Origin of the sequence: Sulfitobacter sp. 1A15258 (assembly GCF_043557045.1) — a bacterium.
In the GTDB taxonomy this organism is placed as follows: Bacteria; Pseudomonadota; Alphaproteobacteria; order Rhodobacterales; family Rhodobacteraceae; genus Sulfitobacter; species Sulfitobacter faviae.
The window spans coordinates 225,671-281,323 of the sequence record NZ_JBIFFK010000001.1 but is presented as its reverse complement, the minus strand read 5'-3'; the positions used below and the strand labels follow the sequence as shown (position 1 = coordinate 281,323).

Below are 55,653 nucleotides of genomic sequence, written 5' to 3'. Positions count from 1 at the left end.
GCGCGCCGACTTCGGCGGAGTAGTCCGCTTTACCGTCTTCATGCGAGGTGTTGATGGTCACGGTGCCGCCGGATTCCTTATAGGCGGTCTCAAAGCTGTCGGCCAAACCTTTACCATAGTCGTTGTTGGTATAGGTGACGGCGACTTCCTTGATGCCACGGTCGTTCAGGATGTCGGCCATGACCTGACCCTGACGTGCGTCCGACGGCGATGTGCGGAAGAACAGGCCGTTGTCTTCGACCGTCGACAGGGCCGGGGATGTCGCGGAGGGCGAGATCATCACGATGCCGTTCGGAATGGCGACGTTTTGCAGCGAGGCGGTGGTTTCACCCGAGCACATGCCGCCCACGATGCCGCTCACACGGTCGGAGGTGATCAGACGCTCAGCCGATGCCACAGCAAGACCCGCGTCGATACAGCCGGTGTCGCCACGCTCAGACGAAACGGTAGCCCCGTCGAGGAACATGCCGCTCTCGTTAACCTCGGAAATCGCCAGTTCGGCACCGGCGGCCATGTCATTGGCCAGCGATTCCAGCGGGCCGGTGAAGCCCAGCAGAATGCCGATTTTGGTGTCTTCCGCATGCGCGCCTGTGGCGAGCAGAGCAACGGCCGTTGTGGCCATCAGTATTTTTTTCATTTGGTACTCTCCCTTAGTTGAACTCTCGTTCTGATCGAACGTTAGGTCGTGGTTTCGAAAAAGAAAAGGCGATTTATAAAGTGTTTTTTGCGGGCGGGTTTTCGCGTGGACCGGGAACGATGGTGGAAATGGGCGGTGCGCTGGCTATGTCCTGATACAAGCCCCCATGCCCAAAGGAGCCTGCCCATGACCCGCGCAGAACACCTCGTCACCGCCGCCTTCATCAGCCTTGGCAGCCTCTGCGCCGCGGGCGCCGCCACAGCGCAGAGCGGTCTCACGATCACCCCCATGGCCGAGGATCTCGAGGCCCCTTGGGGCGTTGCCCCCTTGCCGGGTGGCGGTCTCTTGGTGACAGAGAAGGCCGGGCGTTTGATCTATCAAAAGGACGACATACGGCACGAAGTCTCGGGTCTGCCGGAAGTGGCCGTGGTCGGGCAGGGCGGTCTGTTGGACATCACCTTGTCCGGGGATTTCGCGCAAAGCCGCCTGCTGTTCCTGACCTATGCCAAACCCCAAGAGGGCGGCGGCGCGGGGACCGCTCTGGCCAGCGCGCGCTTGTCCGAGGATACCCGCAGTCTGGAAAACCTGACCGAGCTTTTCGCCATGAAGCCGGGCAGCAGCGGCGGCCAGCACTTCGGCTCGCGCGTGGTCGAAGCGCCGGATGGTACGCTGCTGGTGACCATCGGCGAACGCGGTGATCGTCCGGCGGCGCAGGACCGCAGCACCCATAACGGCAGCATCATCCGTGTGAACCGCGACGGCTCTGTCCCCGATGACAACCCCTTTGTCGACACGTCCGACGTGCTGCCCGAAATCTGGTCCTACGGCCATCGCAACCCGCAAGGGGCGGGGCTGGATCTGGATGGGCGGCTTTGGGTGTCGGAACACGGGGCCAAGGGCGGGGATGAGGTGAACCGCATCACCAAAGGCACGAATTACGGCTGGCCCGTGATTTCCTACGGTGAACATTATTCGGGCGCGAAGATCGGTGAGGGCACGGCGAAAGAGGGGATGGCGCAGCCCGACTTCTACTGGGATCCTTCTATCGCGCCTGCGGGGCTGATGGTCTACTCCGGCGCGCTTTTCCCTGAATGGGAATGTGACATCTTTGTCGGTTCGCTCAAGTTCGACTATATCGCCCGGCTAAGCGGCAAGCCGCTGGAAGAGGTGGCGCAAATCAAAACTGCCGAGACCGCCCGCGTGCGCGATGTCGTCGAAGGGCCCGAGGGCGGGATCTGGTTCATCTCGGAGGTCAACGGCACCGTCTACCGGATCACGCCCTAACCCTCAGGCGGGCTGCCGGGTGGATTGGCTTCCGCGCTCACGATAAGGCGTGGTCTGGTAATGCGCCCGGTAGCATTTCGAGAAATGTGAGGGCGAGGCAAAGCCGCAGGCCAGCGCCACGTTGATTACGCTCATATCCGTCTGCATCAGCAGGTTGCGCGCCTTTTGCAGCCGCAATTCCATATAATACCGTTTGGGGCTGCGGTTCAGGTAGCGGCGAAACAGACGCTCTAGCTGGCGGGTCGACATGCCCACGTCACGGGCGAGGATGGAGGGGCTGATCGGCTCTTCGATGTTGCGCTCCATCTGCTGAATCACTTGGGAAAGCTTGGGATGCCGCACGCCGATTCGCGTGGGCACCGACAGGCGCTGCGTGTCTTGGTCGGTGCGGATCGAGGAATAAATGAGCTGATCCGCCACGGCGTTGGCTGTCTCCTCACCGTGATCATCGGCGATGAGTTTTAGCATCATGTCCAAAGAAGACGTGCCACCCGCCGTGGTCAGCCGGTTGCCGTCGACCACGAAGACAGATTTCGTCAGAATGACCTCTTCGAATTCCTCGCCGAAACTGTCCTGATTCTCCCAATGGATAGTGGCGCGTTTGCCGTCGAGCAGCCCCGCTTTGGCCAGCGTATGCGCCGCGGTACAAAGCCCGCCAACAACCAGCCCCTTGCGCGCCTCGCGGCGCAGCCATGCCAGCAGCTTCTTGGTGGTCGCGGCCTGCACGCCGATGCCGCCGCAGATCATGATGGTATCGTCGCGGCCCAACTCCTCAAGCCCGCCGTCCAGTGCGAACACCGCGCCGGATGAGCTTACACAGGTTTCACCGCTTTCGCCCACGACCTGCCATTCATAGGCCTCGCGATCGAGCATGCGGTTGGTGATCCGCAGACATTCCACCGTCGAGGCAAAACTCAGCAGGGTGAAATTCTCCAACAACACAAAGACGAAGCGCCGCGGCTTGTCGGTCTGGGGGGGCATGCGGGTGGCCGGGCGCGGTTGGGACATCACGGCGTCTTTCTATTCAGGTCGTCTCTGTCGACATGTGCCATGGCCGCCAGAACTTGCCGGAAACATTGCCCACGGGCCTCACGCCACGTCAATAGGGCGCATTTCGGTTCTGGTCACTTTCCCCGCGCCTTTGTATAGAGAAAGATCACGAAGTGCCGACACTCGGCGCTGTGGAGCGGAGTAGAAAGATGACAGACTGGAGCACCTCGAGCTGGCGCAGCAAACCGCGCGTCCAGATGCCCGATTACCCTGACCAAGCCGCATTGGAAGCGGTTGAGGCACAGCTGGCACGCTATCCGGTCCTCGTTTTTGCGGGCGAAGCACGCCGGTTGAAAAAACATCTGGCCGCCGCGGGCCGTGGCGAAGCCTTCCTTTTGCAGGGCGGCGACTGTGCGGAGAGCTTTGAGCAGTTCAGCTCGGACGCCATTCGCGACACCTTCAAGGTGATGTTGCAGATGGCCATCGTGCTGACCCATGGGGCCAAGGTGCCGGTGATCAAACTGGGCCGCATGGCCGGTCAATTCGCCAAGCCGCGCTCGGCCCCGACCGAAGTGGTGGATGGCGTGGAACTGCCCAGCTACCGCGGCGATATCATCAACGATCTGGCCTTCAACGAAGCGGCGCGTATCCCCGACCCGCAAAAGATGCTGCGCGCCTATACGCAGGCCGCCGCCACGTTGAACCTTCTGCGCGCCTTCTCGACCGGGGGCTATGCCGATGTGCATCAGGTCCACGGCTGGACGCTGGGCTTCACCGACGACGAAAAGGCCGAGAAATACCGTGAGATCGCCAACCGCATCTCTGACACACTTGATTTCATGGCCGCCGCAGGGGTGACCGCCGAAACCGCGCATACGCTGCAATCGGTGGAATTCTACACCAGCCACGAGGCGCTGCTGCTGGAGTATGAAGAGGCGCTTTGCCGCCGTGATAGCCAAACCGGCAAGTGGCTTGCGGGCTCCGGTCACATGATCTGGATCGGTGACCGCACGCGGCAGCCCGACGGGGCCCATGTGGAGTTTGCCAGCGGCGTGCAAAACCCGATTGGCCTGAAGTGTGGTCCCTCGATGACCAGCGATGACCTCAAACAGTTGATGGCTAAGCTGAACCCCGAGAATGAAGAGGGCCGTCTCACCTTGATCTCGCGCTTTGGGGCGGGGCAGGTGGGCGATCACCTGCCGCGTTTGATCAAGACCGTTCAGGAAGAGGGCGCCAATGTTGTCTGGACCTGTGACGCGATGCACGGCAACACGATCAAATCCTCCACGGGCTACAAGACCCGGCCCTTCGATTCCGTGCTGCGCGAAGTGCATGAATTCTTTGCCGTGCATAACGCCGAAGGTTCCGTCCCCGGCGGTGTGCATTTCGAGATGACCGGCCAAGACGTGACCGAATGCACCGGCGGTGTGCGGGCGGTCAGCGACGAAGACCTGTCCGATCGCTACCACACGGCCTGCGACCCGCGGCTCAACGCCAGCCAGTCGCTGGAACTGGCCTTCCTCGTGGCCGAAGAACTGTCGAACCGCCGCGTGGCACAGACGGCGCGGGCGGCAGGGTAACAGCCCCGGCCTGCACTTGTTTGTGACGAAAGAAACGCCGTCCCGTTTTCCGGGGCGGCGTTTTCGCGTTCCCAGGGCGGCGGACGGGCTATTCCTGCTCTGACTTCACCAGACGCAGATAGGGCGGGATGTCACCCGATGGGGCGGCCGTGAAGCTTGCTTTCCGCTCTGCGAATCCGGTTTCGCGTGGCAAAAGCGGCTGCTGCAGGGGATCGGCATGGCGCACAGGTTTGGCCACCCCGCCAAAGGCGCTATGCCGCGTGGCCTGCGCCAGATCGAAGCGCCGCGGGGTTTGTCCGATCTCCCCCAGCACGACGAGACAGCCCAGCACCCGACTGACATCGCCCAGATCGCTTTTCAGCGGCAAGAGCAGCATCCGCCCCGTCAAGGCAGGCCGCCCATAGCTCGCCGCCGCGCCCAAGTGCAGTGTGATTTGGCCGGGCATCTGAAACACTTCTTCCAGCGCTTCGCCGACGCGGGGGCGTGACTGCGTGCCGAAAAAGGCGGTGATCGGCATGCCGCGCACCTCCATCCCCATGAGATCGCGCAGATGGCCGCCCGCAATCCGCAACCGTCCGACACCCACGGCGACCCGTTCGAGGATAAAGGCATACTCCAATGCCTGCTCGATCCCGCGCGGGTCGATATCCGACCGCCGCGGCATCAACCTGTTGCCGCGCAGGGCCTCCCAATAGGCTTCGACCTGCGCCAGCGGGCCATAGCCAACATGCGTCCGATGATCTGACATGGCGACAACATTCTGCGCGGTGTGGCCTGTATTGCCCATTGAAACTCACCCATAAGGACTTGGCCAATACAGCAGCCGTTTTTGAAACGACAGCGGCACAATGCGGCCGAAATGATTACCAAATCATTAATACCGCAGGCGGTTAAGGAATTCGTCATGCTTTCGCTGAAGTGGTTAACGCGTGAGCCAAGGGATCCGTCGGGCCGAGGGGGCGGGGGCTTGCCCCTCGCGGGGGTTTCGCCGTAAGGCAGGACATGACCGCCCTTGCAAGGAACGCGCCGATGATCAGGTCCATGACAGGTTTCGCCTCTGCCTCCGGCGCTTTGGAGGGTTGGAGCTGGTCTTGGGAGCTGCGCGCGGTCAATGGCAAAGGGCTCGACCTGCGGCTGCGCGTGCCCGATTGGGTCGAGGGGCTTGAGGCCGCTCTACGCAAGCAGATTTCGGCGGAGGTGGCGCGGGGCAATATCACCTGCAACCTGCGCATCTCCTCGACTGAGAGTGACGGCAGCTTGCAGATTAACGAGGCGCATGTCGACACGCTGCTGACCGCCCTGCATGAGATCGAGGCCCGTGCGATGGATGCCGGCGTATCGCTGGCGCCCTCGCGGGCGAGCGACATTCTTTCCATGCGCGGCGTGCTGGAACAGGCCGATCAGGCACAGGACATCGACGCGCTGCGCGCCGCTTTGCTGGCGGAAGTGCCGACCCTGCTGCGTGATTTTAACGAGATGCGCGCGCAGGAAGGCGCGGCGCTGGCCGGTGTAATGCAAGAGCAGTTGACCGAGGTCGAAAACCGCGCCGCCGAAGCCGCCGCTTTGGCCGAGGCCCGTAAGGCAGAAACCGCTGCCCAGTTGCGCCGCAACCTTGCCCGCGTGCTCGACAACAGCGAGGGCGCGGATGCGGACCGGGTGGCGCAGGAGCTGGCCTTGATCGCGGTCAAGGCCGATGTCACCGAAGAGATCGACCGCCTTGCCGCCCATGTCGCCGCCGCGCGTGCGCTGATCGGGCAGGGCGGGCCGGTGGGGCGCAAGCTGGATTTCCTGATGCAGGAGTTCAACCGCGAAGCCAACACGCTCTGCTCCAAGGCGCAGAGCACCGAATTGACGACTGTCGGTCTGGCCCTGAAGGCGGTGATCGACCAAATGCGCGAACAAGTGCAAAATGTGGAGTAAGACGTGACAAACCCAAGCCGACGCGGCCTTCTGATCATCCTCAGTTCCCCCTCCGGGGCGGGCAAATCGACCATGGCCCGCGCCCTGCGCGCATGGGATCCGACGATCAACTTCTCGGTCTCTGCCACCACCCGCGCCCCCCGACCGGGCGAGGAAGACGGCAAGGATTACCGCTTTGTCGGCGAAGAGGAGTTCCGTCAGGCCGTGGCCGAGGGCGAGATGCTGGAACACGCCCATGTCTTTGGCAACTTCTACGGCTCCCCCAAGGCCCCCGTGCAGGCGGCGATTGATGAGGGGCAGGACATCCTTTTCGACATCGACTGGCAGGGCGCACAGCAGATCCGCAACTCCGACCTGAACACACACACGCTGTCGATCTTCCTGCTGCCGCCCTCGATCACCGAGTTGAAGCGCCGTTTGGAAAGCCGGGGGCAGGACGATGCCGAAACCATCGCCAAGCGCATGGGCAAAAGCTGGGATGAGATCAGCCATTGGGACGGCTACGACTTCGTGCTGGTGAACGACGATCTCGACCAGACCGAGGCGCGGCTGAAGTCCATCATCACCGCCGCACGGCTGCGGCTGAGCCAACAACCCGCCATCAAGGATCACGTTCGCCGTCTGCAATCCGAATTCGAGGAATTGAAATGACCCTCTACGCCCTCGCCGATGCCCGCCCCGAAGTCTCCCCCGATGCATGGGTCGCCCCTGACGCCAATGTCATCGGCAAGGTGACGCTCGGCCCCGAAGCCTCTGTTTGGTTCGGCAGCACCCTGCGCGGCGACAATGAGATGATCACCGTGGGCCGCGGCAGCAATGTGCAGGAGAACTGCGTCTTTCACACCGATATGGGCTATCCGCTGACCGTGGGCGAAGATTGCACCATCGGCCATAAGGTCATGCTGCATGGCTGCACCATCGGCGACAACTCTCTGATCGGCATGGGGGCCACGGTGCTGAATGGTGCCAAGATCGGCAAGAACTGCCTGATCGGGGCAGGGGCGCTGATCACCGAAAACAAGGTGATCCCCGATGGGTCGCTCGTCATGGGCGTGCCGGGCAAAGTTGTGCGTGAGCTTGACGCGCAAGCGATCCAACAGTTGACCGCGAGCGCCAAACACTATGCCGAGAACGCCGCGCGCTTCCGCCGCGATCTTGAACCGCTCTGACATGGGCAGCACCGCCGTTACATTGGCCGATGTGGTGGCGGCGCTGCCGCTGCCGAGCGTGGCCATCAACGCCGAGGAGCGGATTACCGTTCTAAACGCGCCCGCCGAGGATCTGCTGGGCAAGGGGCTGCTGGGCCGCCATTTCGTCACCGCGCTGCGCCAGCCGGGGCTGGTCGAAGCGGTCGAACGCTGTCTTGCGGGCGCGGGCCCCTGCCAAGCGCGCTTTACCAGCACCGGCGGCGAACATGGCACCACCTATGACGTAAGCCTGCGCCCGGTGGGCGACCACGGGATTGTCCTGCTCAGTTTTAACGACGTGACGGAAATGGCGCAGGCAGGCCAGATGCGCCGCGATTTCGTGGCCAACGTGAGCCATGAGCTGCGCACCCCGCTGACCGCGCTGATCGGCTTCATTGAGACGCTGCAAGGCCCCGCGCGCGATGATACGGCGGCGCGCGAGCGGTTTCTGGGAATCATGGCGCAAGAGGCAGAGCGGATGAACCGGCTGGTGGGAGAGCTTTTGTCCCTCAGCCGGGTCGAGGCCGAAGAGCGCGTGCGCCCCGAGGCGCCGATCGATGTGCGCGACGTGCTGCGCGGCACCCTGCGCAACCTCGGGCCGCTGGCGGTCGACAGCAATGTGACACTGGCACCGACCTTGGGGGATGCGCCCGCCCTCGTGCTGGGCGATGCGGATCAGTTGGTGCAGGTCTTCACGAACCTCATCGAGAACGCGATCAAATACGGCGGGCGCGACAACCGGGTCGAGATTTCTCTTAAACGCACGGGCCATGATCCCGCGATGCGCGGCCCGGCGGTCCATGTCAGCGTACGGGACCACGGCCCCGGCATCGACGCCATCCATCTGCCGCGGCTGACCGAACGGTTCTACCGGGTCGACAGCCACCGCAGCCGTGCGCTTGGCGGAACGGGACTGGGTTTGGCTATCGTCAAACACATCATGAACCGTCACCGCGGGCGGCTCAAGATCACCAGCACCCCCGGCGAAGGTGCTGAATTCCGCGTGATTCTGCCGATGAAACCGGGTTCTGACTGATTTTTGCAGAAATTTGGTGATTCAGGCCGACTGTCATGAAACTGTAACGTTGCTGTCACAAAAGCACAGCACCGCCTTCATAGACGGGGCGCAGATCACCATGGGGTGGTCACCAATTCGCATCTGACAGGAGATATCATGTCACTCGCAAAACTCACCACTTCCGCCCTGGCGATTGCCGCCGTATCCGCAACCGCTGCTGCCGCGCGTGACCAAGTACAGGTTGCCGGTTCCTCGACCGTGCTGCCCTATGCCTCCATCGTCGCCGAAGCCTTTGGCGAAAACTTTGACTTCCCGACACCGGTCGTGGAATCGGGCGGCTCCTCGGCTGGCCTCAAGCGCTTCTGCGAAGGCGTGGGCGAGAACACCATCGACGTGGCCAATGCCTCGCGCCAGATCAAAGACGCCGAAGTGGCGGCCTGTGCCGAGAACGGCGTGACCGACATCATCGAAGTGCGCATCGGCTATGACGGCATCGTCTTCGCCTCCGACATCAATGGCGAGACCTTCGAGTTCACGCCGGTCGATTGGTACAAAGCCCTCTCCGCCAAAGTTGTCGTCGACGGCGAAGTGACCGAGAACCCCTATACCACATGGGATCAGGTCAACCCCGACTTCCCCGCGCAGCCGATCCAAGCCTTCATCCCCGGCACCAAACACGGCACGCGCGAAGTGTTTGAAGACAAGGTGATCCTCGCAGGCTGCGAAGAGTCCGGTGATTACGAAGCCTTCCTCGAAGCCGCGGATGGCGACAAGAAAGCCGCCGAGAAAGAGTGCATCAGCCTGCGCACCGACGGCAAGTCCGTGGACATCGACGGCGACTACACCGAGACGCTGGCGCGCATCGAGAGCAACCAAGACGGCATCGGCGTCTTCGGTCTGGCCTTCTACGAGAACAACACCGACAAGCTGCAAGTTGCCACCATGGGCGGCGTCGAGCCGACCACCGAGAGCATCGCCTCGGGTGACTACCCTGTGTCGCGCCCGCTGTTCTTCTACGTCAAGAAAGCCCACATCGGCGTGATCCCCGGCCTGAAAGAATACGCTGAATTCTTCGTCGCCGACGAAGTTGCCGGCCCCGACGGCCCGCTGGCCGAATACGGTCTGGTCTCCGACCCTGAACTGGCCGACACCCAGTCCGTGGTTGCCGATGAGACCGTGATGGGCAGCGGCTCCTAAGCCTTTAACCTTATCGCCGGGGGCGGGTGACTGCCCCCGGTTTTTCGCTTTTTGATCCACCGGGGGACATGTGGGACAAATACTGACAACAGGCGCGGTGCTGCCGCTGGTCATCCTGATCGCGGCCCTGGCACTGGGCGGGTATTTCCTTGCGCGGCGTCGGGCTTTGGCCTCTGCCCAAGGCGACAGCCGCAAGCTGCATTCGCTGCCAAGCTACTACGGCTACAATGCGGTGATGAGCGTGGCGGTGCCCGCGCTTTTGGTTTTGGGCATCTGGCTGCTGGTCCAGCCGATGCTGGTGCAATCTTCGGTGGTCGATATGATCCCCGCCGAGGCTGTGCCCGAAGGTTCCTCCGTCAATCTGATCATGAGCGATGTGCGTCGTCTGGCCGATGGGCTGGACGCGGCCGTCTCTTCCGGCGCGCTCAGCGCGGCAGATGCGACCGATCTTTCCGCCGCCGATGACCTGCGCGCATGGCTGGGCGAACAGGGCGTTGCCTTGGGCGCCGAGATCAGCCCCGAGGTGCTGCAAGCTGCGCAGGCTTACCGCGAGATGACGGCGACGGGCAATTTCTGGCGCAACATTGTTGTCGCGCTGATCGCCTTGGCCGGGCTGGCCATGGTCTATCGCGAAACCGATGCCACCTTCCGCGCCCGCAACCGGGTCGAGGGGGGCGTGAAAGCGCTGCTGATCCTCGCGGCGTCGCTCGCGATCCTGACCACGGTGGGCATCGTGTTGTCGATGCTCTTCGAGACGATCAATTTCTTCAACCTGCATCCCTGGACTGACTTCTTCTTCGGCTCTTCCTGGGCACCGAACTTCCGCGGCGACAGTGACCTGTCGATCCTGCCGCTGCTTTGGGGGACGCTATATATCTCGCTCATCGCGCTGCTGGTGGCCGTGCCCATCGGGCTTTTCGCCGCGATTTACCTGAGCGAATATGCAGGCCCCAAGGTACGCGCCACGGCCAAGCCGCTGCTCGAAATCCTCGCAGGCATCCCGACAATCGTTTACGGCCTTTTCGCGCTGCTGACGGTGGGGCCGTTCCTCGTCCAAGTCTTTGGGCGCGGGGAAGAGGGGCTTCTGGGCGTCGATTGGATGTCGGGGGCGACCTCGGTCCTGACCGCCGGGCTGGTCATGGGCATCATGTTGATCCCCTTTGTCTCCTCCCTGTCGGACGACATCATCAACGCGGTGCCCCAATCCCTGCGCGACGGCTCCTTCGGGCTGGGCGCGACCCAGTCCGAGACGATCCGCCAAGTGGTGCTGCCTGCGGCGCTGCCGGGCATCGTGGGCGCCGTGCTGCTGGCCGCGAGCCGCGCTATCGGTGAGACCATGATCGTGGTGCTGGGGGCAGGGGCCATCGCCCGCATCTCGGCCAATCCACTGGAGGCCATGACCACCATCACCACCCGCATCGTCAGCCAGTTGACTGGGGACAGCGATTTCGCCAGCCCCGAGACGCTGGTGGCCTTCGCCCTTGGCCTGACCCTCTTCGTCCTGACCTTGGGCCTGAACGTGCTGGCCCTCTACATCGTGCGCAAATACCGGGAGCAGTACGAATGAGCGATATCCCCAACCCCGCAGCCCCCATCGCAGACCCGCGCGGAGCTTCGCTGCTGGTCCAAGACGGGCGCACCAAACGCCGCAACGCTTCCGAGGGCCGGTTCAAGCTCTATGGCATCATTGCCATCGTCATCGGCCTCTTGATGCTGCTGACGCTGCTCTTCACCATCATCTCCCGCGGGACCGGCGCGTTTCAGCAGACCTATGTGACGCTTTCCGTGCCGCTGCTGGAAGACAAGCTCGACAAGAACGGCAACCGCGATTTGGAAGACATCAAGAAGGTCTCGACCTTCGGATATTCGCCGCTGCTAAAAGCTGCCTTTGAAAACAAGGTCGAAGCGGGCGAGGTTGAGACCGATCTCAAGCCCAAGGCGATGGCCGATATCCTGTCGAAAGACGCCGCTGCCCAGTTGCGCAACTACGTCTTGGCCAACCCCGAGCTGATCGGCACGAATGCCGAGTTCGAGTTCCTGACTAACAGCCGTGTCGATGGCTACCTCAAGGGTCGCGTGACCCGCGAAAGCATCGCCAATGATAAGAACATCAGCGCCGAGCAGCTTGATCTGGTCGATGCGTTGATCGCCGACGGCAGCATTGAAAAGCGCTTCAACCTCGACTTCATCACAGGCGCCGACGCCTCTGACGCGCGGCCCGAAGCGGCAGGCATGGGGGTGTCGATGATCGGCTCTTTCGCGATGATGCTGGTGGTGCTGGTGCTGGCGCTGCCCATCGGGGTCGCCGCGTCGATCTACCTCGAAGAATTCGCGCCGAAGAACTGGATCACCGACATCATCGAAGTGAACATCTCAAACCTCGCCGCGGTGCCCTCGATCGTCTTTGGTATCCTTGGCCTCGCGGTGTTCATCAACTACATGCACCTGCCGAACTCGGCCCCGCTGGTGGGTGGTCTGGTGCTGACACTGATGACCCTGCCGACGATCATCATCTCGACCCGCGCCTCGCTGAAATCGGTGCCGCCCTCGATCCGTGACGCGGCGCTTGGGGTAGGGGCCTCGAAAATGCAATCGGTGTTCCACCATGTGCTGCCCCTCGCCGCACCAGGCATCCTGACGGGGACGATCATCGGTCTTGCCCAAGCCCTTGGCGAAACCGCACCTTTGCTGCTGATCGGCATGGTGGGCTTCATCGCCTCCAATCCGCCCGACAGCATCGCCGAAGGGCTGATGGCCCCGAACTCCGCCATGCCGGCCCAGATCTATGAATGGGCCAAACGCGCCGACCCGGCCTTCTACGAACGTGCTTGGGGCGGTATCATCATCTTGCTGGTGTTCCTGATCACGATGAATGCCATTGCCGTGCTGCTGCGCCGCCGCTTTGAGCGTCGCTGGTAAACCAAGGACGGGACCATGAAAGACAACAGATATTCGGAGAGTGACGTGACAACCCAACCCGTCAAGATCGCGGCCCGCAACGTGCAGGTCTACTACGGTGACAGCCACGCCATTCGCGACGTGGACATCGACATCAACGACAAAACCGTGACCGCCTTTATCGGCCCTTCGGGCTGTGGCAAATCGACTTTTTTGCGGTGTATCAACAGGATGAACGACACAATTGATGTGGCCCGCGTGACCGGCGACATCCGCATCGATGGCGAAGACATCTATGACAAACGGGTCGACCCGGTGCAGCTGCGCGCCAAAGTGGGCATGGTGTTTCAAAAGCCAAACCCCTTCCCAAAGTCGATCTACGACAACGTGGCTTATGGCCCCCGCATCCACGGGCTGGCCCGCAATAAGGCCGATCTTGACGATATCGTCGAACAGGCGCTGCGCCGGGGCGCGATCTGGAACGAGGTGAAAGACCGTCTGCACGCACCGGGCACCGGCCTTTCGGGCGGCCAACAGCAGCGTCTGTGCATCGCCCGCGCCGTGGCGACCGAACCCGAAGTGCTTTTGATGGACGAGCCATGCTCGGCCCTCGACCCCATCGCCACCGCGCAAGTCGAGGAATTGATTGACGAATTGCGGCAGAACTACTCCGTCGTGATCGTCACACACTCCATGCAACAGGCCGCTCGGGTGAGCCAGAAAACCGCCTTTTTCCACCTCGGCAACCTTGTGGAATTTGGCGACACCGACGACATCTTCACGCGGCCCCAAGACCCGCGCACCGAAAGCTACATCACCGGCCGTATTGGATAATATCATGTCAGATCAACACATTGCATCAGCATTCGACCGCGATCTGGAAGCCGTCCAGGCGCAGATCCTCAAAATGGGCGGTCTGGTCGAAGACGCCATTCGCCGCGGCGCGCAATCGCTCGAAACCCGCGACGAAGAGCTCGCCAATGAGGTGCGGGCAGGGGACAAGGCCATCGACGGGCTGGAAGAGCAAATCAACGAAAGCGCCGCCCGCGTCATCGCGCTGCGCGCGCCCACAGCGATCGACCTGCGTCTGACGCTGAGCGTCATCAAGATTAGCGCCAACCTCGAACGTATTGGCGACTATGCAAAAAACATGGCCAAGCGCACCAGCGTCCTGAACCAGATGGAGCCTGTCAGCGACAGCACCGGCGCGATCCGCCGCATGGCTGGCGCGGTCGAGGCGATGCTGAAAGACGCGCTCGACGCCTATATTCAGCGCGACGCGGATCTTGCGCGGGATGTGATCACCCGCGACGAAGATGTCGACCAGATGTATAATGCGCTCTTCCGCGAATTCCTCACCTTCATGATGGAAGACCCACGCAGCATCACCGCCTGTATGCATCTGCATTTCATCGCCAAAAACGTCGAACGTATGGGTGACCATGTGACCGCCATCGCCGAACAGGTCGTCTATCTGGTGACCGGTGAGACGCCCGAGGACGACCGGCCCAAGGCCGACCGCACTTCGATCACCACGAAGGACTGAGACGATGGACGTCACACGACCGCAAGTTCTGCTGGTAGAAGATGAACCCGCGCAACGTGAGGTACTGGCCTATAACCTCGAAGCCGAAGGCTTTGAGGTGCGCCGGGCCGAAGACGGCGAAGAAGCCATGCTTCTGGTCTCAGAGGCCGCGCCGGATTTGGTGATCCTCGATTGGATGATGCCCTTGATGAGCGGCATCGAAGTTTGCCGCCAGCTCAAATCGCGCGAGGCGACGCGGCACATTCCAGTCATCATGCTCTCCGCGCGCTCTGAGGAAGTGGATACCGTGCGGGGGCTTGAGACCGGCGCGGATGACTATGTGATCAAGCCGTACAACCTGCGCGAACTCATGGCCCGTGTGCGCACGCAGTTGCGCCGCACACGTCCCGCAGCCGCAGGCGCGCTGCTGAGCTTTGACGACATTCAGCTCGACCCAGAGCGTCACCGCGTGAGCCGCGCGGGCAACGAGCTGAAACTGGGGCCGACGGAGTATCGGCTGCTGACGACGCTGCTGGAGAAACCCGGGCGCGTGTTCAGCCGCGATCAACTGCTCGACCACGTTTGGGGCCGCGACATCTATGTCGATACGCGCACGGTGGACGTTCATATCGCGCGTTTGCGCAAAGCATTGACGCGCGAAGGTGGCGGAGACCCGATCCGAACCGTGCGCGGCGCGGGTTATGCCTTGGGTTAAACTGTTTCATCTCCTCTCAGGAACCGATTTATTTACATAATACTGATTATCAGTTTCATATATCACCATGCCAGCCCTGTTGTTGCGATTTTCTCGCCACAGTAGCACCGCAATGCCACCTGACGCTGGACAGCGCCAGTTTTGCTCCGTTAACACTATCTAGATGATTTAATGCGAGTGATTATGGCGTCTGTACTTATCTTGAACGGCCCGAACCTGAACCTTTTGGGCACGCGGCAGCCTGAGGTCTATGGCAAGACCACCTTGGCGGATGTTGAGGCACTCTGTGCCGACGAAACCGGACGGCTGGGTCTGGAGATGGAGTTTGCGCAGTCGAACCACGAAGGCAGCCTGATCGATCTGATCCACGCGGCCCGCGGCCAACATGCTGGTATCATTCTGAATGCCGGCGCCTATACCCATACCTCCATCGCGCTGATGGACGCCATCGCCTCTGTCGAACTGCCGGTGGTCGAAGTGCATCTGAGCAATATTCACGCGCGCGAGAGTTTCCGCCACACGTCTTATATCGCGCCTGTGGCCCTTGGACAGATCTGCGGCTTTGGCGTTCATGGCTATGTTCTGGCAATCCAAGCCCTTCAACGTCATATCGTAAGCTGATGATTTTGCGCGACTATCTGCATCAGATCGCGCATAGCCCGACAATCGAAGCACTCTGGGATGCCCATACGCGACAGATGGCAGACTATGGGTTCGACCGGCTGATCTACGGCTTTACGCGCTACCGCACACCGACCTCTTTGGGCGACCCGGCGGATTTCGTGATTTTGAGCAATCAAAGCGCGGAATACCTCAACGGCTACCTGCACAGCGGGCTCTACTTCAATGCGCCGATGCTGCGTTGGGCACTCAACAACGAAGGCGCTTGTAGCTGGGGCACCTTGGCGGAGATCACGCAGCGCGATGGCCTGTCGGAGACCGAAAAACGGGTGATCGACTTCAACGCCAGCATGGATGTGACGGCGGGCTATACGATCAGCTTCCGCTCGATCTCGGCGCGGTCCAAGGGGGCAATTGCGCTAACGGCGCGCCGCGGGCTATCTCAGGATGAGGTGGATGCGATTTGGAAGAAGCATGGCGCGGACATTCAGCTGATGAATGAAATTGCGCATCTGAAAATCCTCTCCCTGCCCTACAGAAGCCCCAACCGCAGCCTCACGCGGCGTCAACTGGAGGTGCTGCAATGGGTCGGAGATGGCAAGACCACGCAGGATATCGCCCTGCTGATGGGTCTGACGGCCCCCACGGTCGAAAAACACCTGCGCCTCGCGCGGGAGGCTTTGTCGGTCGAGACGACGGCTCAGGCGGTGCTGAAAGCGGCCTTTGCCAACCAGATGTTCGTGATGGATCCGTAATATATTAGGGTATGGAATACCTTACTGGCACCTCAGGTAGTAGATGGCCATGGTCCGCCAGTATCGCGGGTGTTCGCACCTGCGGTACGACGGGCCTCAAATCCTTGTAATACCAAGGCGCTTTTTGGCTCGCCGGTCTCAGTCAGGTTTATTTTTCGCCTGGCTGACCGGATCCTTCCCCTGCCCCATGCAGAACCTGCCCTGATACTTCGAGCCGTCGTTTTTATCGGCGTCGCTATCGGTGTCCGCCTACGAAAAAAGGCGGCGCATCGGAATGCACCGCCCCATATTCCTCATAACGAAAAGGCTTAGCCTTTCGCGGCTTTCGCCACTTCTGCTGCGAAGTCTTCTTTGACGACTTCGATGCCTTCGCCAACTTCCAGACGCACGAAACCGGTGATGGTCGCACCCGCTTCTTCAGCGGCCTTGCCAACAGTCAGGTCAGGGTTCACGACGAAGGACTGGTTCACCAGTGTCACTTCGGACATGTACTTCTGCATGCGGCCAGTGATCATTTTCTCGATCACGGCTTCGGGCTTGCCGCTTTCGCGGGCGATGTCCATCTGAACCTGCTTTTCCTTCTCGACGACGGCCGGGTCCAGATCAGCTTCGGACAGCGACGCAGGATTCACAGCAGCGATGTGCATCGCGATCTGTTTGCCCAGCTCTTCGTTGCCACCGGTCATGGCGACCAGAACGCCGATCTTGCCCATGCCGGGCGCGGCTGCGTTGTGCACGTAGGAGACCACGGTCTCGCCTTCGATGCTCTGCATGCGGCGCAGGGACATGTTCTCGCCGATTTTGGCGATGGCGTCTGTCAGAGTGGTTTCAACGGATTTGCCGTCGATCTCAGCTGCTTTCAGCGCTTCGACATCGTCCACTTTCAGGGCGGCATCGGCGATGTTGCTGACCATGGATTGGAATTCAGCGTTCTTGCCGACGAAGTCGGTTTCGGAGTTCACCTCAACCGCGACACCGTGACCGCCTTCGACCTTAACAGCCACGAGACCTTCGGCAGCTGTACGGCCGGATTTCTTCGCCGCTTTGGCCAGACCCTTGGTGCGCAGCCAGTCGACAGCGGCTTCCATGTCGCCGTCGTTTTCTGTCAGTGCCTTCTTGGCGTCCATCATGCCTGCGCCGGTGCTGTCGCGCAGTTCCTTGACCATGGATGCTGTGATTGCCATCTCTTGGTTCTCCTTTGGAAATCGGGTGCAGGCCCAAGGCCCGCTTCTGGTGGAAATCGGGGCAGGTTACCCTGCCCCGTGTTTCAGGTCCGTGACGCTTAGCCTTCGGCTTTGGCGACGGTCTCTTTCTTGGATTCGATGTCCAGCGGCGCATCTTTGCCCATGGCATCGTCGTGCAGAGTCTCTTCGGACGCGTTGCCGATTTCGACGCCGGTGCTCTCTTCGCTCACGGCTTCTTCTTCGGGGGCTTCTTCCATGGCGCCCAGATCAACGCCTGCCGCACCCAGCTGAGCCGACATGCCGTCGAGAGCAGCGCGCGATGCCAGATCACAGTAGAGCGCGATGGCGCGGGCCGCGTCGTCGTTGCCGGGGATGATGTAATCAACACCGTCGGGCGAGCAGTTGGTGTCAACCACGGCCACAACCGGGATGCCCAGCTTGTTGGCTTCTGCGATGGCCAGCGACTCTTTCTTCACGTCGATGACGAAAAGTAGGTCAGGACGGCCGCCCATTTCGCGGATACCACCCAGCGACGCTTCAAGCTTCGCTTGGTCGCGTTCCATGCCAAGACGCTCTTTCTTGGTCAGGCCTTCGAAACCGCGCTCGGACTGTTCGTCGATGTTTTTCAGACGGTTGATCGACTGCGAAACGGTCTGCCAGTTGGTCAGCGTACCGCCGAGCCAACGATGGTTCATGTAATACTGTGCGCATTTCTCTGCGGCGTCGGCGATTGGCTGAGCGGCCTGACGCTTGGTGCCGACGAAGAGAACACTGCCGCCCTTGGCGACGGTGTCACGGATCACTTTCAGCGCTTCGTCCAGCATGGGGACGGTCTGTGTGAGGTCCATGATGTGGATGCCGTTGCGTGCGCCGTAGATATACGGGCCCATGCGGGGGTTCCAGCGCTGTGTCTGGTGACCAAAGTGTACGCCTGCTTCGAGCAGTTGGCGCATGGAGAACTCAGGAAGAGCCATGTCTTTATACCTTTCCGGTTTAGCCTCATCGGGGGTATGACAGCCTCATGCTGCCAACCGGCGGACGATCTGGGATTTCTCCCCAAAAGGCCCAACCCCGACTGCGGGTTCAAGTGGGGCGCATATAGGCCAGTGCGTGGCGCAGCGCAAGGGGCTTATTGCAGGCGCGGCCCGCCATCAGCTCCTGTCTGAGCATGGCCCGCGCGCACAATCGCTTCGCAGCGTTGCGCCAGCGCCTTGCGCCCGGTGAACTCGGCCACGGGCAGCGGCGGGTGATAGACCACCTCAACCGCGCCCTGCCGGGCCGCGGCCAGCGTCGTTAGCAGATGCGCGCCAAAGGACATATCCCCCCACCAGCCATAAAACCGCGGATCTTCACCCTGCGGCGCGTGGTAGATGACGCTGACGGGCTGCACCGCGATCTCATCCCGCAAGGCAGGGTCAAAGAAGGCCTCGAACAGCGTGGTCTTGAAGGGAAGCACTTGAAGCCCGTCGGTGCTGGTGCCCTCGGGGAAAAACAGCAGCTTATGCCCGGCCAAGAGGCGCGTCCGGAACACCTCTGTCTGGGTGCGCGCCTCGGCCCGGTCGCGGCGGATAAAGACGGTACCCGTCGCCCGTGCCAGCCAGCCGATGCCGGGCCAGCCCGCCACCTCGGATTTAGAGACGAAGTAGATCCGTTTGGCCGCATTCAGCGCAAAAATATCGAGCCATGAGGTATGGTTGGCCACCACCGCGCAGCGCCGTTCCATCGGGGTGCCGCGGCGGATAAAGCGCATGCCCAGCACCCAGAACGCCGCGCGGCATACCATCTGCGTGATATGGGGGGTGATGGGCCGATGCAGGCCAAAAATTGGCCGCTCGATCAAGCGCAGCAGCAGCAAGACCAGCAACCCGCCGAAAACCAAAATCGCCAAGGCCGCGCCGCGGAGCATGACGCGCAGCATCCCTGCAAGCGTCAAACGCCGCTCTGGCGGCGGCTGGTCACTGTCCCAAGTCGTGCTCATGCAGCGCTCCCGTTATAGAACCGCATCTGCCGCGCGCTCATCTGTTTCGTATCAAGGATCAGGCAAACATCCGTGGTGTTGAAGGCGCGGTCGATATAGGCCCCCTCGCCCACGGTGCCGCCCAGCCGAAGGTAGGCTTTGATCAGGCTCGGCACCGCCAGCATGGCCATGCGCCGGTCCAACTCGGCCTCGGGGATCAGGTCCATGGGCGCATATTCGCGCGCGCGGACGCGCAGTTCGGGCGGTGCCAAATGCCGGTGATGCAAAAGCGAAAGCGGCTCGGCCAGAGCCGCGGTGTCGGTGCCGTGAAAGCTCGCCACGCCAAAGAGAACCTCGATCTCATATTCGGCAACATAGCCTGCAAGCGCGGCCCAAAGGTGGTGCATCGCCGTGCCACCGCGATAGGCGGGGTCAAGGCAAGAGCGCCCCAATTCCAACAGCTTACGACCCGACTGGACAAGCGGCGCCAGATTGTACTCCGCCGCCGAATAGAAGCCCCCTGCCCGTGCGGCCATATCGCTCCGCATCACTCGGTAGACGCCCGCCAATTTACCGCTCCGCCGGTCGGTCAAAAGCAGGTGGTCAAAGTAGGGATCGAACCGGTCCCGCTCCAATCCGGCGGCATGATCGACCATCGGCCCGCCGCCGCCCAACTCCCGCACGAAAACGTCATACCGCAGCTGCTGTGCTGCCTGCACATCGGCTTCCGTCTGCGCCAATCTGACCTGAAAATCTGCTGCTACGCCCCGCGGCATCGGCCAATCCTATGCCCGAAATGAAAGTCTCCGCCTGATAGGCAATCGGCTGCGCGGGCGCAACAGTTGCGGGGAAAGCGGAAATCGGTTACTCTCCCTATGGTTGCTTTAAGAAATTTTTCTTCCACCATTAAGGATTTGGAAAGGGTCATCCCTCATCAAAGACCGGCATTAATTCCAAACGAAAGCTGTCTATGACCACTTTGCCTTGGTCACGAAAGTTGACCGTCACCTTGCCGCCGATATTGCTTTGCACTTGGCCCGTGCCCCATTCGGGATGCTGCGGATGCATCACCAACATGCCCGGCGTCAGCAGCGCGTTCAGATCATCCATGCCATTTCCAATCATTCCAAGGGGCCACCATGGGCCAGCTTAACATCGACCTGCCCGCCCTGATCGGCAGCCGCATTTGCCACGACTTGATATCGCCAATCGGGGCCATCAACAACGGGCTTGAACTGCTTCAGATGGCGGGCACCGGGGCCGCCCCGGGGCCTGAGCTTGCCTTGATCGGTCAAAGCGTCGAAAGCGCTTCGGCCCGGATCCGCTTTTTCCGCATCGCCTTTGGGGCCGCGGGCGATCAGACCATGGGCCAGAACGAGGTGACTTCGATCCTACGTGATCTCTATGCCGCCTCGCGGGTTGAGGTTGATTGGCAGGTCACAAGCCCCCAATCACGCAACAGCGTGCGGATGGCCTTCCTCGCGCTGCTCTGTATCGAAACGGCCCTGCACCACGGCGGCCGGATCACCATCGCCGAAGAGGCAGGCCATTGGTCCCTACAGGCCGAGGCTGACAAAATCGCGATAGACCCTGAACTTTGGGCGCTGCTGACACAGCCCGGGCCGGACCAGCCGCTACAGCCTGCGCAGGTTCAATTCGCACTCTTGCCAATTCTGGCCGAAGCACAGGGGAAAGAAATTACGCTCGACAGTAGCGATACGGCCCTAACCCTGTCTTTCTGACGGTCAGCCGCGCACGGTACCCTCGCCACGCACGAGGTATTTGAAGCTCGTCAACTGCGCCGCGCCAACGGGGCCGCGGGCATGAAGCTTGCCCGTGGCGATACCGATCTCTGCGCCCATGCCGAACTCTCCCCCATCCGCGAATTGGGTCGAGGCATTGTGCATCAGGATCGCCGAATCCAGCCCGTTAAAGAACGCCGCAGCGGTCTCCGCATTCTCGGTCAGAATGCAATCGGTATGCCCCGATCCATACTCGCGAATATGCGCCATCGCAGCGTCCAGATCGGGGACGGCCCGCGCCGCGACGATCATATCGAGGTATTCTTGCCCCCAATCCGCATCGCTGGCTGGGACCGTGCCGGGGACATCCTGCAAGGCCGCATCGGCGCGCACTTCGACGCCCGCGTCGATCAGCGCCCGGATCACGCCATTGCCAATGGTCTTGGCGACGTCCTCATGGATCAAAAGACATTCCGCCGCGCCGCAGATGCCCGTCCGCCGTGTCTTGGCGTTCAGCACGACCTTCAAGGCTTTTTCGGGGTCCGCCTCGGCGTCGATATAGATGTGCACGATGCCTTCCAGATGGGCAAAGACCGGCACCCGCGCCTCACGCTGGACCAAGCCGACAAGCCCCTTGCCGCCGCGCGGCACGATCACGTCGATGGTATCCGTCATCGTCAGCATCTCGCGCACCGCCGCCCGGTCGCGCGTCGGCACCAGCTGCACCGCGTCTTCGGGCATGCCTGCATCCCGCAGCCCCTGTTGCAGACAGGCGTGGATGGCGCGCGATGAATGAAAGCTTTCCGATCCGCCGCGCAGGATCACCGCATTGCCCGCTTTGAGACAAAGCGCGCCCGCATCCGCCGTCACATTGGGGCGCGACTCATAGATCACGCCGATCACGCCAAGTGGGGTACGCACGCGCTGAATGTTAAGGCCCGAGGGCTGGTCCCATTCAGCGATCACCTCGCCCACCGGATCGAGCTGTTCCGCGACCGACCGCAGCCCGTCGACCATGCCGCGAATGCGCTCTTCGTTCAGCATCAGCCGGTCCATCATGGCATCCGACAGCCCCTTGTCGCGGCCAAAGGCGAGGTCCTGCTCATTGGCGGCAATGATCTCGGCCCGGTTTTTCCAGACCGCATCGGCCGCGCTGATCAGGGCCGCGTGTTTCCGCTCGGCTGTGTCAGTCGCCAGTTGCGCTGCCGCTGCACGGGCGCGGGCGCCGATATCGGCCATCAGCTCAGAGATATTCTCGATTTCGTTCATAGCCTTATGCCCCTATCTTCACCTTCGCCTAAAGCGCCATATCGTCCCGATGGATCAAAGCCGCCCGCCCGGGATAGCCCAAAAGCGCCTCGATCTCCGCGCTCTTGTGGCCTTTGATCTGCCCGATCTCCTCCGCCGAATAGCGGCTGAGACCATGGCCCACCGCATGACCGGCGGGGTCATACATGGCGATGCTGTCGCCCCGCTCAAAACGCCCCTCAACGGCGGTCACCCCGGCCGGCAAGAGGGATGTGCCCCGCGCCAATGCCGCCACGGCTCCGGCGTCCAAGGTCACCGCCCCGCGCGGCTTCATCGCGGCAATCCAGCGCTTGCGCGCGGCTTGTGGATCACTCTGCGCGCTGAACCAAGTGGCATTCGCACCACCTTCGAGCGCGGTGAGCGGGCGCATGACGAACCCATCGGTGATCGCCATCGCACAGCCCGCCGTTGTCGCCGTGCGGGCGGCCATCAGCTTGGTTTTCATGCCACCTTTGGACAGGCCCGACCCGGCATCACCGGCCATCGCCTCAATCTCGGGCGTGATGCTCTCGATCACATCGTAACGTTTCGCGGTCGGGTCCTGTGAGGGGTTGGCACTGTAGAAACCATCCACATCCGAGAGCAAAATCAACTGATCAGCCCCCACCGTCACCGCGATCTGCGCAGCGAGACGGTCATTGTCGCCAAAGCGGATTTCATCAGTCGCGACCGTGTCATTCTCATTCACGATGGGCACGACGCCGAGCGAGAGCAACTGCTCCAAGGTCGCGCGGCTGTTGAGGTAGCGCCGGCGGTTGGCGCTGTCTTCCAACGTTACCAGCACCTGCGCCGTGGTGATGCCATGGGGGGCCAGCACCTCTTCATAGGCCCGGGCAAGGCGGATTTGCCCCACCGCCGCGGCGGCCTGCGCCTGTTCCAGCGCCAAGACGGTCGGCGGAAGGCCCAGAACACCCCGGCCAAGCGCGATGGAGCCAGACGATACCAGCACAACATCGCAGCCCAAGCCCTTGAGCCACAAGACATCTTGCGCCAATCCAGTCAGCCAGTCCCGGCGCAGATTGCCGCTATCGCGGTCCACCAGAAGGGCGGAGCCGATCTTGATGACGACGCGGCGGGCGGTGCTTAGGGTTGCCAAGGTGTCTCTTCCTCGGTGCTGCGGAAACGCAGGCGGTCTTCGTCGATATTCTGGCGCAGGGTGCGCAATACTTCCGTCACGCCTTCGCCAGCCACACTGGACATCATCATCACGTTTCCGCCGGAAGCTTTTTCCAATTCTTTCAAGCGGCTTGCGCGCTCTTCCTCATCCAATGCATCAACTTTATTCAACACAGTGACACGCGGCTTTTCTGCCAGATCGCCGCCATAGGCTTCCAGCTCTCCAATGATGGTGTGGTAATCCTCCGCCACGGTTTCGGAGGTGCCATCGATAAGGTGCAACAACACCGCACAACGCTCGACGTGGCCAAGGAAAAGATCGCCCAGACCCCGCCCTTCGGAGGCGCCTTCGATGAGGCCGGGAATATCCGCCACCACGAATTCAGTGTTATCGACACCGACCACGCCAAGGTTGGGGTGCAACGTAGTGAATGGGTAATCGGCAATCTTGGGCCGCGCGTTCGACGTGCTTGCAAGGAAGGTCGACTTGCCCGCATTGGGCAGGCCCAGCAGGCCAACGTCGGCGATCAGCTTGAGCCGCAGCCAAAGCGTCCGTTCCACCCCTTCTTGCCCGGGGTTCGAGCGGCGGGGGGCTTGGTTGGTCGCGGATTTGAAATGCAGGTTGCCCCAGCCGCCATTGCCGCCCCGCGCAAGCTGCACGCGCTGGCCAAGCTCGGTCAGATCGGCGATGACGGTCTCCTGATCCTCATCAAGGATCTCCGTGCCCACGGGCACCCGCAGGATGATATCCTCACCGTCCTTACCGGTGCGCTGTTTGCCCATGCCGGGCTGGCCGTTCTTGGCAAAGAAGTGTTGCTGATAGCGAAAGTCGATCAACGTGTTCAGCCCATCGACCGCCTCGGCCCAGACCGAGCCGCCGGTGCCGCCATCCCCGCCATCCGGGCCGCCATATTCGATGTATTTCTCACGCCGGAACGACACACAGCCGCCGCCCCCGGCGCCGGATCGGATGTAGACTTTGCACAGGTCGAGAAACTTCATGGTCTTGCCTTTCAGGCACGGGAAACGGAGCTACAGCTTGCGGCTATAGGTCCATGTGGGTACGGCAGCATCGCGGGCCAAGCAATAGGTTTCCGCGTCGCCGAGATAGACAAAGCCCGCATTGGTCAGCACCTTGGCCGAGGCCGGGTTGTCATGGAAAACAGAGGCAAAAAGCGCGTCATTGCCCAAGGGGTTGGCGTTTACCAAAGCCTGCACCGCGTCAGAGGCAAGATGCGTGTTCCAGAACGCCGGTGCCACCCAATAGCCGATTTCGGATTGGTTGCGGTCCAGCCGGGTGAGGGAGATCACGCCCATCACTTCGGAACTGTCCGCGCGGGTGCCATCCATGACCCAGACGTCTTCTTCACGGTCATCGGACATGGCGCGGGTGACATAGGCCTCGACACTGCCGGGCGGCAGCGGATGCGGGATCGAGGATGTCGCGTTGGCGACCCTTGGGTCGCTGGCATACATCTCAATCATGCCCATGTCGGACCGGCGCACCGGGCGCAGGTCAAACCGCTCTGTCTCAATAAGGGGTTGGTTCACAATCGCTTCCAACTGCATCGTCATGTTCCTCCTCCGAACAGACTGGATTGGGGGCCTTTGGCCAAACGGGCCGCCCCTGCCCCGATCACGCACAGGCCGCGCGCCGAGGCGTTGACACATTCGACATATTCCTCCCTGCCGAATGTAACGACTTTATCAAAATTCAGCCGCGGTCCGCAAAGAGCGGAGAAACGGCCCGGCAGGCCAATGGGCCCTGAACTGGAAAACAAAAACATCGGGGGTCTTTCCGAAAAAGAAAAAGGGACCGGCGGTATCGCCGATCCCTGATTTTTTCAAACCCTTTGGGGTACGGCTTATTCAGCGGCCTCCGCGCGTGGCAGAACCGAAATGAACGTGCGGTTTTTCAGACCCTTGTGGAAGGTCACAGCGCCGTCGACGGTTGCAAAGATCGTGTGATCCTTGCCCATGCCAACGCCTTCGGCAGGCCAAAACTTGGTGCCGCGCTGACGCACGATGATGTTGCCGGGGATGACGGCTTCGCCGCCGTATTTTTTCACGCCAAGGCGACGACCAGCTGAGTCGCGCCCGTTACGGGATGAACCGCCTGCTTTTTTATGTGCCATCTCGGTCTCTCCTTAGCCTTTGGTCTTTTCTTTGGCCTGTTCGACCCAGCCTTCACGCTGGATACGGCCTTTGAAAGACAGTTTCTCGTCAACTTCAGCGATATCCGCTTCGGTCCATGCTGCGATTTGAGCGAAGGAGGTGATACCCGCTTCGTGCAGCTTTTTCTCAAGTGCGGGGCCAACGCCGCTCAGCGCTTTCAGGTCGTCCGCGCCGGCTTCCGACATCTGGTCGGCTTTCTCGGCTTTCGGAGCGGCCTTGGTGGCTTTCGCCTTCTTGGCCTTCTTGATCTGCGCAGCCTCATCGGTCTTGCCGGTGATGGCAGCCACGGCGGCGGCGCTTACGGAGCCTGTGCCGACAGCTTCGGATACGCCCGACTTCTCTGCGCCGGAGGCAAGGATGTCGGTGATCTTGACCAGCGTCAGCTTCTGACGGTGACCCTTGGTGCGCTTGGAAGAGTGCTTCCGGCGGCGCTTGACGAAGTTGATGACCTTTTCGCCTTTGATTTGATCGACGACTTCGGCCTGAACGCCTGCGTCTTTGACCGTAGGCGCGCCGAGCACGGGGCTGTCGCCGCCCAGCATCAGAACTTCGTTGAACTGGACTGTTTCGCCAGCATTGGCCGCAATACGTTCAACGCGCAGCATATCGCCTGCTTGAACCTTGTATTGCTTGCCGCCTGTCTTGATGACCGCAAACATGCGTCTTCCTTTTCTGTCATCCGCGTTCTGTGGCCCCCGCTTGGGAGTTTGTGGATGGCTTTCCGGCCGATCCGCCTCGAACAGCGCGCCCATGGGGCGTCATTAAAAAACAATCCCGAAAACGGATTACCCGCCGGGATGCGGGCTTATCTTCGGAATGGCGGGGCAAGTCAAGTAGGTTTTCTTGGCCCTGCCCCGTGGGCCTGTCATAGGCTTTCGGCCACCATATTCAGCGCCAATGCGCGCCCCAGCCCGTAAGAGATATCCTCATAGGCCCGACCGAATCCGTCGAAAAGCCCGCGATTGAGCGCCCGGCCCGCCGGTGTCTCGGCATAAGCCGCATATTGCGCGATTTCGGCGTTGCTCAAGGGGTGATAGGCCAGCAGCATATAGGCGTGCAACCAGACGGAGGTGTCTTCGGTCACCGCATCCAGATCGGCGCCAACATCGGCCAAGAGGTCTTCATCACTGTCCTCCAGCGCGCCGCCATCGCGCATGCCGCGGAGGAATTGGAAATTGCTATTGAGTGCCGTGCCCACATTGCGGTCGATCATATCGGAAGCGTCGATCAACCGGCGGATCAAAGTCACCCGGGTATCACCGTCCCCCGCCAGCACCCCATAGTTCGCCCTCGCGATCTGCTCGATCTCAGGCTCGGCGATGGCGGCGCGGGCGGCATTCTCCAGCCCCACAATCCGACGCCCCAGTTCGGTGGAATAGAAGGCGATCGTCTTTTCGACCTCCTCCGCCGTCATCGTCTCTTCCAAGGCGCGGCGGACCATTTCGACCATACGATCGGGATCGTGGATGCTTTCGACCTGCATCTGCCAGGCTGGGCCGCCCTGCCCGCCCAGCATGTCTTGGTTCAGCACCTCCGCATGGGCCTGCCCTTCGTCGCTGAGGATCACCGCCGCTTGGCGAAGCTCCAACAAGTCGACCAGCACGGTCATCCGCGCATCGGCCCAAGCGGGCAGCGCCAGAAGCCACAAAAGCGGCGCGAAAACCCAAGCCCGCATTAGATGTCCTGACTGGGCTGCATGGCCGCAAGGCGCGCGGCCACGGCCTCAAACCGGTTGGCCATGATCTCATATTGAACGGCGTTCATCAGCGTATAGACTTGCTGCATCTTGGGATGCTCCAACGCCTCGGCATAGGCGGCAAGGTCTTCGTCCGAGAAGGATTGGTAGGTATAGGCGGCGTTGGCCAATGCGTTAGCGGCGATCTGCGCGCCCAGCTCATCCGCCTGCGCCCGCATCGCCTCGCGCAGGTCCGGCTCTTCCATCTGCAATTCGATCACCCCGGCCGCCGCAGCGGCCAGAAGGAAGCGAATCTGCACCTCTTGAATGGCCCGGACCGAGATTTCTTCGACATCGCTGGCCACGTTCAAGCGCCGCAGGGTCTCCAACCGGGGGGAGCCGATCCGCTCAAGCCCCGCGATGATGGCGGCACCGCTCTCGGCCTTCAGCCCGTCATCCTCAGCCATATGCGCTTTGTTCTCGACCGCCACCAAACGCTGGCCCAGATCGGAGGCATAGAATCCGGCGGCATGATCCAACAGGTCATCGCTGAGCGTCTCGGCAAGGATATCCATCGCCATGTCATGCATCAACTCGGTGTCAAAGACATCGCGTACCAGCCGCGACCACTCCGAGCCGAAATCCTCGCTTTGCAGCCCTAACATCTCAGGCGCGGAATCGGCGGACAGGCGGATGCTCTCCAACGCCACGTCAAAGCCGGTCACTTCCAAGAACCGCTCCAACGCGCCGCGATCCGCCGCCCGCAGCGGCAGGGCAAGCGCGACAAGCAGCATCAACGCCATGACAAAGGGGGCTGCAATCATTCGGTTTTGGCGAAACATGGGCGGTCCTTTCGCAGAAATCTGCCTTTAAACTTAGGCTCTACCAGCCTCGGCGCAATGAAAATCCCCAAACTTTCAATTGATGCGCAAAACCCCTCTTGCCACTGCTGGAAAAGGCGACTAAACGGACCCCCCAGACCCCCGCGGAGAGGTGCCGGAGTGGTCGAACGGGGCGGTCTCGAAAACCGTTGAGCCTTCACGGGTTCCCAGGGTTCGAATCCCTGTCTCTCCGCCACTAACGCCTTGGGCGTGGTGCTTATTTACCCGATACGAAGACGCAGGTCAGTCGCCGCACAAGGGGCGACGTCGCCGTCCTCCAAACCGGTCTGCTTAAAGACCAGGCACCCGCGTAGAAATCCAACGCCCAGCGGCCCCCCTCCCGCTTTAGCCAAATCCGCGCCTTGAACATTTCGGCGGATTGTCGCAACTATCCGCGCAGAGCAAGCAAGCGGTTTCATGAGTCCCAGCCAGCCAAGGATTTCTACAAGGGACAATAAAATGAAAACCACTACTGCCAAGCGCGTCGCGCTTTCTTGGCTCATGTGCTCGACCGCCACTCTCGCTTACGCGCAAGACGACACCGCTTTCGATCTCGGTGTGCTGCGCATTCAGACCTCAGCCGCTCAGGCTGTTTTGGGCAATGACGAGATCACCGAAACCGAAATCGAACAGCGCAACCCGGCCACCGTGGCCGATGTCTTTGCCGGCGAATCCGCGATCACTGCCAGCGGCGGCGCGCCGATCGCGCAGAAGGTCTATGTGAACGGGATCGAGGAAAGCCTGCTTTCCGTCACCATTGATGGCGCACGTCAGAACAAATCGGCCTTCCACCATACCGGCAACGTCCTGCTGGATCCGGCCTTGCTGAAATCCGTTGAGGTCAGCGCGGGGCTTGCCCCGGCGGATCAGGGGCCAAACGCGCTGGCGGGCTCTATCGCCTATACCACCAAAGACGCCCGCGATTTGCTGGATGGGGATGATCCCTTTGGGGGTCGCTACACGCTGTCCTATGGCAGCAATGGCCAAGGGTTCCGCAACACCCTGACCCTCTTCGGGCAGAACGACGGTTTTGAATACCTGCTGAGCGGCACGCGCGCGACGGGCGATGACTATGATGACGGCTCGGGCAGCACCATCACCGGCACGGCGGCGGACCTGACCGACTATATCGCGAAATTCGCCTATACCTCGCAAAGCGGCAAACGTCTGAGCTTCTCTGCTTCTGAGACAACCGACAATGGCCTGCGCGCGTCTCAAGGTGGCTTCATCCGCCCCGACTTTGCCGATGTGATCGGGCGCGACACGGTGCTCTACGAAGCGCTGTCGCAGCGCACCTCCTATACGCTGACCTATGAGGATGAGAACCCCTCGGGCATCTGGGCGCCCTATGCGCAGCTCAGCTACAACGAGCAGGCGATGGACGTAGGCTCGCTTTATGGCGTGAACAAAAGCCTCAGCGGTGTGCTCAGCAACGACTTCACGCTCCGCAACGGCAGCGTCAATGTCGGTGTCGATTTCTTTGACGAAAGCGCCGAAGGCTATGACAACACGGTCAGCCCGCGCAGTTCGAGCGGCCGCGAAGAGCTTAGCAACATCGGCATTTTTGCCCAAGCACGGCAGGATCTGTCGGACCGCATCTCCGTGTCCTACGGCGGGCGCTACGACTGGGCATCCTTCGAAGGCGCGGATGGGAGCGATTTCGACGCCAGCGGCGCCAGCGTCAACGGCTCGGTCGATTACGTCTTGAACGATCAATGGACCCTCAACGCAGGGGCCGCGTCCAGCTGGGGCGGTTATGAGTTGGGCGAGGCTGCATTGGTCAACTTCCGCACCCCGTGGAATTATGACGGCTTCACCACCTCGCGCGCCAATGCGGTGCGTTTGGGCCTGCGTTACGACAGCGGCCCTTGGGCGGTCAAAGGCGCGCTCTTCGACACTGAGATCGAAGACATCAACGCCGTTCTGCCCTCGAGCGGCGCACGCGGTGCTGTGGACGATCTGACATCGCGCGGCTTCGACGGGTCGGTCACCTATACCGGCGCGCGCGGCTTCGCGACGTTGAACTACACCTATGCCGATGTGCAAACCAACGACGCGACAACCGCCACGACCGCCTATTACCTTGGCCGTCCGGTCGGCCATATCTTCGGCTTCGAAGCGGGCTATGACGTGACCGAGGAATGGCGCATCGGTGCGACCGCGCAGATCGCCTTGGAGAACGACGATACCGATGTGTCGCTCGACGGCTATGAGGTGGTCAATCTCTACGCGGAATACAAACCGCGGCGGATGGAGAACCTGAACGTGCGCATGGACGTGCAGAACCTGTTCGACGCGACCTATGCAAGCCGCAGTTCCGATGGGCTTGGGCTTGCCAATGTGGTGCCCTTGACCGAACCGGGCCGCACTGTCAGCCTGACCGCGTCGATCAGCTTTTAACTGACGCAGGTATCGCCCCCCTTTGCGCGGGGGCGATACCCTTTTCCGGCGCTTGCCGCCTACGGTTCTTTCCGCAGTCCTCCTCCCGCTTGATCCAGATCAATGCAGCCGCTCCGGCCCGCCCCATAATGGCCGTGGTCACATGAGGAGCGTCGCCATGCAAAATGCCACCATCACAGCCGTTCTGGGGGTCGATGCCCGGCCCAATCAGCTTGAGGCCCTCGCCCGCGAGGCGCAGACCCAGGGCGCGCATCTGATCGTTCTTCTGCTCAGCGAAACCCCTGCCGTCCCGGTCTATTCGATGGGGGTGGGCGAACTCAGCACCTATTCCCTCCCGGCAGGCTGGCAGGCGGATGTGGACGCGGCCCGCGAGGCGGTCGAAAAACAGCGCGCGGAATTTTCCCAGTATCTCACCGACCAAGGCGCCAGCGCGGATGTGCGCGCAGTCTGTGGCGATGCCTCTGCCCTCCGCAACACGGTGGCGCGGGCGGGGCTGACCTGTGATGCGGTGCTTATCGGCGCGGACCTGCGCGAAGACAGCCGCCTGTTCGAGGACATCGTGCATGCCGCCCTTTTTGAGTCTGCCGTGCCGGTTCTGCTCAACACCGCGCAGGCCAAACTGGCTTTGACCCCGCAATCGGTCTTCGTCGCATGGAAAGCGGGCATTCCCGCCACGCGGGCGATCCGCGCCGCTCTGCCGATCCTGCGCAATGCGCGCGAGCTGACCGTGGCGCTTTTCGACCCAATTTCGATCTCTGCCCATGACGGGGAAAACCCCGGCACCGATGTCGCCGCTTGGCTGACCCACCAAGGCTGCAACGTTGCGGTGCAGCAATATGCCAGCGGAGGCGAGGACATTGGCACCGCCATCCTGAAACGCGCCAAAGAAACCGGGGCCGATCTGATCGTCATGGGCGCCTATGACCACTCCCGCCTGCGCGAGATGGTTTTTGGCGGCACGACCCGCAGCCTGATTGAACAAAGCGCCTTTCCTGTGCTTCTGTCGCACTAACGCCCATCGAAAGGACCCCCTATGCGCCCTCACCTCGCTGCCCTCGCCGGGCTTTCCTGCGCCCTCCTCTCCGCCTGTTCGGAGGGGTCCTCTGACGACACCGACCGGGTGCGCGCGGGGCAGCGGGTCTATGCCAAGGAATGCGCCGCCTGCCACGGGGCGCAGGGCGAAGGGGGCGGTCCGATGTCCTTGCATCTGGATGTGGTGCCGCCGGATTTGGCCGGGCTGAAACAGCGCAATGACGGCTACTTCCCGCGCGAGTTTGTCAGCCGCTTTGTCATGGGCCAGCTTGCGAAAGACGATCCCGCCTCACCCATGCCCGACTTTTCCGCGGTGGGCCTGCGCCACGTCTACCCCAATGGTGGCGCGGATGGGGAGGTGCTGGAAACCGATTTCGCCAATCTGCTCGACTATCTGGAAGCGATCCAGTGGTAGGGCCGGCGTGGTTCGGGAGGCAGCCCTCGGGCACTTAACGCGCCCCCGCCCTGCATTGCGCGCCCGCCCCCTCTCACGCTATCGGATGCCCTGCCCCGCAGCCCCTACAGACGGAACCCTCGCATGAAGATCAACGACGAAAGCCCCGTTCTGCTGGCCCTTCTGGACGCCGCCGTCGATGCCATGGTGGTGGCGGATCACGCGGGCAATATCCTGCGGGTGAACAAAGCGGCGGCCACGCTCTTCGGCCATCCGGTCGAGGATTTGGTAGGGCAGAACGTGCGCATGCTGATGCCCGGGGATATGGCCGTTCAACACGACGGCTTTCTGCGCCACCATCTCGAGACCGGAGAGAAACGCATCATCGGCGTGGGCCGCGACGTGGAAGGGCTGCGCGCCGATGGCAGTATCTTCCCGCTGCATCTTTCCGTGGGCCGCGCCGATATCTCGGGCGAGGTCGCCTTTGTTGGCATTATGCACGATCTGTCGCGCCGAAAAGCCGCCGAGGAGGCCACCGCCCGCTCGCAACGGATGGATGCCATCGGCCAGATGACCGGCGGCATCGCGCATGATTTCAACAACCTTCTGACGGTCGTGATCGGCAATCTCGAACTGCTGGAGATGTCGGAAACCTCGGCCAAAAGCGGCGCGCTGATCTCGGACGCGCTGGAGGCGGCAGAGATCGGCGCGGACCTCACCTCGCGCCTGATGGTCTTTGCCCGCAAGACCACGCTGAACGCGGCGGAGATCGACCTCAACGCCGAAGTCTCCAAAGCCGTGGCGATGCTCAAACGCACCATCGGCGCGCATATCGCGGTCGAGACGGGCTTTGCCGAGGACCTTTGGCAGGCCAAGGTCGACGCCACCCAGCTTCAGACTGCCGTTTTGAACATCGCGTTGAATGCCCAAGACGCCATGCCTTCGGGCGGGAAAATCACGCTGGAAACGCGCAACATGCAGCTTGACGACACCTATGTCGCACAGGAAATCGGCATCGACATGGGCAACTACATCCGCCTGTCGATCGCGGACACGGGCGAAGGCATGTCCGCCGAGACCCGCACCCGCGCGATGGAGCCGTTCTTTTCGACCAAACCGGTCGGCCAAGGCACGGGGCTGGGCCTGTCGATGGTTTACGGCTTCATCAAGCAATCCGGCGGGCATATCGCGATCTACAGCGAATTGGGCAAGGGCACGACGATCAGCCTCTATTTCCCCGCCCTCGTGGACGGCACCAGCGCGCGGGCGGCCTCCAGCGACGCGCCAGAGCAGCACGCCGGGATCGGCACCGGCCTGCGCGTGCTGCTGGTCGAGGATGACCCGATGGTCCTGCGCCTGTCGGAGCGGCGGCTGGAGTCGCTGGGGTTCGACTGCGTCACGGCAACCACCGGCGATGCGGCTTGGGACATCCTGCAAGACCGCGACGACATCGACGTGGTTTTTACCGATCTGGTGATGCCGGGGGAGTTGTCGGGCCATGCGCTGGCCAAACGGGTCGCGGCGGAAATGCCCGATCTGCGGATATTGATCACCTCGGGCTTTTCCGAAAACGTCCTGCGCGGCGAGGAAGAGAGCCACGCCTTCGCCCTCCTGCGCAAACCCTATAGGCAAGCGGATCTGGCCGAAGCGTTTCGCGCCTTGTTACAAGACTAACCCGAGGTGGCGGTGGGGCTTTCGGTCAGCACATAACCCACCCCGCGCACCGTTTTGATCAACAGCGGACGCGCCGGATCACGCTCGACCTTCTTGCGCAGCCGCGCCACTTGGTTGTCGATGGTGCGGTCCAAGGGTGCCCAGTTCTGCCCGTCGATCAGATCCATCAACCGGTCCCGCGACAAGGGCTTTTTCGCGTGGTTCACAAAGGCGGCCAAGAGTTTGAAATCAGCCGTGGTCAGATCCCCCTCCTGCCCGTTCCGGCCCACCAGCAGCATCCGGTCGAGGTTGATCTTTAGCCCGTCGAGCGCGAGCCAAGGGTCGGCGCTTTGCGGTGCCGGTGCCTCTGCCTCGCGTTTGCCGCTGCGCCGCAAGACGGATTTCACGCGGGCCAAGACCTCTCGCACATGGAAGGGTTTGGTCAGATAGTCATCCGCGCCCAGCTCCAACCCGACAACGCGGTCGATCACATCGTCCTTGCCCGTCACCATGAAGATCGGCACGTCATGATCGCGGCGAAGGTCGCGCGCGATGTCCAGCCCGTCCTCCGCGCCGAGGTTCAGATCCAAAGTCACCAGATCGAAAGCCTCCGCCGCGAAGGCCGCGCGCACGCTTTGCGCGTCATGCGCCTCGGTCACAAGGTAGCCGTCGCTTTCAAGGCAGCGCCTCAGAAGCGTCCGGATCTTCGCATCGTCATCAACAACAAGGATCTTCTTCGCGGTCACGCCCATCACCCCAAAAGTTGCGTTTGTATAGTCCGCAACCCAAGCGAGCACCACCCGCCACGCCATTCCCTGCGACAAAGCGTTACAAACGGATACGAGACCACAGGTCGTTCTGCGACATGCGCCTGAGAATGTGACCGCGCCGCAGAAAGGACGATCGCATGTACGTGACGCTATCCAATGAGTTCACCCCCGCAACCAAAGTGCCCGAGGCGCAGCTTTGCTCTCGCACCCCCGCCGCGCAATCGCCGCGCAAGCGGCAGGCGGTCGGCAGCCATCTGTTTCGCGAGGGCGATATCGCCAACCATATCTATGAGATCACCTCGGGCGTCTTTCGCCTGACCCGCGTGCTCGACAACGGGCGGCGGCAGGTCATCGCCTTTGGCCTGCCGGGCGACATCATCGGCTTTCCCAATGGCGCGCTCCATCACAGCGATTGCGAGGCGATCCAGACGGCAGAGGTGATCGCCCACCGCCGCCATGCGCTCGACGATTTCGAGGGGGATCACGAGACGCATAAACGGCTGTTGAACGCTGCCCTGCGTGAGATTTCGGCGATGCAGGATCACTTCATGATGCTGGCGCGCAAATCCGCGCTGGAAAAGGTTGCCTCCTTCCTCATCACGCTGGCGGAGCGCACCGGCAGGCCGATCGGCAATTACACCACCTGCGCCTTGCCGATGACCCGCAGCGACATCGCGGATTTCCTCGGCCTGACGATTGAGACGGTGAGCCGCACCCTGACCCGCCTGCGCAAGCAAGATATCATCGCGCTTGAGACCGCCCAAACCGTGCTGATCAAGGATATGGACGCGCTGATCTCGGCCTCTCAGGCCGCCGACTGACGGCGGGCTTGTACTGGGTTAAGAAAACGCGGGTCTCGGCCCGCGTTTTGTGTTTTTAGGTCGTCTTTTCGGTATCTCGCTGGTGGGTGTCCCCATCAGGCACCCCATTCTCCAGCAAAATCCGCGCCGCGTCTCCTTCAAGGTCATCGTATTGCCCGTTGCGCAGCGTCCAGAGACAGGCCGCAAGCCCCGCTGCGCCAAGACAGACGGAGACGGGGATGAGAACAATCAGGATATTCATCGGCGCACCGCATTCAAAACCACGAGGATAGACGAGGAAGACATCACCGCCGCCGCCATCAACGGGGTGGCGAAGCCCATGACCGCCACCGGGATCGCGACCGCGTTATAGGCGGCGGCCAGCCCGAGGTTCTGGCGAATGCGGCTGCGCGCCCGACGGGCCAGCCGCAGGGTATCGGCGACCGCCGAAAGATCACCGCCCAGCATCACCCCGTCCGAGGCGACCCGCGCGGCATCCAGCGCTGTGGCAGGCGCGAGAGAGGCATGCGCCCCGGCAAGCGCCGCTGTGTCATTCAGCCCGTCGCCCACCATGAGCACCCGCCTGCCCCGCGCAGCCATGTCGCGAACCAGACCGGCCTTATCCTCAGGCCGAACGGAGGCATGAACCGTGGCGATCCCGAGGGTTTCGGCCAGCGCTTCTGCACGCTGCGCGGTATCGCCAGTGACCATCGCCACTTCCATCCCACGCCCGCGCAGGGCGCTGACGACTTCCGCCGCCCCGGCGCGGGGGGTCTCGGACAGAGGCAAGGGAATAGAGCGGTCCGCCAGATGCAGTTCCGGTCCCTCCTGCCCGCGACGCAATGAGACCCGCGCCCCGTGCCACAGGCCGCAGACGCCCTCGCCCGGCACCTCTTGCAGGTCGTGCAGATCGGCGGGCATCTGCCCCTGCAACGCCGCCGCCAAGGCGCGCGAGGCTGGGTGGTCAGACGCCTGCGCGAGGGCAAGCGCCACCGATGCCACCTCTGCATCAAGCGCGGGCAGACGCGCGACGCCTTCGGTCAACGTGCCGGTCTTGTCGAAGACAACCGTATCGATCTCGGCCAGACGCTCCAAGGCCGTGGGGGATTTTAGCAGCACGCCCGCGCGGAACAAGCGCCCGGTCATCGCCGCCGTCACCGCCGGAATGGCCAGCGCCAGCGCGCAGGGGCATGTGATGATCAGCGTCGCCGTGGCCACGGCAATCGCGTGATAAAGGTCCCCCGTCAGCGCCCACCAGACCACAAAAGCCAGCGCCGCCAGCCCATGCACCACCGGCGCATAAAGCCGCGCCGCGCGGTCGGCGATCCCGCTGTAGCGGTGTTTGCCGGTCTCGGCGACCTCGACCAAAGCCGCAAGGCGGCGCAGGGTGCTGTCCTCGGCCCGGCGGGTGACCCTTAGGGTCAGCGGCGTGCCAAGGATTACCTCGCCCGCGCAGATCGGCCCGCCCGCCGCCACCGCGACGGGGTCGGCCTCTCCGGTCAGGGCAGAGCGGTCCACCATCACCGCGCCCAAGGCGATGCCATCCACCGGCGCGCGCGCCCCGGCAGCGAGGGCGATGCGGTCATCGGGCACCAAGGCGCTGACGTCCACCGTCTCACGCCCCGTCGCGGTCAGGCGCGTGGCGCGGGGCAGTTCCAGCGCCGTTAACTCCGCCGCCGCGGAACGTGCTGTGGCCCGCGCGCGATGCTCTAGATAGCGGCCCACCAGCAGGAAAAAGGTCAGCGAGAGCGCCGCATCGAACCAAGTATGCGCCCCGGTGGCGGCGAAAGTCTCATAAAGCGAGGTCGCCGCCGCCAGCAGGATCGCCAGCGCAATCGGCACATCCATATTCATCCGCCCCGCCCGCAGGGCGACCGATGCCGAGGCGAAGAAGGGCACCGCCGAAAAGGCCAAGGCGGGCAGCGCGATGGTGGCAGAGACCCAGTGAAACATCTCGCGCGTGATATCGCCCGCCCCGGACCAGACCGCGACGGAGACTGCCATCACATTCATCATGGCAAAGCCCGCCACAGCGGCGCGGGCCAGCAGACGGCGGCCCGTGTCATCCCCCGCGGGGCGCAGGGCGGTCGCGTCGAGTTCATGCGCCTCGAAGCCCGCGTCGTTCAACGCCTGAAGCGCGGCGCTGGCGTCATACCCGGGGCTCAGCACGATCCGCACCCGTTTGGCCCCAAGGTTCACCCGCGCGGCTTTGACCGAGGGCAAGCGGGCCAAGATCCCCTCGACCCCCGCAATACAGGCCGCGCAGCGGATCTGCGGCAGGGCGAGATGGATGGCCTTGTCGTTCTCCGCGATGCGCTGCGCCGCAGCCACGGCCGAGGGGGTGCCTGCGACACAGCCGGGACAGGCGGCGACGGTCATCGTACCACCCGCAACGGAATGCGGCGGCGAAAGAGCGTGCCATCGGCGGCGCGCATCTCGATCCGCAGGTTCCAGTTGCCGGGGCCTGCGGTGACCGGTGCGGTCCACGCGCGGCCATCCCAAGCGAAGTCGGGCGTCATGTCATCCGCCACGGTGGTCGCCCGGCCCAATGTCGCCGCGATGATCTCGGGCTGCACCACGCCATTGGCATCCTGCACCGCCAAGCGGAGCGCCTCTCCCGTCAACTCGGTCTGCACCGCCCAGCCGAGCGCTTCCTGCGCCGCGCGGTCGCTGTCGAAATTTTGCGAGGCGACGTAGCTCGATTCAGTTTCCTTGCCCGGGAAGGTGCGCACCGCGTTAAAAGCGAGCGCGAGGTTCACCGCGATGATGATCGAAAACCCGCCCACGAAGATCGCCAGCACATGCCAGCCTGTCAGGGGGCGCCCCCGTTGCAATTGCGCTGCGGTCATTGGCTGTCCTTTCCATTGAAAATCGTGTCACCAAAGGCCCGCTCGCCCGAGCGGAGATCTTCGACCCAAAACCGCAGATCGCTGCGCGGCGCGGTGGCGGCGTCACTCTGCGGCAGGGCGATCACATAGACCCGTTGCAGGCGGGTGGTGTCGGCGGGCACGGAGACCACCGAACCCGCCGCCCCCTCGACGCTGAGGTCCAAGCCACGGTCCCCGGCGAGAGACAGCCGGAAATCCCGCGCCTCCCCATGTTTGTTGCGCAGACGGATGTCATAGGCGTTGCGGATCGACCCGTCCGAGAGGGTGACGAAGGTCGGATTGCGCACGGGCGCCACGGTCATGTCGATCTCGGGCCGGATGAAGAGCGCCACGACAAGCGCCACACCGATGGCGGCCCAAGCGGCGGTATAGATCAGGGTGCGCGGGCGGAAGACATGCTGCCAAAGCGGCTTGGGCTGCCATGGCGGCGCAGTGGCTCCGGCGACGTCACCAGCAGGCGCCTCGGCAAGGCCCGCCACGGCGGCGCTTTCCTTGGGTGCGGTGGGCGGCTCATCATCCAGCGCGAGATAGTCGATCAGCCCGCGCGGGCGGCCGATCTTGGCCATCACATCGTCGCAGGCATCGATACAGAGCGCGCAGGTGATACATTCCATCTGCTGGCCTTCGCGGATGTCGATCCCCATCGGGCAGACCGCCACACAGGCGTTGCAATCAATGCAATCGCCCAAAACCTCGCCGTCCCGGGACTGGCGGTCCCCCGCAGTGTTTTTGTCGAGCGCCGCACCATAGCGGGCCACCGCATCACCGCTGCCGATCGCCTCTGCCGCCGCTTTCTGGCGCTTCACCCCGCCCTTGCCGCGCGGCTCGCCCCGCCATTTGCGGTAGCCAACGGTCAGCGTGCCGGGGTCCATCATCGCGCCTTGGATACGGGGCCAAGGGCACATGTAGATGCAGACCTGTTCGCGCATGAAACCGCCAAAGATGAAGGTCGTGGCCGTTAGCACGCCGATGGTGGCATAGGCCACCGGGGCGGCTTGCAGGGTCACGAGGTCGCGCGCCAGACTGGGCGCATCGGCAAAGTAAAAGACCCAAGCCCCGCCTGTCGCCACCGCGATCAGCAGCCAGACCAGCCATTTCGCCCCCCGCAGCCGCGCCTTGCGCAGGCTCCAGGGTGCGTTGTGCAGACGGATGCGCGCGTTGCGGTCGCCCTCGATCCAGCGCTCCACGGTCATGAAGAGGTCAGACCAGACGGTCTGCGGGCAGGCATAGCCACACCAGACCCGCCCCAAGGCAGAGGTAAACAGGAACAGCCCCAGCCCCGCCATGATCAGCAGCCCGGCCACGAAGTAGAATTCATGCGGCCAAATCTCGATCCAGAAGAAATGGAAACGCCGGTTTGCGAGATCGACCAGAACCGCTTGGTCCGGCAGGTTCGGCCCCCGGTCCCAGCGGATCCAGGGGGTGATGTAATAGACCCCCAGCGTGAGGATCAGGATCACCCATTTCAACCGACGAAAGAATCCGCTGACCCGGCGGGGGAAAATCGGCTCGCGGGCAGCGAAAAGCGGGGGGGCGGCGTTGGACATGGGCAGTAGGCTCCGGAGTTACGTCTTGCGGCCTACACCCGTGGGGCGCAGGCCGCGTTGATCTGCATCAATCGGCAGATTATTTGTCGTACCGGTTTAGTCGGCGGCGGCACCCTCGGCATCGACTGCAGCCTCGCCGCCGCCCAGACCGTGGACATAGGCGGTCACGGCGCGCACCTCGGCCTCGCCCAGACGGGCCTGCCACGGCGGCATCACCCCCATGCGCGGCGCTTTGAGCTGCCGCAGGATCGCCTCATGACTGCCGCCGCGCAGCCAGATCGCATCGGCAAGGTTCGGCGCGCCCATCTCACGGTCACCAAGGCCGCGCTCCCCATGGCAGGCACTACAGTTGTCGGCATAGACCTCTGCCCCCGCCTGCGCCGCGCCCGCGTCATGCTCAAGCCCCGAAAGGCTGCGCACGAAATGCACGGTGGCGTCGAGCTCGGCTTCCTCCATCCAATCAAACGGCGGCATTTCCGAGAAACGCGCGTCGGGGTCATCCTCGTTGCGGATGCCATGGCGCACGGTATAGGCGATCTCCTCCATCGTGCCGCCCCAGAGCCAATCGTCGTCCAGAAGGTTGGGATAGCCCGAGGCCACCACACCCCCTGCCCCCGCGCCGTGGCATTGCGAGCAATTGGCCGCAAAGACCGAGCGCCCGGCCTGGGTCGCGAAACGGTGCAGCTCTTCGCTGTCCTTCAGCACCCCCAGATCGACGTTGACGAGGCTTTCGGTCAGGTCAGCATTCGACAGGTCCACACGCGCAATCTCGGCAGCGACCTCGCCACGGGTGGAATAGCCGAGCAGCCCTGCCGTCGCGCCTGAGACCATCGGCCAGGCGGGATAAAGGATGGTATAGATCACGCCCCAGACGACGGTGGCGTAGAATGTCCAGAGCCACCAGCGCGGCAGCGGCGTGTTCAGCTCTTCGATCCCGTCCCAACTGTGGCCTGTGGTCTCGGTCCCGGTGGCGGGGTCGATCTTGCGTTTATCGGTCATGTGCGGGCTCCGTCATTGCGGGCTTGATCGGGGTCGTCGTTGCGAAACGGGACGGCGGCGGCATCGTCGTGCAGGGCGCGCGAGCCGGGGCGAAAGGCCCAAGCAATGACGCCCAGAAAGATCAGCGTCAGGATCAAAAGCGCCCAGCTATCAGCCAGTTCACGCAGGAAAGAATAGGTGTCCATTGCGGCCTCCTTAGCGGCTGGCGTCAGGCACGAAGGTCGAGAAATCGACCAGCGTTCCGAGCATTTGCAAATAGGCGATCAGGGCATCCATCTCGCTCACCCCCGGCTGGCCGTCGAAGTTGCGCACCTGCGCGCCGGGGTAGCGTTCCAACAGGCCGTCGTAATCGCCGAAAGGGTCGACCTGCACCCGGAAATCGCCCCGAACATTCGCAATCATCTCATCGCTATAGGGCACGCCGACCGTGCGGTGGGTGGCGACCAGATCGGTCACATCCTCGGGCTCAAGCTTGGCGTCCATGAGGAAGGCATATTTCGGCATGACGCTTTCCGGCACCACCGATTGCGGGTCCATCAGGTGATCGACATGCCACTCATCCGAATAGCGCCCACCAACCCGCGCCAGATCAGGACCGGTGCGTTTAGAACCCCATTGAAACGGGTGATCGTACATGGATTCGGCAGCGAGGCTGTAGTGGCCATAACGCTCCGTCTCATCGCGCATCGGGCGGATCATCTGGCTGTGGCAGACGTAGCAGCCCTCGCGCACATAGATCTCGCGCCCCGCCAATTCCAGCGGCGAATAGGGGCGCATGCCCTCGACCTCTTCGATGGTGTTCTCCAACCAAAAGAGCGGCGCGATTTCGACGATCCCGCCGATGCTCACCACCCCGAGCGAGGCGATCAACAGCAGTGTCGCATTGCGCTCGAACCGCTGGTGAAAGGTGATCGCCTCCGTCTCGGGCGGCAGTTCGTTGGGAATTTTGCCCTTCTTCAAGCCTTCGCTGGCGGTGACCACCTTGGGGTCGTCAGCGGGGTCATAATTGGGGCTGTGGGGGTTCTTGGCCATTGATCTTACTCCGCTGGCAGGGCGACGGTGACGGGGCGGGCTTGCGGGGCGCGGATGGTCATCCACATGTTCCAGACCATCACCGCACCGCCCGCGAGGTAGAGAACCCCGCCCAGACCACGGACCACATACATCAGGAATTTCGCTTCGACGGTGTCGGCAAAGCTGTTGACGAGGAAGCCATTGGCATCGACCTCACGCCACATCAGCCCCTCCATAATGCCCGAGACCCACATCGACGCGGCGTAGAGCACGATCCCGAGGGTCGCGAGCCAGAAGTGCAGGTTGATCGCCGCCATGGAGTGCATCTGCGCCCGGCCCCAGAGCCGCGGGGTGAGGAAGTAGAGCGCGCCAAAGGTGATGAGCCCGTTCCAACCAAGCGCGCCGGAATGCACATGGCCGATGGTCCAGTCGGTGTAGTGGCTGAGGCTGTTCACCGCGCGGATCGACATCATTGGCCCTTCGAAGGTGGACATGCCGTAGAAGGCGAGCGAGGCCACGAACATGCGGATAATCGGATCGGTGCGGATCTTGTCCCACGCCCCTTCGAGCGTCATCAGCCCGTTGATCATGCCGCCCCATGAGGGCATCCACAGGATGATCGAGAACACCATCCCCAGCGTCGCGGCCCAATCGGGCAAGGCGGTGTAATGCAAGTGGTGCGGACCGGCCCAGATATAGAGAAAGATCAGCGCCCAGAAGTGGATGATCGACAGCTTGTAGCTATAGACCGGGCGGCCCGCCTGTTTCGGCACGAAGTAATACATCATGCCAAGGAAACCCGCCGTCAGGAAGAAGCCCACCGCGTTATGGCCATACCACCATTGCGTCATCGCATCCTGCACGCCCGCAAAAACCTGCACTGATTTGGAGCCCCAGATCGAGACCGGGATGGCGAGGTTATTGACCACATGCAGCATCGCCACGGTGATGATGAAGGCCAGAAAGAACCAGTTGGCGACATAGATATGCCGCTCACGCCGCTTCAGGATCGTGCCGAAGAATACGGCGAGATAGACCAGCCAGACGATGGTGAGCCAAATGTCGACGTACCATTCCGGCTCAGCATATTCCTTGGACTGGGTCGCGCCGAGCAAATAGCCCGTGGCCGCCAGAACGATGAAAAGCTGATAGCCCCAAAAGACGAACCAAGCCGCGTTCCCACCCCAGAGCCGTGCCGAAGAGGTGCGCTGCACGATGTAGAAAGACGTGGCGATCAGGGCGTTGCCGCCAAAGGCGAAGATCACCGCGCTGGTGTGCAGCGGGCGCAACCGGCCAAAGTTGGCATAGGGCTGCGCCCAATCAATGTTCAGGGCCGGAAAGGCAAGTTGGAAGGCGATGAAGGTGCCCACCAAAAACCCCATCACGCCCCAAAAGGCGGTCGCGATGACGCCATAGCGAATGGGGCCATCCATATAGCCCTGCGGCGCCGCAGGCGCGACGGGCGCCGCGTCCTCGACAGGCATCCGGCGCAACTGCCAAAAAAACAACCCTGCGGCCACCAACATGACCAGCAGGGCGTGAACCATATAAGCCGGATCGCGCGCCCAATCCGCCCCGAGTGCTGCAAAGAACACTATAAGCGCAAGCACGATCAACTTGAGCGTATCGAACATATTCCGAATCCCTTCATCTTTGGGAAACGGATCGCATGAGCCCCAAGCCGCCGCTTTGATCTATGTCAAAGCCGGGGCAGTAAGCCTGCGAAAGGCGCGTTTTTCGTATGGCGACGGCCTAGCTTTTGGACCGGGACCCGCTGGGGTCATACATCGGTTTCAAACTGGCCTCGGCCTTGATCCGGCGGCCCGCCACGTCGATCTCATAGGTCGAGGCCAGCAGATCGGCGGGGCTTTCGCCCGCGCAGGGCACATAGCCCAGCCCGATCGCCCCCCCTAGGTGATGGCCATAGTTGCCCGAGGTGAGATAGCCCACGATCGCCCCCTCCCGTAGGATCGGTTCAGCGTGGTAGAGCAATGGCTCGGGGTCCGTGAGGCGGAATTGCAGCATCCGCAGCTTCAGCCCCTCTTCCTTTTTGCGCAGCACCGCGTCGCGACCGATGAAATCGGGCTTGTCGGTCTTCACCGCAAAGCCCAAGCCCGCCTCCAGCACATGGTCTTCGCAAGTGATGTCATGGCCGAAGTGGCGAAAGCCCTTTTCGATCCGGCAACTGTCCATCGCATGCAGACCGCAAAGTTTCAGGCCAAAGGCCGCGCCCGCTTCCATCAGCGCCTCAAAGACATGGCCTGCCATCTCGGCGCTGACGTAAAGCTCCCAACCCAGTTCGCCCACATAGGACACCCGATGCGCCCGGGCGAGGCCCATGCCGATCTCGATTTCGCGCGCCATGCCAAAGGGGTGCGTCTCATTCGAGAAGTCATTGGGGGAGACCGCCTGCAACACGTCCCGCGCCTTCGGCCCCATAATCGCGAGCACCGCCTCACCCGCCGTCACATCGGTGATCACCACCATCCGGTCGCCAGCATGGCGGCGCAGCCATGTCTCATCCGCCAGCCGCGTCGCTGCCGGAGTGACGACAAGATAGGCGGTCTCGCTCAGCCGCGTTACGGTGACATCCGCCTCGATCCCGCCCCGAGGGTTGAGGAACTGGGTATAGACGATCTTGCCCACTGGCACCGCCATCTGCGCGCCGCAGACGTGGTTCATGAAAGCTTCGGCCTCTGGCCCCTCGACGCGGATTTTGCCGAAAGACGACATATCGTAAAGCCCCACGCCCGCGCGGATGGCGGCATGTTCGGCGGCTTGATTGTCGAACCAATTCTGCCGGCCCCAGCCATAGCGATATTCGCGCGGCTGCCCGGGATCGGCGAACCAATTGGCCCGCTCCCAGCCTGCGAATTCGCCCATGACCGCGCCATGCTCCAGCAGATGCGCATGGAGCGGGCTGCGCCTAATGCCCCGCGCAGTAGCCTTCTGGCGGTAGGGGAAGTGATCGGCATAGAGCAGCCCCAGCGTTTCGGTCGACCGTTCCGCCAGATAGGTCTTGTTGCCCTGAAACGGCTGCATCCGCGCGATGTCCACATCGCCCAGATCGAAGGGTTTCTGCCCGCCCTCCATCCACTGCGCCAGCGCCATGCCCGCCCCGCCTGCCGATTGGATGCCGATGGAGTTGAACCCTGCGGCGACCCAGACATTATCCATCTCGGGCGCTTGACCAAGGTGATAGGCATCGTCGGGGGTGAAACTTTCGGGGCCGTTGAAGAAGGTATGAATTCCCGCCTCCGCCAGCAGCGGCAGCCGTTTGACCGCCATTTCGAGGATCGGCTCGAAATGGTCGAAATCCTCGGGCAGTTGATCGAACTCGAAACTATCGGGGATGCCGTCCAGCGCCCAAGGTTTGGCGACGGGTTCGAAGGCGCCGAGCAGGATCTTCCCTGCATCCTCTTTGTAATAGGCGTATTCATCGGGGATGCGCAGCACCGGCAACTCGCGCAAAGTGGGCACGGCCTCGGTGACGATATAGAAATGCTCACAAGCTTGCAGGGGCACGTTGCTGCCCAGCATCCGGCCCAGCTCGCGCCCCCACATGCCCGCGCAATTGATGACATGTTCGGCCTCGATCCGGCCCGTGCTGCTATCCTCCCCGGCCCAGTCCACCGCCGTGATCCGACGCCCCGCGCGGGTGACCCCCGTCGCCTTGACTCGCTCGGCCACCACCGCGCCACGCGCCCGGGCGCCCTTGGCCAAGGCTAGCGCGATATTGGCCGGATCGCCCTGCCCGTCCTTCGGCAGATAGACCGCGCCGGTCATGCCCTCGGTTTTTACATGGGGGTATTTCGCGCGCACCTCTTCGGGGGTGATCTCTTCGACCTCGACGCCAAAGGCGCGGGCCATGGCGGCCTGACGCAAGATCTCCTCGCGCCGCGCAGGCGTCAAGGCGGCGGTGATCGAGCCCACACGTTTAAAGCCGGTGGCGACCCCGGTTTCCCCCTCCAACGCGCCGTAAAGTTCTTGCGAGTATTTCGCCAGCCGCGTCATGTTCTGCGTCGCCCGCAACTGCGCGATCAGCCCCGCCGCGTGCCATGTGGTGCCCGAGGTCAGTTGTTTGCGCTCCAGCAGTACCACATCGGTCCAGCCCAGTTTCGTCAGATGATAGGCGACCGAACAGCCGATCACGCCACCGCCGATGATCACCGCGCGGGCCTTGGAAGGCAGCTGTCCCATCTCAAACCTCCTGCGCGCGGATACGCGCGTTTTCGCGGTCCCAAAGCGGGGCGTCGGGCTGCACCATGGCACGGTAGCTCTGACCATAGATTTCGACCGTGAGTTCGGTGCCCGGCACCGCAGCCTCGGCCCGCACCACGCCGAGGGCGATGGAGGCATCGACCCGGTAGCCATAGCCGCCGCTGGTCACCTCGCCCACGGCATCTCCGTTCAGGCGCAGCGTGGCCATCGGCGGCGCGTCTTGCGGATTGCCTTCGACCACCAGCGTCACGAAGCGGCGCTGCGGGCCTGTCTCGCGTTCGGCGATCAGCGCGTCCTTGCCCGGGAACGCCTCTGACTTGTCGAGCCGCATGAAACGGTCCAACCCAGCCTCCAGCAACGTATACTCCTGCGACAGGTCGCCCTTCCACGTCCGGTAGCCTTTTTCGAGCCGCATGGAATTGAGCGCGAACATCCCGAAGGGCGTGGCCCCGCCCGCGATGATCGCGTCATAGATCGCGGGCATGTCTTCCGGGGCCGCGTGAATTTCCCAGCCCAACTCGCCCGCGAAACAGACCCGGGCGAGCAGCGCAGGCTTGCCCTCTACCGACGCCTCTTGATGGCTGAGCCACGGCAGCGCCAGATCGGCCTCCGGGGCCAGCGGCGCCAGCAGGGCGCGGGATTTCGGGCCGCATAGGATCAGGGTCGAGACGGCATCGGTGCGATCCGTCAAACTGATCTCACCCTCTTGGGGCAGCGCGTCGCGCAGCAATTCATAATCATGCCATTGCGCGGGAGCGGCGGTGATCAGAGTGAAGTCATCCTCCGCATGGCGCAGGATCGACATCTCGGTCAGGATCCGGCCCCGGCTGTCGGGGAAATAGCCCAGCGTCATCCGCCCGACCTTGGGAAGCGCGCCTGCGATCCGCCCCCGCAGCCATTCCGCCGCCCCCGGCCCCGCAAGCGCGAAACGCGAGAACCCCGGCAGATCGAGCACGCCCACATCGTCGCGCACCGCCACGACCTCCTCACGAACCCGCGCCGCCCACGGGCCATCCCGGTCCCATGTCTGGGTCGCGGCCTCGGCGGTGTCATCACCGGGTTTGGCGAAATAATTCGCCCGCTCCCACCCGTTGTAGGCCCCCATCTGACCGCCCGCGTCGCGCAGCCGGTCGTGCAGCGGCGACAGCTTCTTGTCGCGCCCGGCGGGCCATGCGTAATGCGGGAAATGCATCGCATATTCATGGCCATAGGTCTCAAGCGCCTTGGCGAGGGTAAAGTCGTGATCGGCATGGGCAGTGTAGCGGCGCGGGTCGACATCCCACATGTCCCATTCCGTTTCGCCTTGCGTGATCCATTCGGCCATGACCTTGCCCGCGCCGCCGCCCTGCGCGATGCCAAAGGTAAAGCTATGCGCCTCGAAAGCGTTCGGCACGCCGGGCATCGGGCCCAGCATCGGCAGCCCATCGGGCGCATAGGGGATCGGCCCGTTGATCACCCGCCCCACACCGCTCTGGCCCAACAGCGGCATCCGCGCCATGGCGTCTTCGATATACCATTCCAGCCGATCCAGATCGTCGGGATAAAGCTGAAAGCTGAAATCCTCGGGCATCGGATCCTCGGGGGTGACCCAATGCGCCTTGCAGTTGCGCTCATAGGGGCCGAGGTTCAGACCGTTCTTGTCCTGCCGCAGGTAATAGGAGCTGTCCACATCGCGGACCATCGGCATCTTATGGCCCTTCTCGGCGGTCCACGCGGCAAGTTCGGGGATTTCTTCGGTCAAGAAATACTGATGGCTCATCACCACCGCGGGCACCCGGCGGCCCCCATGGGGGCGGAACCATTCGCCCACCCGTTGCGCGTAGTAGCCAGCAGCGTTGACCACCTTCTCGCAGCGGATCGCGCCCTTGTCGGTATGGACGATCCATTCGCCCCCATCGCAATCTATGCCGGTGGCGGGGGTAAAGCGGTGAATTTGCCCCCCTGCCTCTCGCGCACCTTTGGCAAGGGCTTGGGTCAGCTGCGCCGGGTCGATGTCCCCATCCAAGGGATCCCACAGCCCGCCTGCCAAATCGTGCAACTCTATGAAAGGATTGTGTTCCTTCAATTCGGCGGGGGTGCACATCTCCATCCCCAGCCCCTGCGCGCGGGCCATGGAGGCGACATGTTCAAACTCCTGCATCCGCTCGCGGCTATGCGCGAGACGCAGCGCCCCGGTCACATGGTAGTTGATCGGATAGCCCACCTCCCCGCCCAAACTGCGGTACATCTCAAGCCCGTAGCGCTGCATGTTCATCACGGCCCAAGAGTTCGAGAAATTCGGGCAATTGCCCGCCGCGTGCCAAGTGGAGCCTGCCGTCAGTTCGTTCTTCTCAAGCAAGACGCAATCGGTCCAGCCCGCGCGGGCAAGGTGGTATAGGGTCGAGACCCCAACCACCCCGCCCCCGATGATCACAACCCGTGCCGTTGTCGGAAAATCAGCCACACGCACCTCCTATCGCCATGCACCGCCAAAGGGCTGGCCAGAGGCGCCCCCGGTCAGTTGCAGTTCTTTTAAATTGATGAAAACCCGGTTCAGTAAACCGGCGGAGAGATCACCCAGACCACCACGGCGGGCGTGTCGTGCGGGTTGTCCCAAGTGTAATATTCGCCGCGAATGCGAAAGCTGTCGCCGGGGCCAACGGTAAAGCGGCGGTCGGCAATCGTGAGGTTCAACCGGCCCGAGATGACGAAGCCGACCTCTTGCGTCTCCCGCTTCACCGGCGCTTCCAGCCCCGAATAGGCCGCAAAGGTCGAATGGATCACTTCGAAACTGTCGGTCAGATCGGGCGAAAGCAGTTCTTCCGTCAGCCCGTTGGCGGCACTGCCCATGGCCCGCCGCGCCCCGGCCCGCACGACATAGCCGCGCTCTTCGGAGGTCACTGTCGCCTCGCCGAAAAGCAGGGAAATCGGCACGTCCAAAATCTCGGCCATGCGCCGCAGATCGGCGATGGAAGGGGTCGAGATGTCGCGTTCGATCTGACTGACCCAGCCGACCGACCGGCCCAAAGCCTCGGCCATATCCGTGAGAGTCAGTTTGCGCCCTTTGCGGATCGCCCGTAGGTCGGCCCCCAGAGAGCGTGGCCCCACGGCCTCCGCCCCGGGTCTTTTTGCTCGGGTCATGTGAAATTTTCCTCCATTTTTTCACTGTGGCGCGGAATTCGGCGTCTGGCAAGGGGGGCTCCTTTCATACAGAAGGGGATTGCGGGCGGGGTTAAGACCGCCCTTTCCAAGGGACCAGCAACCGCTCAGCCTTGCGCATCAGCATGTCGATGCCGAACCCGATGATGCCGATCAGGATAATCCCCATAAGCACGATGTCGGTCAGCTGGAATTTGGAGGCGACCATGATCATCATCCCCGCCCCCTTCTCTGCCGCGACCAGTTCGGCGGCGACCACCGTGCCCCAGCAGACCCCCATCGCCACCCGCGCACCGGTAAAGATCTCGGGCAGTGAGTTTGGCACGATAACATGGCGCATGATCTGCGCCTTGGAGGCGCCCAACGAATAGGCCGCATGGACCTTGGTGATATTCACCCCCGACACGCCCGAACGCGCCGCGATGGCCATGATCCACAGCGCCGCGAGGAACAGCAGGATGATCTTGCCCACCTCCCCGATCCCCGCCCAGATGATCACCAGCGGGATCAGCGCGAGCGGCGGCACCGGGCGCATGAATTCGACAATCGGATCGAACCAGCCCCGAAACCAGCCCGACAGCCCCATGGCATAGCCCAGCGGAATGCCCACCAGCGCCCCAAGAGCGAACCCCACCACCACGCGAAACAGCGAATAGCCCAGATGCTCCCACAGGGTGCTGTCGCGGTAGCCTTGGCTTGAGATCTCAGCAAGGCGGGACACCACGGCTTCGGGGGGCGGCAGCCAGATCGGCTCCATCTGCCAACCTTTGGCGGGCTCGAAGTTCAACGTGCCCTTGGGCGACATTCCCACGCGGCCAAACTCGGTCTGCACCTCGCCACCGGGCGCGATCTCCTGCCCGTTCACGGCGACGACCCGGTGCCCGACATCGCGGCCCTTCTCGTCATTCTTATCAACACGCAACAGCCCCGAGCGCCAAGCGCCGATGGTGAAAGCGTCATTCTTGGCCCAGCCTTCGCCGGGATCGACCTGCGGCGTCTCGGCGTCTTCGCCCACCGGATGCACCAGCACCGTGATCGTGCCGTCATCGCGGGAGCCGTCATCGGCCTCGGCAGTATAGGTCAGCTCGGCCAGCCCCTCAAACGGGCCGGGCGCATGTAAAAACCGGGGCAACAGGGATGAGCCGGTGAAGGCGCCCCACAGCAAGAAGATCGTCAGGATCGAAATCACGCTGGCGGTGCGGTTCGACGTCACCGCGCTTTCGTCGCCAAAGGTTACCGTTTTACGCGCCGCGAAACCGCTGGCGGTCTGATCGACAACCAGACGGACAAGGAAAAAGGAAAGCGCGAAGATGACGATATAAATAAGCAGGATCAACATCATGCCTCCTCCGTCCGGCCCATGATCTCTTCCTCCATGTCCCAGATCATGCCGAGGATCTCCTCGCGCCTTTCGGCGAATTCCGGGTGTTTCTTGACCTCACGCAGGTCTTGCCCCACGCCCAGATCGGCAAAGGGCAGACGGTATTCGCGGTGAATGCGCCCCGGGCGCGGCGCCATGACCAAAAGCCGCTCGCCAAGCAGCAGCGCCTCTTCGACCGAATGGGTGATCAAGATGATGGTCTTGCCGGTCTCTTTCCACAGTTTCAGCACGAGGCTTTGCATTTTTTCGCGGGTCAGCGCATCCAGCGCGCCCAAGGGTTCGTCCATCAAGATCACATCGGGGTCATTCGCCAGACAACGCGCCAGCGCCACCCGCTGCTGCATCCCACCCGAGAGCTCATAGATCGCCTTTTCCTTGAAATCGCCCAGCCCGACGATATCGAGCAAATGGTCAACCTCGGCCCCGTATTGCTTTTCGCCCTGCCCCTTCATGCGCGGACCAAAACTCACGTTTTCACGCACTGACATCCACTCAAAGAGCGCGCCCTGTTGAAAGACCATGCCACGCTCGGCATCCGGCCCCGTGACACGATGGCCGTTCATCACGATCTCGCCCGAACTCGGGGCAAGGAAACCCGCCACGATATTGAGCAACGTCGTCTTGCCACAGCCCGAGGGGCCAAGGACCGACATCAATTCCCCCTCCGCAAGGTCAAGCGATACGTCCTCAAGCGCCTGCACATGACTGCCATTGGGCAGATCAAACCGCATCGACAGGTTTTCGATTTTCAATCCCGACATGCCGCCCCGCTGCTTTTCGTTTATCGGCGCGCCCCATCTGCCCGGTCCCTCGCAATCAGGCACCGGGCTGAAACGGGGCGGCCTATTTTTGCGCCGCTTGGCTTACATATCGCTCGCGGCTTGCAGCGGGCCGGTGTTCACCGCGTCTTCATAGCTGTCGAGCGCTCCGTCGATCGCGCCTGCTTCGACAAAGACATCGGCCACGCCTTTCATGAACTTCTGCGCGCCCCCGCCGAGCCATTTCTCACCCATCTGCTCATCGACCGTCGGGAAAGAGAATGTCGCGATGGTTTCCATCGTGGCGCCTTCGTCCATACCGGCGTCCTTGGCGATGACGGGCAGCATCTTGTCGCGGTTGGCCTCATCCGCCCACATCGCATTTGCCTCGGCCGTCACGCTCAGGAAGGCGGCGACCGTGTCAGAGTTCTCGGCCACCCAGGAGGCCGGGCCGGAGGTCACGTCGAAGACAAGAATGCCCAACTCTTCCTTCTCCGCGCCGGTCAAAAGGATATTGCCATGTTCCATCATCCGTCGCAGCGACCCACCCCAGCCGCAGGCCATATCGACCGATCCCTGCGCGATGGCCGCGGCCCCATCTGGCGGCGCCATATCCACCACGTCAAGCGATCCAACATCGACGCCGAAGTGGTTCATTTGTTTGAGAAAACCGTAATGCGCAGCCGTGCCAAGCGGCACCGCAACCTTCTTGCCCGTCAGTTCCTCGGCAGAGGATTTGTCGATCTCCAGCGCCTCGCGCACGACGCAATTGTCATTCTCGGAATAGCTGACCGCGACATCGAGAATTTGCAGGTCTTGCCCCGCCGAAGTGGCGACCACGAAGGGCGGCACGCCTTGGCTGAGCGACAACTGCACATCCCCCGCGGCCATCGCCGCCGACATGGCGGTGCCGGAATCGAAGCTCACCCAGTTCACCGTCGTGCCGAGCGCTTCGTCATACATCCCCTCCGCCTTGGCGTATTGGAACGGCATCGGCCATTCGAGGAAATACCCAACGGTCAGATCCTGCGCGGCGGATTGACTGACCCCCAGCACAAGCAGGCTGGCGGCGGTGCCCATCAGTTTCACGGTCTTCATGATAGTCTCCCTTGGTTTGTTATGGTCGCGTCTTGCAGTCGAACTCCCGTTCACATGGATCGCGACCATCGGCCCTGTCAGACATCAGGAAGGGCAAGCCCCGGGTCATGTGAAAAAATCCATCACCTTTTCACGATACGAGTGAAATTGAACTTTTCAACAAATTTCTCACGCCGCAGCGCAACATAATTTCAATGTTAAGAAGTATGCGTAGAAAATACGCCAGAGCGCGCGTGATTTCCGAGAACCACGCGGAATTTCTAAACAGAAATTTAAGGGTTTTGGCTGACCGTCAGGCTCAACCCAATGATTAGGGGAGCCTTAACCAATCGGAATGCCCCGGCCCGGGCCGGGGCGCTCTTGACCCGCGCGGGCGCGGGTCAAGTCTTTCAATACGCTTCTAGAACAAGCGCTTACCAGGAGGTGATGACCGTGCCCTGATAGCTTTCATCGATGAAGGTTTTGATCTCATCGGAGTGATAGGCCTTGAGCAAAGTCTCAACCCATGCCGCTTCCTCGTCACCCTTGCGGACGGCGATGACATTCACATAGGGGTTCTCGGCGCTTTCCATCGCGATGGAATCTTCCTTGGGGCTGAGGCCCGAGGCGATCGCGTAGTTGGTGTTGATCAGTGCCGCATCCAGATCGGCCAACGAACGCGGCAGTTGCGCGGCGTCGAGTTCTTTGAAGGACAGTTCCTTGGGGTTTTCGGTGATGTCGAGGACGGTTGGCACCAGACCTGCGGCCTCATCGACTTTGATCAAGCCAAGTTCTTGCAGGACCAGCAACGCGCGGCCACCGTTCGTGGGATCGTTCGGAATGCCGAATGTCGCGCCTTCTTCGAGATCGGCAAGATCGGTGATCTTGTCGGAATAGACGCCCATCGGGGTGGTGATCGTGTTGCCGACCACGCTCAGCTCAAAGCCGCGGTCTTTCATCTGCGCTTCGAGGTAGGGCACGTGCTGGAAAGAGTTCGCCTGAATGTCGCCATCGGCGAGTGCTTGGTTCGGCACTACATAGTCAGAGAATTCGACCACATCGATTTCAAGGCCCATAGGCTCCGCGATGCGGGCGACTTCTTCCATGATTTCGGCATGTTCGCCGGGGGAAACGCCGACCTTGATTTCCTCGGCGGCAAGGCCAGTGGTTATCAGCGCCAGAACGGAGGTGAGTGTTGTAAGACGAAGCATAGTAGTCTCCTTAGATTGAGAGAACGGATGTAAGGCGCGGCCTATTGACCGCCACTTTTGGTGGCCCGTTTGTCCACGGCGCTGGCAATACGCTCGCCAATGGACTGCACAAGCTGCACCAGAACGATGAGGATGATCACGACAATCGCCATGACGTCGGGCATAAACCGCTGATATCCATAGCGGATACCCAGATCGCCCAGACCTTCGCCGCCCACGGCGCCGACCATGGCCGAGTAACCGATCAGGCTCACGATGGCGAGGGTCAAGCCCAGTGTGATGCCGGGCAGCGCCTCGGGCAGCAGCACCTTGCGGATGATCTGCAGCGGTGTCGCACCCATGGCACGGGCGGCTTCGATCAGACCGGAATCGACCTCGCGAATGGCGTTTTCCACCAGCCGGGCGATGAAAGGCACCGTGGCAATTGTCAGCGGCACGATCGCCGCCGTGGTGCCAATGGAGGTGCCGGCGATCATGCGGGTGAAGGGAATGATGGCCACGACCAGAATGATGAACGGCACAGAGCGCGTGGCGTTCACCACCAGCCCGAGCACCTTGTTCACCCATGGGGACGACAGCAGTTCCCCACGTTGCGATGTGGCCAGAAACAGCCCCAGCGGCAGGCCGAAGAGCGTGCCGAGGATGGCCGAAATCGCCACCATATAAAGCGTTTGCCCCGTGGCTTCGATCAATAGGTTAATCAGGTTAGCCGACATAGCCCAGCACCTCCGTCAGAAGCCCGTGTTGGTCCAAACAGGCCCGCGCTTGGGCGGCCTGCGCCACGGGCATCGACACCAGCAGGTTGCCGAAGGGCCGCGTGCCGATCTCTTCCACCGCACCGGCAAGAGTATTGACCGGAATGCCCATCTCTTGCGTCAATCGCGCCAGCATCGGATCGGTGGCATGGGTGCCCGCAAAAGTGACGCGGATGACCTCTTCGCCCCCTGCCGCGGGCGGGGTTTGGGTCAGCCGGTCTTTGACGAAGGCAGGCAGGGTGACGCCCGTCACGCCCGACAGGAAGGATCGCGTCGTCGCATGTTGCGGCGCGGTGAAGATGTCATAGGTCTCCCCATGCTCCACGATGCGGCCCGCGTCGATCACCGCCACATGGCTCGCGATGTCGCGCACCACGGCCATCTCATGGGTGATCAGCAGGATCGTCAGCCCCAGATCGCGGTTAATGTCCTTCAAAAGCGCCAGAACCGTTTGGGTGGTTTCGGGGTCGAGCGCCGATGTCGCTTCATCCGACAGCAGCACCTTCGGTCCGGTGGCCAAGGCCCGCGCGATGCCGATACGCTGCTTCTGCCCGCCCGAAAGCTCCGCCGGATAGCGCCCGGCCTGCGCGCTCAGACCGACACGGTCGATCAGGTCGGCCACCCGCGGCTTGATCTGCGCGCTCGGCATTCCCGCCACTTCGAGCGGCAGGGCGATATTGCCCGCCACAGTGCGTGAAGAGAGCAGGTTAAAGTGTTGAAAAATCATGCCAACGTCACGGCGGATCGCGCGCAGCTTGCCGCCCTTGGCACTGCCGACATCCTCACCCCCGACCAGCACTTTGCCGGTCGTCGGACGCTCCAACCCGTTGACCATCCGCAGCAGGGTCGACTTGCCCGCCCCCGAACGCCCGATGATCCCGGTGATGGAGCCGGGTGCCACGTCGAGGGAAATCCCTTCGAGCGCATTCACGGTCGCACCGCCCGCTTTGGTAAAGGCCTTGCCAACCTTGTCAAAGGCGATCGAGGCGCCTTCTGTTGTGATATCAGTCATTTTCCGTCCGGATCGGGGTGGGTTTCGGGTGGTGCCCCCGTAGATAGAACCCCTGCGGGCGATGCAAGGCATGATCGTGCATAGCTGCCTTGTTTCTCGGGCCTATCTCTCGCAGCCGCATTCGCCCCTTGTGCCGCAAACCGATGGGGATGATTATATTCACGAATCGGAATGAATGATGGGAGGGGATCAGATGAAGATTAACAGACGGATGGTGCTTGCCGGAATGGGGGCGGCA

General features: G+C 62.4%; 55 protein-coding genes and 1 tRNA gene (2 of these 56 only partly in view). 22 read left to right on the top strand and 34 right to left on the bottom strand.

From position 1 onward, the window contains the following. On the bottom strand, positions 1-637 hold the 5' portion of the coding sequence (locus ACGYK9_RS01375) for an ABC transporter substrate-binding protein (RefSeq protein WP_067266789.1). The gene continues 548 nt to the left of window position 1, outside the view; only the first 637 of its 1,185 coding nucleotides appear in the window; the start codon lies at positions 635-637; its stop codon lies off the left edge, out of view. 186 nt (positions 638-823) lie between these two features. On the opposite strand from ACGYK9_RS01375, the gene ACGYK9_RS01370 reads away from it, so the two are divergent. After that, complete coding sequence (locus ACGYK9_RS01370) at positions 824-1,921, top strand: PQQ-dependent sugar dehydrogenase (RefSeq protein WP_394407755.1); 1,098 nt, start codon at positions 824-826, stop codon at positions 1,919-1,921. 3 nt (positions 1,922-1,924) lie between these two features. Here the strand turns inward: ACGYK9_RS01370 and ACGYK9_RS01365 are convergent, their stop codons facing one another. Further along, positions 1,925-2,929 carry a GlxA family transcriptional regulator gene (locus ACGYK9_RS01365; protein ID WP_394407753.1) on the bottom strand — a complete coding sequence of 335 codons (1,005 nt, stop codon included), beginning with the start codon at positions 2,927-2,929 and terminating at the stop codon, positions 1,925-1,927. Between the two features lie 191 nt (positions 2,930-3,120). Here ACGYK9_RS01365 and ACGYK9_RS01360 point away from each other — a divergent pair, with 191 nt between their 5' ends. Beyond that, complete coding sequence (locus tag ACGYK9_RS01360; protein ID WP_271687274.1) at positions 3,121-4,491, top strand: class II 3-deoxy-7-phosphoheptulonate synthase; 1,371 nt, start codon at positions 3,121-3,123, stop codon at positions 4,489-4,491. A gap of 88 nt (positions 4,492-4,579) precedes the next feature. Here ACGYK9_RS01360 and ACGYK9_RS01355 read toward each other — a convergent pair whose 3' ends face one another. Then, entirely contained in the window at positions 4,580-5,239 is a 660-nt protein-coding gene (locus ACGYK9_RS01355) for a PAS domain-containing protein (protein ID WP_394422363.1), read from the bottom strand. A 281-nt stretch (positions 5,240-5,520) separates the two neighbouring features. Between ACGYK9_RS01355 and ACGYK9_RS01350 the strand changes: the two genes are divergently transcribed. From ACGYK9_RS01350 to ACGYK9_RS01295, 12 genes are all read left to right on the top strand, one after another. Further along, positions 5,521-6,411 (top strand): YicC/YloC family endoribonuclease, encoded by an 891-nt coding sequence (locus ACGYK9_RS01350; protein WP_394422361.1) that lies wholly within the window; start codon positions 5,521-5,523, stop codon positions 6,409-6,411. Positions 6,412-6,414: 3 nt separating this feature from the next. Further along, positions 6,415-7,062, top strand: a complete 648-nt coding sequence (gmk, locus tag ACGYK9_RS01345) for a guanylate kinase (RefSeq protein WP_394401072.1) — start codon at positions 6,415-6,417, stop codon at positions 7,060-7,062. Then, positions 7,059-7,580: a gamma carbonic anhydrase family protein gene (locus tag ACGYK9_RS01340; protein ID WP_271691305.1), complete on the top strand. Its 522-nt coding sequence runs from the start codon at positions 7,059-7,061 to the stop codon at positions 7,578-7,580. Before gmk ends, ACGYK9_RS01340 begins: the two co-directional genes overlap by 4 nt. 1 nt (position 7,581) lies before the next feature. Next, on the top strand, positions 7,582-8,634 hold the full coding sequence (locus tag ACGYK9_RS01335; protein WP_394408949.1) for an ATP-binding protein: 1,053 nt from the start codon (positions 7,582-7,584) through the stop codon (positions 8,632-8,634). Between the two features lie 138 nt (positions 8,635-8,772). Further along, positions 8,773-9,813 carry a substrate-binding domain-containing protein gene (locus tag ACGYK9_RS01330; protein WP_394407746.1) on the top strand — a complete coding sequence of 347 codons (1,041 nt, stop codon included), beginning with the start codon at positions 8,773-8,775 and terminating at the stop codon, positions 9,811-9,813. A gap of 97 nt (positions 9,814-9,910) precedes the next feature. Beyond that, complete coding sequence (gene pstC, locus ACGYK9_RS01325; RefSeq protein ID WP_394408946.1) at positions 9,911-11,380, top strand: phosphate ABC transporter permease subunit PstC; 1,470 nt, start codon at positions 9,911-9,913, stop codon at positions 11,378-11,380. Further along, positions 11,377-12,732, top strand: coding sequence for a phosphate ABC transporter permease PstA (pstA, locus tag ACGYK9_RS01320; RefSeq protein ID WP_271687279.1), 1,356 nt, complete (start codon positions 11,377-11,379; stop codon positions 12,730-12,732). The genes pstC and pstA overlap by 4 nt, the downstream gene beginning before the upstream one ends. Positions 12,733-12,747: 15 nt before the next feature. Next, positions 12,748-13,545 carry a phosphate ABC transporter ATP-binding protein PstB gene (gene pstB / locus ACGYK9_RS01315; RefSeq protein WP_067266771.1) on the top strand — a complete coding sequence of 266 codons (798 nt, stop codon included), beginning with the start codon at positions 12,748-12,750 and terminating at the stop codon, positions 13,543-13,545. Between the two features lie 4 nt (positions 13,546-13,549). After that, complete coding sequence (gene phoU / locus ACGYK9_RS01310; protein ID WP_209217798.1) at positions 13,550-14,257, top strand: phosphate signaling complex protein PhoU; 708 nt, start codon at positions 13,550-13,552, stop codon at positions 14,255-14,257. Between the two features lie 4 nt (positions 14,258-14,261). Beyond that, positions 14,262-14,951: a phosphate regulon transcriptional regulator PhoB gene (gene phoB, locus ACGYK9_RS01305; RefSeq protein ID WP_067266767.1), complete on the top strand. Its 690-nt coding sequence runs from the start codon at positions 14,262-14,264 to the stop codon at positions 14,949-14,951. A gap of 183 nt (positions 14,952-15,134) precedes the next feature. Next, positions 15,135-15,572, top strand: coding sequence for a type II 3-dehydroquinate dehydratase (aroQ, locus tag ACGYK9_RS01300; protein WP_394407744.1), 438 nt, complete (start codon positions 15,135-15,137; stop codon positions 15,570-15,572). Then, positions 15,572-16,327, top strand: a complete 756-nt coding sequence (locus ACGYK9_RS01295) for a LuxR family transcriptional regulator (protein WP_394407742.1) — start codon at positions 15,572-15,574, stop codon at positions 16,325-16,327. Before aroQ ends, ACGYK9_RS01295 begins: the two co-directional genes overlap by 1 nt. Before the next feature lie 308 nt (positions 16,328-16,635). On the opposite strand, the gene tsf is transcribed toward ACGYK9_RS01295, so the two are convergent. The 5 genes from tsf to ACGYK9_RS01270 all read right to left on the bottom strand — a co-directional run bounded on the left by tsf (position 16,636) and on the right by ACGYK9_RS01270 (position 20,578). Continuing rightward, on the bottom strand, positions 16,636-17,511 hold the full coding sequence (tsf, locus tag ACGYK9_RS01290) for a translation elongation factor Ts (protein WP_067262078.1): 876 nt from the start codon (positions 17,509-17,511) through the stop codon (positions 16,636-16,638). Between the two features lie 98 nt (positions 17,512-17,609). Further along, positions 17,610-18,485 carry a 30S ribosomal protein S2 gene (rpsB, locus tag ACGYK9_RS01285; protein WP_067262080.1) on the bottom strand — a complete coding sequence of 292 codons (876 nt, stop codon included), beginning with the start codon at positions 18,483-18,485 and terminating at the stop codon, positions 17,610-17,612. Between the two features lie 155 nt (positions 18,486-18,640). Continuing rightward, positions 18,641-19,489 (bottom strand): lysophospholipid acyltransferase family protein, encoded by an 849-nt coding sequence (locus ACGYK9_RS01280; protein ID WP_394407740.1) that lies wholly within the window; start codon positions 19,487-19,489, stop codon positions 18,641-18,643. Beyond that, positions 19,486-20,244: a GNAT family N-acetyltransferase gene (locus ACGYK9_RS01275; RefSeq protein ID WP_394407738.1), complete on the bottom strand. Its 759-nt coding sequence runs from the start codon at positions 20,242-20,244 to the stop codon at positions 19,486-19,488. The genes ACGYK9_RS01280 and ACGYK9_RS01275 overlap by 4 nt, the downstream gene beginning before the upstream one ends. A gap of 148 nt (positions 20,245-20,392) precedes the next feature. Continuing rightward, positions 20,393-20,578: a DUF3553 domain-containing protein gene (locus tag ACGYK9_RS01270; protein ID WP_067262087.1), complete on the bottom strand. Its 186-nt coding sequence runs from the start codon at positions 20,576-20,578 to the stop codon at positions 20,393-20,395. A 29-nt stretch (positions 20,579-20,607) separates the two neighbouring features. Between ACGYK9_RS01270 and ACGYK9_RS01265 the strand changes: the two genes are divergently transcribed. Then, positions 20,608-21,210: a histidine phosphotransferase family protein gene (locus ACGYK9_RS01265; protein WP_394407736.1), complete on the top strand. Its 603-nt coding sequence runs from the start codon at positions 20,608-20,610 to the stop codon at positions 21,208-21,210. 3 nt (positions 21,211-21,213) lie between these two features. On the opposite strand, the gene ACGYK9_RS01260 is transcribed toward ACGYK9_RS01265, so the two are convergent. The 8 genes from ACGYK9_RS01260 to ACGYK9_RS01225 all read right to left on the bottom strand — a co-directional run bounded on the left by ACGYK9_RS01260 (position 21,214) and on the right by ACGYK9_RS01225 (position 28,326). Continuing rightward, the gene (locus tag ACGYK9_RS01260; protein WP_394407734.1) at positions 21,214-22,479 is read right to left on the bottom strand and encodes a glutamate-5-semialdehyde dehydrogenase; all 1,266 of its coding nucleotides are present in this window, start codon (positions 22,477-22,479) and stop codon (positions 21,214-21,216) included. Positions 22,480-22,507: 28 nt separating this feature from the next. Further along, positions 22,508-23,614: a glutamate 5-kinase gene (gene proB, locus ACGYK9_RS01255; RefSeq protein WP_394407732.1), complete on the bottom strand. Its 1,107-nt coding sequence runs from the start codon at positions 23,612-23,614 to the stop codon at positions 22,508-22,510. Continuing rightward, positions 23,602-24,636, bottom strand: coding sequence for a GTPase ObgE (gene obgE, locus ACGYK9_RS01250; RefSeq protein WP_394407730.1), 1,035 nt, complete (start codon positions 24,634-24,636; stop codon positions 23,602-23,604). The genes proB and obgE overlap by 13 nt, the downstream gene beginning before the upstream one ends. Before the next feature lie 30 nt (positions 24,637-24,666). After that, positions 24,667-25,203: a GNAT family N-acetyltransferase gene (locus tag ACGYK9_RS01245; RefSeq protein ID WP_067262104.1), complete on the bottom strand. Its 537-nt coding sequence runs from the start codon at positions 25,201-25,203 to the stop codon at positions 24,667-24,669. Positions 25,204-25,499: 296 nt separating this feature from the next. Beyond that, complete coding sequence (gene rpmA / locus ACGYK9_RS01240; RefSeq protein ID WP_067262095.1) at positions 25,500-25,769, bottom strand: 50S ribosomal protein L27; 270 nt, start codon at positions 25,767-25,769, stop codon at positions 25,500-25,502. A gap of 12 nt (positions 25,770-25,781) precedes the next feature. Then, the gene (locus ACGYK9_RS01235) at positions 25,782-26,468 is read right to left on the bottom strand and encodes a 50S ribosomal protein L21 (protein ID WP_067262097.1); all 687 of its coding nucleotides are present in this window, start codon (positions 26,466-26,468) and stop codon (positions 25,782-25,784) included. A gap of 206 nt (positions 26,469-26,674) precedes the next feature. Beyond that, positions 26,675-27,484 carry a DUF2059 domain-containing protein gene (locus ACGYK9_RS01230; protein ID WP_394407728.1) on the bottom strand — a complete coding sequence of 270 codons (810 nt, stop codon included), beginning with the start codon at positions 27,482-27,484 and terminating at the stop codon, positions 26,675-26,677. After that, positions 27,484-28,326: a DUF2059 domain-containing protein gene (locus ACGYK9_RS01225; RefSeq protein ID WP_394407726.1), complete on the bottom strand. Its 843-nt coding sequence runs from the start codon at positions 28,324-28,326 to the stop codon at positions 27,484-27,486. Before ACGYK9_RS01225 ends, ACGYK9_RS01230 begins: the two co-directional genes overlap by 1 nt. A 145-nt stretch (positions 28,327-28,471) precedes the next feature. On the opposite strand from ACGYK9_RS01225, the gene ACGYK9_RS01220 reads away from it, so the two are divergent. The 5 genes from ACGYK9_RS01220 (at position 28,472) to ACGYK9_RS01200 (ending at position 33,865) form a co-directional block, all read left to right on the top strand. Continuing rightward, a tRNA-Ser gene (locus ACGYK9_RS01220) sits at positions 28,472-28,561 on the top strand. Positions 28,562-28,824: 263 nt separating this feature from the next. After that, positions 28,825-30,765 (top strand): TonB-dependent receptor domain-containing protein, encoded by a 1,941-nt coding sequence (locus ACGYK9_RS01215; RefSeq protein WP_394407724.1) that lies wholly within the window; start codon positions 28,825-28,827, stop codon positions 30,763-30,765. Between the two features lie 157 nt (positions 30,766-30,922). After that, complete coding sequence (locus ACGYK9_RS01210) at positions 30,923-31,777, top strand: universal stress protein (protein WP_394407722.1); 855 nt, start codon at positions 30,923-30,925, stop codon at positions 31,775-31,777. 21 nt (positions 31,778-31,798) lie between these two features. Beyond that, positions 31,799-32,212, top strand: coding sequence for a cytochrome c (locus ACGYK9_RS01205; protein WP_271687293.1), 414 nt, complete (start codon positions 31,799-31,801; stop codon positions 32,210-32,212). A gap of 123 nt (positions 32,213-32,335) precedes the next feature. Beyond that, a complete protein-coding gene (locus tag ACGYK9_RS01200; protein ID WP_394407720.1) occupies positions 32,336-33,865 on the top strand; it encodes a PAS domain S-box protein in 1,530 nt (509 codons plus the stop codon). Here ACGYK9_RS01200 and ACGYK9_RS01195 read toward each other — a convergent pair. After that, positions 33,862-34,596 carry a response regulator gene (locus ACGYK9_RS01195; RefSeq protein ID WP_394408943.1) on the bottom strand — a complete coding sequence of 245 codons (735 nt, stop codon included), beginning with the start codon at positions 34,594-34,596 and terminating at the stop codon, positions 33,862-33,864. The genes ACGYK9_RS01200 and ACGYK9_RS01195 overlap by 4 nt on opposite strands. 155 nt (positions 34,597-34,751) lie before the next feature. On the opposite strand from ACGYK9_RS01195, the gene ACGYK9_RS01190 reads away from it, so the two are divergent. Beyond that, positions 34,752-35,435 (top strand): helix-turn-helix domain-containing protein, encoded by a 684-nt coding sequence (locus ACGYK9_RS01190; RefSeq protein ID WP_394407718.1) that lies wholly within the window; start codon positions 34,752-34,754, stop codon positions 35,433-35,435. Positions 35,436-35,490: 55 nt separating this feature from the next. Here the strand turns inward: ACGYK9_RS01190 and ccoS are convergent, their stop codons facing one another. From ccoS to ACGYK9_RS01105, 17 genes are all read right to left on the bottom strand, one after another. After that, positions 35,491-35,676 carry a cbb3-type cytochrome oxidase assembly protein CcoS gene (gene ccoS, locus ACGYK9_RS01185; protein ID WP_394407716.1) on the bottom strand — a complete coding sequence of 62 codons (186 nt, stop codon included), beginning with the start codon at positions 35,674-35,676 and terminating at the stop codon, positions 35,491-35,493. Continuing rightward, the gene (locus ACGYK9_RS01180; protein ID WP_394407714.1) at positions 35,673-37,793 is read right to left on the bottom strand and encodes a heavy metal translocating P-type ATPase; all 2,121 of its coding nucleotides are present in this window, start codon (positions 37,791-37,793) and stop codon (positions 35,673-35,675) included. Before ACGYK9_RS01180 ends, ccoS begins: the two co-directional genes overlap by 4 nt. Continuing rightward, the gene (locus tag ACGYK9_RS01175; RefSeq protein ID WP_394407712.1) at positions 37,790-38,263 is read right to left on the bottom strand and encodes a FixH family protein; all 474 of its coding nucleotides are present in this window, start codon (positions 38,261-38,263) and stop codon (positions 37,790-37,792) included. The genes ACGYK9_RS01180 and ACGYK9_RS01175 overlap by 4 nt, the downstream gene beginning before the upstream one ends. Beyond that, positions 38,260-39,849: a cytochrome c oxidase accessory protein CcoG gene (gene ccoG, locus ACGYK9_RS01170; protein WP_394407710.1), complete on the bottom strand. Its 1,590-nt coding sequence runs from the start codon at positions 39,847-39,849 to the stop codon at positions 38,260-38,262. Before ccoG ends, ACGYK9_RS01175 begins: the two co-directional genes overlap by 4 nt. A 96-nt stretch (positions 39,850-39,945) precedes the next feature. Then, the gene (ccoP, locus tag ACGYK9_RS01165; protein WP_394407708.1) at positions 39,946-40,848 is read right to left on the bottom strand and encodes a cytochrome-c oxidase, cbb3-type subunit III; all 903 of its coding nucleotides are present in this window, start codon (positions 40,846-40,848) and stop codon (positions 39,946-39,948) included. Further along, positions 40,845-41,033 carry a cbb3-type cytochrome c oxidase subunit 3 gene (locus ACGYK9_RS01160; RefSeq protein WP_136720504.1) on the bottom strand — a complete coding sequence of 63 codons (189 nt, stop codon included), beginning with the start codon at positions 41,031-41,033 and terminating at the stop codon, positions 40,845-40,847. The genes ccoP and ACGYK9_RS01160 overlap by 4 nt, the downstream gene beginning before the upstream one ends. Before the next feature lie 10 nt (positions 41,034-41,043). Next, positions 41,044-41,880, bottom strand: coding sequence for a cytochrome-c oxidase, cbb3-type subunit II (gene ccoO, locus ACGYK9_RS01155; RefSeq protein ID WP_394407706.1), 837 nt, complete (start codon positions 41,878-41,880; stop codon positions 41,044-41,046). Between the two features lie 5 nt (positions 41,881-41,885). Beyond that, the gene (gene ccoN / locus ACGYK9_RS01150; RefSeq protein ID WP_394407704.1) at positions 41,886-43,496 is read right to left on the bottom strand and encodes a cytochrome-c oxidase, cbb3-type subunit I; all 1,611 of its coding nucleotides are present in this window, start codon (positions 43,494-43,496) and stop codon (positions 41,886-41,888) included. A 118-nt stretch (positions 43,497-43,614) separates the two neighbouring features. Then, positions 43,615-46,062: an FAD-dependent oxidoreductase gene (locus ACGYK9_RS01145; RefSeq protein ID WP_394407702.1), complete on the bottom strand. Its 2,448-nt coding sequence runs from the start codon at positions 46,060-46,062 to the stop codon at positions 43,615-43,617. A 1-nt stretch (position 46,063) separates the two neighbouring features. Further along, on the bottom strand, positions 46,064-48,526 hold the full coding sequence (locus ACGYK9_RS01140; RefSeq protein ID WP_394407700.1) for an FAD-dependent oxidoreductase: 2,463 nt from the start codon (positions 48,524-48,526) through the stop codon (positions 46,064-46,066). A gap of 89 nt (positions 48,527-48,615) precedes the next feature. Further along, complete coding sequence (locus ACGYK9_RS01135; RefSeq protein WP_394407698.1) at positions 48,616-49,203, bottom strand: helix-turn-helix domain-containing protein; 588 nt, start codon at positions 49,201-49,203, stop codon at positions 48,616-48,618. 91 nt (positions 49,204-49,294) lie between these two features. Then, the gene (locus ACGYK9_RS01130; protein ID WP_394407696.1) at positions 49,295-50,560 is read right to left on the bottom strand and encodes an ABC transporter permease; all 1,266 of its coding nucleotides are present in this window, start codon (positions 50,558-50,560) and stop codon (positions 49,295-49,297) included. Beyond that, positions 50,560-51,363 (bottom strand): taurine ABC transporter ATP-binding protein, encoded by an 804-nt coding sequence (locus ACGYK9_RS01125; RefSeq protein ID WP_271693751.1) that lies wholly within the window; start codon positions 51,361-51,363, stop codon positions 50,560-50,562. The genes ACGYK9_RS01130 and ACGYK9_RS01125 overlap by 1 nt, the downstream gene beginning before the upstream one ends. Before the next feature lie 102 nt (positions 51,364-51,465). Then, entirely contained in the window at positions 51,466-52,458 is a 993-nt protein-coding gene (locus ACGYK9_RS01120) for an ABC transporter substrate-binding protein (RefSeq protein ID WP_394407694.1), read from the bottom strand. 413 nt (positions 52,459-52,871) lie between these two features. Beyond that, a complete protein-coding gene (locus ACGYK9_RS01115) occupies positions 52,872-53,648 on the bottom strand; it encodes a MetQ/NlpA family ABC transporter substrate-binding protein (protein WP_394407692.1) in 777 nt (258 codons plus the stop codon). 41 nt (positions 53,649-53,689) lie between these two features. Continuing rightward, positions 53,690-54,364 carry a methionine ABC transporter permease gene (locus ACGYK9_RS01110; protein WP_067266255.1) on the bottom strand — a complete coding sequence of 225 codons (675 nt, stop codon included), beginning with the start codon at positions 54,362-54,364 and terminating at the stop codon, positions 53,690-53,692. Then, the gene (locus ACGYK9_RS01105) at positions 54,354-55,415 is read right to left on the bottom strand and encodes a methionine ABC transporter ATP-binding protein (protein ID WP_394407690.1); all 1,062 of its coding nucleotides are present in this window, start codon (positions 55,413-55,415) and stop codon (positions 54,354-54,356) included. The genes ACGYK9_RS01110 and ACGYK9_RS01105 overlap by 11 nt, the downstream gene beginning before the upstream one ends. A gap of 193 nt (positions 55,416-55,608) precedes the next feature. Between ACGYK9_RS01105 and ACGYK9_RS01100 the strand changes: the two genes are divergently transcribed. Then, on the top strand, positions 55,609-55,653 hold the beginning of the coding sequence (locus tag ACGYK9_RS01100) for an MBL fold metallo-hydrolase (protein ID WP_394407688.1). It continues 873 nt past the right edge of the window; only the first 45 of its 918 coding nucleotides appear in the window; its start codon is at positions 55,609-55,611; its stop codon lies off the right edge, out of view.

What these genes read in the sequence shown, in the direction of transcription:
- ACGYK9_RS01370 (WP_394407755.1), top strand. Translation starts at nt 824, where the DNA reads ATGACCCGCGCAGAACACCTCGTCACCGCCGCCTTCATCAGCCTTGGC.
- ACGYK9_RS01365 (WP_394407753.1), bottom strand. Translation starts at nt 2,929, where the DNA reads ATGTCCCAACCGCGCCCGGCCACCCGCATGCCCCCCCAGACCGACAAG.
- ACGYK9_RS01360 (WP_271687274.1), top strand. Translation starts at nt 3,121, where the DNA reads ATGACAGACTGGAGCACCTCGAGCTGGCGCAGCAAACCGCGCGTCCAG.
- ACGYK9_RS01355 (WP_394422363.1), bottom strand. Translation starts at nt 5,239, where the DNA reads ATGTCAGATCATCGGACGCATGTTGGCTATGGCCCGCTGGCGCAGGTC.
- ACGYK9_RS01350 (WP_394422361.1), top strand. Translation starts at nt 5,521, where the DNA reads ATGATCAGGTCCATGACAGGTTTCGCCTCTGCCTCCGGCGCTTTGGAG.
- ACGYK9_RS01340 (WP_271691305.1), top strand. Translation starts at nt 7,059, where the DNA reads ATGACCCTCTACGCCCTCGCCGATGCCCGCCCCGAAGTCTCCCCCGAT.
- ACGYK9_RS01335 (WP_394408949.1), top strand. Translation starts at nt 7,582, where the DNA reads ATGGGCAGCACCGCCGTTACATTGGCCGATGTGGTGGCGGCGCTGCCG.
- ACGYK9_RS01330 (WP_394407746.1), top strand. Translation starts at nt 8,773, where the DNA reads ATGTCACTCGCAAAACTCACCACTTCCGCCCTGGCGATTGCCGCCGTA.
- pstA (WP_271687279.1), top strand. Translation starts at nt 11,377, where the DNA reads ATGAGCGATATCCCCAACCCCGCAGCCCCCATCGCAGACCCGCGCGGA.
- pstB (WP_067266771.1), top strand. Translation starts at nt 12,748, where the DNA reads ATGAAAGACAACAGATATTCGGAGAGTGACGTGACAACCCAACCCGTC.
- phoU (WP_209217798.1), top strand. Translation starts at nt 13,550, where the DNA reads ATGTCAGATCAACACATTGCATCAGCATTCGACCGCGATCTGGAAGCC.
- phoB (WP_067266767.1), top strand. Translation starts at nt 14,262, where the DNA reads ATGGACGTCACACGACCGCAAGTTCTGCTGGTAGAAGATGAACCCGCG.
- aroQ (WP_394407744.1), top strand. Translation starts at nt 15,135, where the DNA reads ATGGCGTCTGTACTTATCTTGAACGGCCCGAACCTGAACCTTTTGGGC.
- ACGYK9_RS01295 (WP_394407742.1), top strand. Translation starts at nt 15,572, where the DNA reads ATGATTTTGCGCGACTATCTGCATCAGATCGCGCATAGCCCGACAATC.
- tsf (WP_067262078.1), bottom strand. Translation starts at nt 17,511, where the DNA reads ATGGCAATCACAGCATCCATGGTCAAGGAACTGCGCGACAGCACCGGC.
- rpsB (WP_067262080.1), bottom strand. Translation starts at nt 18,485, where the DNA reads ATGGCTCTTCCTGAGTTCTCCATGCGCCAACTGCTCGAAGCAGGCGTA.
- ACGYK9_RS01280 (WP_394407740.1), bottom strand. Translation starts at nt 19,489, where the DNA reads ATGAGCACGACTTGGGACAGTGACCAGCCGCCGCCAGAGCGGCGTTTG.
- ACGYK9_RS01275 (WP_394407738.1), bottom strand. Translation starts at nt 20,244, where the DNA reads ATGCCGCGGGGCGTAGCAGCAGATTTTCAGGTCAGATTGGCGCAGACG.
- ACGYK9_RS01270 (WP_067262087.1), bottom strand. Translation starts at nt 20,578, where the DNA reads ATGGATGATCTGAACGCGCTGCTGACGCCGGGCATGTTGGTGATGCAT.
- ACGYK9_RS01265 (WP_394407736.1), top strand. Translation starts at nt 20,608, where the DNA reads ATGGGCCAGCTTAACATCGACCTGCCCGCCCTGATCGGCAGCCGCATT.
- ACGYK9_RS01260 (WP_394407734.1), bottom strand. Translation starts at nt 22,479, where the DNA reads ATGAACGAAATCGAGAATATCTCTGAGCTGATGGCCGATATCGGCGCC.
- obgE (WP_394407730.1), bottom strand. Translation starts at nt 24,636, where the DNA reads ATGAAGTTTCTCGACCTGTGCAAAGTCTACATCCGATCCGGCGCCGGG.
- ACGYK9_RS01245 (WP_067262104.1), bottom strand. Translation starts at nt 25,203, where the DNA reads ATGCAGTTGGAAGCGATTGTGAACCAACCCCTTATTGAGACAGAGCGG.
- rpmA (WP_067262095.1), bottom strand. Translation starts at nt 25,769, where the DNA reads ATGGCACATAAAAAAGCAGGCGGTTCATCCCGTAACGGGCGCGACTCA.
- ACGYK9_RS01235 (WP_067262097.1), bottom strand. Translation starts at nt 26,468, where the DNA reads ATGTTTGCGGTCATCAAGACAGGCGGCAAGCAATACAAGGTTCAAGCA.
- ACGYK9_RS01230 (WP_394407728.1), bottom strand. Translation starts at nt 27,484, where the DNA reads ATGCGGGCTTGGGTTTTCGCGCCGCTTTTGTGGCTTCTGGCGCTGCCC.
- ACGYK9_RS01225 (WP_394407726.1), bottom strand. Translation starts at nt 28,326, where the DNA reads ATGTTTCGCCAAAACCGAATGATTGCAGCCCCCTTTGTCATGGCGTTG.
- ACGYK9_RS01215 (WP_394407724.1), top strand. Translation starts at nt 28,825, where the DNA reads ATGAAAACCACTACTGCCAAGCGCGTCGCGCTTTCTTGGCTCATGTGC.
- ACGYK9_RS01210 (WP_394407722.1), top strand. Translation starts at nt 30,923, where the DNA reads ATGCAAAATGCCACCATCACAGCCGTTCTGGGGGTCGATGCCCGGCCC.
- ACGYK9_RS01205 (WP_271687293.1), top strand. Translation starts at nt 31,799, where the DNA reads ATGCGCCCTCACCTCGCTGCCCTCGCCGGGCTTTCCTGCGCCCTCCTC.
- ACGYK9_RS01200 (WP_394407720.1), top strand. Translation starts at nt 32,336, where the DNA reads ATGAAGATCAACGACGAAAGCCCCGTTCTGCTGGCCCTTCTGGACGCC.
- ACGYK9_RS01195 (WP_394408943.1), bottom strand. Translation starts at nt 34,596, where the DNA reads ATGGGCGTGACCGCGAAGAAGATCCTTGTTGTTGATGACGATGCGAAG.
- ACGYK9_RS01190 (WP_394407718.1), top strand. Translation starts at nt 34,752, where the DNA reads ATGTACGTGACGCTATCCAATGAGTTCACCCCCGCAACCAAAGTGCCC.
- ccoS (WP_394407716.1), bottom strand. Translation starts at nt 35,676, where the DNA reads ATGAATATCCTGATTGTTCTCATCCCCGTCTCCGTCTGTCTTGGCGCA.
- ACGYK9_RS01180 (WP_394407714.1), bottom strand. Translation starts at nt 37,793, where the DNA reads ATGACCGTCGCCGCCTGTCCCGGCTGTGTCGCAGGCACCCCCTCGGCC.
- ACGYK9_RS01175 (WP_394407712.1), bottom strand. Translation starts at nt 38,263, where the DNA reads ATGACCGCAGCGCAATTGCAACGGGGGCGCCCCCTGACAGGCTGGCAT.
- ccoG (WP_394407710.1), bottom strand. Translation starts at nt 39,849, where the DNA reads ATGTCCAACGCCGCCCCCCCGCTTTTCGCTGCCCGCGAGCCGATTTTC.
- ccoP (WP_394407708.1), bottom strand. Translation starts at nt 40,848, where the DNA reads ATGACCGATAAACGCAAGATCGACCCCGCCACCGGGACCGAGACCACA.
- ACGYK9_RS01160 (WP_136720504.1), bottom strand. Translation starts at nt 41,033, where the DNA reads ATGGACACCTATTCTTTCCTGCGTGAACTGGCTGATAGCTGGGCGCTT.
- ccoO (WP_394407706.1), bottom strand. Translation starts at nt 41,880, where the DNA reads ATGGCCAAGAACCCCCACAGCCCCAATTATGACCCCGCTGACGACCCC.
- ccoN (WP_394407704.1), bottom strand. Translation starts at nt 43,496, where the DNA reads ATGTTCGATACGCTCAAGTTGATCGTGCTTGCGCTTATAGTGTTCTTT.
- ACGYK9_RS01145 (WP_394407702.1), bottom strand. Translation starts at nt 46,062, where the DNA reads ATGGGACAGCTGCCTTCCAAGGCCCGCGCGGTGATCATCGGCGGTGGC.
- ACGYK9_RS01135 (WP_394407698.1), bottom strand. Translation starts at nt 49,203, where the DNA reads ATGACCCGAGCAAAAAGACCCGGGGCGGAGGCCGTGGGGCCACGCTCT.
- ACGYK9_RS01130 (WP_394407696.1), bottom strand. Translation starts at nt 50,560, where the DNA reads ATGTTGATCCTGCTTATTTATATCGTCATCTTCGCGCTTTCCTTTTTC.
- ACGYK9_RS01125 (WP_271693751.1), bottom strand. Translation starts at nt 51,363, where the DNA reads ATGTCGGGATTGAAAATCGAAAACCTGTCGATGCGGTTTGATCTGCCC.
- ACGYK9_RS01120 (WP_394407694.1), bottom strand. Translation starts at nt 52,458, where the DNA reads ATGAAGACCGTGAAACTGATGGGCACCGCCGCCAGCCTGCTTGTGCTG.
- ACGYK9_RS01115 (WP_394407692.1), bottom strand. Translation starts at nt 53,648, where the DNA reads ATGCTTCGTCTTACAACACTCACCTCCGTTCTGGCGCTGATAACCACT.
- ACGYK9_RS01110 (WP_067266255.1), bottom strand. Translation starts at nt 54,364, where the DNA reads ATGTCGGCTAACCTGATTAACCTATTGATCGAAGCCACGGGGCAAACG.
- ACGYK9_RS01105 (WP_394407690.1), bottom strand. Translation starts at nt 55,415, where the DNA reads ATGACTGATATCACAACAGAAGGCGCCTCGATCGCCTTTGACAAGGTT.